This is a genomic window from Micromonospora avicenniae, assembly GCF_900156065.1.
GTDB classification, from domain to species: Bacteria; Actinomycetota; Actinomycetes; order Mycobacteriales; family Micromonosporaceae; genus Micromonospora; species Micromonospora avicenniae.
The window spans coordinates 55,459-113,129 of sequence record NZ_FTNF01000011.1; the positions used below are offsets into that span (position 1 = coordinate 55,459).

Here is a 57,671-nt window from a genome sequence, read left to right on the forward strand (position 1 = left end):
GTCAGGCCCGGGAGAGCGTGTAGTTCCCGGAGCCCGCCTTGTTGATCACGACCACGCCGTACCAGCCGCTGACGGTCGGAGTGAAGGTGATCGTCTCGGTCGCGCCGGCGCCACCGGCCGTGGCGGAGGCCACCGCACCCGAGCGGGGACGGATCCAGGTGGCCGAGTTCGCGTCGCTGCCCATGAGGAACAGCTCGGCGTCCTGACCGGCGTTGGTGGCCGCCACCGAGAGGGTGACCGGCACCCCGGCGGTGAGGTACGTGTCCCGTACGGTGACCACGTTGTTCGTGCCCATGCTGATCGTGCTGCTGCCGACGCTCAGCACGGCACCGCCCTGGGCGAGTTCGACCCGGTAGCCACCGCCGCCGGACCAGTTCGTGACCCGCGGGTAGTAGTCACCCAGCGCCCGGCGGTTGGAGTCCACCGCCACGAAGTCGATGGTGGTGCCGCCAGCCGCGCTGCCGCTCAGGTAGGCGCCCTGCGCCCGGTCGTCGTAGAGCTGCAGGTCCAGATCGCCGGAGTTGGGCTTGAGCGCGACCACCGACCAGTAGTTCCACGAGGTCGAGTAGCCGAAGTTGTGCGGCGGCGTCGGCGTCGGGCGGACGAGCGGGGCGTAGTTGCCCAGCGGGTCCCGGAACTGGTAGTCGATGGTGTTCTGGTAGAGCGAGGCGAGTGCGCCGGAGTCGGCCACGTTGAAGCCGTCCGCGGTCCGGTGGGACCAGAAGTTCGCGAACGTCGTGGAGTTGTGCAGCCGGGAGGTCGTCCAGATGTTCCACGGCCCCTCGCCGTACCGGTCCCAGGTCGCCTCGTTCGCCGAGTCGGTGATGTCGATCAGCGCGGCGGCGACCCGACCCTCGGTGGTGTCGCCCTCGCCCCAACCGTTGCCCCAGCTCGCGTTCTCCAGGTTCAGCGAGGCGCCGTTCGGCCACCGGAAGAACGGGTCGTTGTAGACGGTGGCCGGGAACCACTCCGCCCAACCCTCTGTCCAGGCGCAGCCGGCCGAACTGGCGCCGGTCACGCTGTGCGGGTTGCAGTTCGGCGCGGCGGGGAAGCTGTCGTTGTAGAGGTCGTCCATCACCGCGTGGCCGATCTCGTGCACCACGGTGGTCGGCGCGTTCGGGTCGTCGGCGGCCAGGTGGACCTGGTTGCCGCCCAGGTCGTAGTACGTGCCGTCGGTCGAGTCCGGTGCCCAGTTGATGACCACCTGGCGGCAGCTCGCGTCGTCCTGGTCCCAGCACAGGTTGTTCGGCTTCGGAACCCACAACCACGCGTCGTTCGCGGAGTCGTAGGCGTGCAGACCGCGCTGCAGCGCCCCGTCGCCGGCGGTGAGCGAACCGAGGTTCAGGGTGCTGCCGGTGGGCACGTCGTTCGTCGTCCCGGTCTGGAACGTCAACGGGTTGCCACCGCGCTGCACCTGCCACAGGGAGTTCGAGGTGAGGAAGCGGACGTAGATGTCGGCGTTTCCGCTGTCCGGGAAGCCCTCGACCTTCGAGTCGAAGCAGATGTTGTAGTTCCCGGCGCCGTCCGTCACGCCGGTGGCGAGCAGCGAGTCACCGAAGACGTCATCGTCCCAGACCTGCACCTGCATGTTCATCTGGTTGTGCCAGGTGCCGTTCTGATCCTGGAAGCTCCAGTTCCCGGCCACGCGGGTGTCGCACGGCGCCTGCGGGCCGATCACCTTGAGCCCCTTGGCCCGCGCCTCGGCCTGCGCCGGTCCCGTCACGTTCTGGGCGCCGACGCTCTTCGGCGTCTGCCCGGACGGCCGCGGCGCCCGCTCCGTGGTGGGTACGCGCATGGTGGCGTTGTCGCCCGCCGGGACCGGGTGTCCGAGCCGGGACGCCCCCGACTTCCCCGCGATGGTCAGGAAGACGTCGTCCTGGCCGGCCTGGACGTCCTTGCCGTACGGCGCGGTCGCTCGGGCCTGGATCTGCACCTGCCCCGCCTTGACCGCCCGTACCACGCCGCTGAACGCGACACTGTCGCCGGCCCGCAGGGTGCGGGTCGTCCGCGCCACGGAGATGGCGCCGGCCCGCTCCGGTTGGACGCTGCTGCGCTTCTGCACGCCCAGCTCGGCCGGCGCCTGCACCCACTCCAGTTCGGCCGGCAGGGCGACGCTGATCTCGCTAGGCCCGATCTTCCTGGCGGCGCGTACGGCGACCCGCAGTGTCGCGGTCTCGCCCACCGCGGGCGTCCGGTCGAGCTTCGCCTCGACGCCGAGGCAGCTCAGGTGCTCGTCCTTCGCGCTCTTGCCGGCTGACGGCCGCAACCCGCACTGCTCGCCCTTCGCCAGTTGATAGGCCGGCGTGGTGCGAGCCTTCGCGTCCTCGCCCGGGTCCCCGGCGTACGCGGGACCGATCCCTCCCACGAGCGCCACCACGGCACCCGGCACGATCACGGCGAGCGCCGTTCTCGCGGGCCTGGTGGCCTTCCTACCGAACATTGATGCTCCTCCCCACGGGTGGGCCGAATTCGGCCCTGTGCACCGGGCCGCGATTCGGGCCCGAAGAGAGCATCGGTTTTCCGGGTCGTTCGGCAAAGCCTTTGACCGGTTAGTGACATGCGGTCGAAGCTAAATTGACTGAGCGGAACGAATGGGGGGTCCGGTCGGCTTGAAAGGCGACCCGTGTCGTCCGATCATCCAATTCTGTGCGTGAATCCGGGGTCGACCGGATCGGATGTCATCTCTCCGACAATGCACCGTCGCATCGATGACTGCCGCATGTAATCGCTGCTAGCGGTTCCGCAGGTGGGCGTGGCGTGCCCGGCCCCGGGCCCCGGATCGCCGTCGCTGGGATTCGCGCGGCACGGATTTCGCGACGCAACAGATCCTGCGCCGGAAAGCGAAAGGGCCGCAGTCGCGGAAGTGAGCGGAATTGACGGGAAGCCGACCTGCGGGGAATTTTGTTCGCCGTGTGGCTGCAACTCACAGCAGAGCCGGCGCGCGTGCTGGCACGGCTCCCCGCGACCCTACGGGACGACTCGTCGACCGGTGCACGTGCGGCTCCACCCGTTCGGGTGGTCTGCCGAGTTCCCACCTCGGCACGGAGGTCCGGAGCGGTAGGACGCAGGTGATGGGGGACGAACAGCCAGGCGGGCTACTCAGGGCGCCCCGGGAACGGCAGCCGGTGGGCCTCCTGGAGCTCTTCTTCGACCTGGCGTTCGTCTTCGCCTTCACCCAACTCTCCCGAAAGCTGACCTCGGAGCTGACCTGGACGGGGGCGTACCAGACGCTCGTGCTGCTCCTCTCGGTGTGGTGGGTCTGGAGCCTTGCGGCGTGGCTCACGAACCGGTTGAACCCTCGCCACCCCACCGTCCAGGCGGTCGTCCTGGGCACGATGATCGCCAGTATCGCGATGGCAGCCCTTCTGGCCGACGCCTTCGACGAGCGCAGCATCGTATTCGCGAGCGTTTACGTCGTACTCCAGATCGCGATGGCGCTCTTCTTCGGCGTCGCCCTGCCCCAACCGGAAAGGCGCATCGGCTGGCGACTACTCATCTGGTCCACCGGCACCGGCCTGCTCTGGATCGCGGGCGGTGTCACCGGCGAGGCCGCACGCGCCGTGCTCTGGACCCTCGCCGCGGCGATCAATTACGCCGCGTTCACCCTCCGGTTTCCCGCCCCACGGCTCGGGCGGATAACCGCACCCGAGTGGCCCGTCGCCGCCGAGCACATGGCGGAGCGGCACCGCCAACTCTTCATCCTCGCCCTCGGCGAACTGATCCTCGTCACGGGACTCACCTTCACCCGGACGGACTTCACCGCCGACCGGATCGGCGCCTTCGCGGCCTCGATCCTCACCACCGTGCTCCTTTGGAGGATCTACGTCTTCCGCGCCGGAGAACTACTTTCCGAAGCCATCGACGTCGCCGCCGATCCGATACGGCTGGCCCGCCCCATGGCACTCGCCCACCTGACGATGGTGGCCGGCGTGGTCGTCACCGCGGTCGGCGACGAACTCGTCATCACCCAACCGCTCGGCCACAGCGACCCGGCGTGGGTCGCCGTCCTTGTCGGCGGACCCGCGCTGTTCATCGTGGGACGGGCACTCCTGGAACACACGGTCTTCCGTCGGGTTTCGCCAGACCGACTGATCGCCCTGCTCACCCTGCTCGGGCTGGCGGCACCGCTGATGTTCGCCCCACCACTGCTGGCCGCTGTCGTCCCCGCCGCTGTCCTCGCCGCCGTCGTCCTCTCCGATGCGTGGGACGCGCGAAAGCACCCGCCAGCCCCACCAGGGGACAGGCGGTCGTAGCGGGACGCGTGCCGGGAAACCGCCTGACCGATAGGTGCTCGGAACCGACGGATCACACGATCAACGTTCAAAGCCGGCGCGCTAGGCTGCCTGCGTGGATCAAGAAGACCGGATTGCCCTGTTCCTCGACTACGAGAACCTCGCCCTGGGGTTCCGTGACCACCACGGCGGAACGGCGTTCGACTTCCGACCCGTCGCCGACGCCCTCGCCGAGCGGGGACGCGTGGTGGTTCGCCGGGCGTACGCGGACTGGTCGTACTTCGACGAAGACCGGCGCATGCTCACCCGCAACCACGTCGAACTCATCGAGATACCCCAGCGGATGGGGGCCTCCCGCAAGAACGCCGCAGACATCAAGATGGCGGTCGACGCCGTGGAGCTGGCCTTCGAGCGGGACTACATCTCGACCTTCGTCATCTGCACCGGCGACAGCGACTTCACGCCGCTGGTCCACAAGCTCCGCGAGCTCAACAAGCGCGTCGTCGGCGTCGGCGTGGAGAAGTCCACCTCGGCGCTGCTGCCTCCCGCCTGCGACGAGTTCCTCTTCTACGACCGCCTCGAGGGCGTCGAGATCCCGCCCCCGCGGGCCCGCCGTACCCCGGCCGGTGCCGCCACCCAGGAGCCCCGGCAGGCGGTGCAGGCGGCCGAGCCCCAACCCGCGGTCGAGGAGTCCGTACGTGACGTCGAGGCACTCGCCGCGCTCGTGGCGCAGACGGTCGCCGGCCTGCAAGGCAGCTCCGGCGGCGAGGTGACCGCCTCGCGGCTGAAGCGGACCCTGCTGCGGAAGGACCCCACGTTCAGCGAGTCCGACTACGGCTTCCGGACCTTCGGCGAGCTTCTGCGTCACCTCGCCGCGCACAACGTCATCGAACTGGCCGAGGGGCCCGCGAAGGGTGACCCCGAGGTGTCCCTGCCCGAGCACGGCGACCGGGAGACGGCCTTCGGGCTGCTCAGATCGGTAGTCGCCGACCTGGCGGGCGAGGGCGGAGCGGTGGCCCTCTCCGGCCTGAAGGATCAGCTCCGTCGGGCCCGGCCCGACTTCAGCGAGAAGAAGCTCGGCTACCGCAGCTTCCTGCAGTTCTGCAAGGCGGCCGCCACGGCCGGCGCCGTTGCCCTGTCGTGGCACCCCGACGCCGACGACTACCTGCTCACGCCGCAGAGTCCCTGACCACCGCACCGAGTAACCGGTGCGGGAGTTGACGGCACGGCCGGATTCCCGCCGGAAAGTCCGTCGAGTGGAACCGGTACGCCGCGCGCGGTGTCATGAGTGTGACCGAGCCGGAGGTTCCACTGGACGACGACGAGTCCGTCAAGCGCGCGCAGCACGGTGACCTGGAGGCGTACGAACTCCTGGTCGCCCGGCACACCGCGTCCGCGTACCGGACGGCGGTCCTGCTCGGCGCCGGTTCGGACGCGGAGGACGTCGTCCAGGAGGCGTTCGTGAAGGGATACCGCAAGCTCGCCCGCTACCGGGGAGAGTCGTCCTTCCGGTCATGGCTGCTGGCCATCGTGGCGAATGAGACCCGCAACCTGCACCGGTCCCGCACCCGGCGCGACGGCCTCGTCCTGCGGGCGGCGGCCGCCGACCCGGACCCGGCGATCGAGGGGGACAGCGCCGTCGGCGCCGTACTCGCCGCCGAGCGTCGGACGATGCTGGTGGAGGCGCTCCGCCGGCTGCCCGCGAAGGACCGCGAGGTGATCGTCTGCCGGTACTTCCTCGACCTCAACGAGGACGAGACGGTGACGATGCTCGGCTGGCCACGCGGCACCGTCAAGTCGCGGACGTCCCGGGCGCTCGCCAAGCTACGCGCCATGCTCGACCTCCAGGAGGTCCGTCATGGATGACCTCGAGAGACAGTTGCGCGACCTGTCCCCGTGGCTGCACACGCCGGAAACGCCCGACGTGACCGCCCGCGTACGCGCCCGGCTCGCCGTACCCGCGCCGCAGCCACGCCGATGGCGCTACTACCTCGCCGCGCTGCTGGTCGCGCTGCTCGTCGGGTTGCTGCCGCCGGGACGGGCCGCCCTCGCCGGGGCCGTGACGGGGTTGCTGCGGTTCGCCGGCGTCACCATCGAGACCGCGCCCGCGCCGGAGCCGCCCGCGGGTGCCCCTTCGCCGCTGCCGTCCCAACGGTCCCTGCCCCTCGACGAGGCGCAGGGGAAGGTGCGGTTCCCGCTGCGTGGACCGGCCGCACTGGGAGCGCCCGAGCAGGTGCTGGTGGCCGACCCGGACAGCACTGGCGCGTACCGGGTGGCGTCGCTGCTCTATCGCGGGGGCACCCTGCGTCTCGACGCGTTCGACGGTCGAGTCGACCCCGTCTACCTGAAGCGGATCAGCGGCCCGGGGACCGAGTGGGTACAGGTGAACGGGGCGTTCGCCATCTGGGTCGCCGGCCCGCACGAACTGACCTATGTGGACCGATTCGGGGTGACCCGGGTGGAGACCGCGCGGCTTGCCGCCTCGACCCTGATCTGGGAGGAGGCGGGTGTGACCTACCGGCTCGAGAGTGATCTTCCCAAGGCGGAGGCCGTCGGGATCGCCGCCTCCGTGTGGTAGCGGAGTGGGCCGCCCGACGGCAACGCCGGTCCGGGTACGGAACCTGAGGCGCTCGACCGGTGTCCGGACAGTGGCGGGCAACCGCCTGCCATCGGCGGGCCGGGCGTTCAACGGGAGGGCGAGATGGGTGTGTGGCGAAGGTTCCTGCTTCCGGCGTCGGTGATTCTGCTGGCCGGCTGCACCACGACGACCGGGCCGACCGAGCCCGCGTCCGTGCCGGTTGCGACCCCGGCCGGTGGCGCCGGGACCGGCTGCGACTCGCGGATCGAGACCGGGTCCCTGCCCGAGTGGGCGCGCACCGGGTTCAGCGGAGACGCCCGGATGCCGCACGTCATGGGCGACAACGGTGACATCGTCGCGGCGCTGTTCGGTCATCCCCTGAGGTTGAACAGGACGGACGGATCGAGTAACAAGGTTCTCTGGGTCTCCCGTCCTGCCGTCAACTCGCCCGATCCGACGGTGTCGCCCGACCTGGAGATCACCGCCATCCTGGCCGGCACCGACACCCGGGTGACCCGGGAGGTCACCGGCGGTCCGGGCCCATCGAGCCTCGATCTGCCGCAGGCGGGCTGCTGGCGGCTCGAGCTGCACTGGTCGGGGCACACCGACACGATGGACCTGGTGTACGCGGAGAGCTAGTGGACGCCCCGGCCGACGGCCGTCGGCCGGGGCAGCCACGATGGTGGCGCACGTTCCCTGACAACCCGTCAGTATTGGTGTGCGTCGATCGGGTGTTCGGTCTGTCGATGCGGCCTGCCTGGCGGATATGACGTCATGTGATTGCTTGATTGCCATGCGTGTCTTGGAATGACATCGTGCGGCCATGAGCGTCTCCGGCCGGGAACTCGACGTCCAGTCGCTGCACCCCTTCTACACCGACGCCGACGGTGTCACCCGGCCGCCTGGCCCGGACAAGCACCCCGACTACGTCCGGTTCGCCGCCACCGGCTCGGGCGTCGTGCCGGTGGTCCGCCAGGTCGCCGGTGAGCTGGTCCCGGCCCTGCTGATCTGCCGGTACGCCGACGTGCGGGAGGTGCTGCGCAGGCAGGACGTGTTCTCGCGGGCCGCCGCCGTGCCCACCGACCAGATCGACGTGACGGGGACGGTGCTCGGCATGGACGGCGCGGAGCACGCGCGGGTACGCGGCACCGTCAAGGATGCCTTCACCAGATCCGAGGTGGCCCGACGCGCTGCCCTGGTGCGGGCCTCGGCCGAGGCGCACCTGGCCGCGATGACCGCCCGTGAGCAGCCGGCCGACCTGGTCCGGGACTTCGCCGTCCCACTGGCTCTGGACGTGATCTGCGACCAGCTCGGCCTGCCGCACGAGGAACGGCTCCAGTTCCGGCGGTGGGGCGACATGTTCCTCGGAGCAGGCGACCTCAGCCGCGACGACGCCGCCCGGTCGGCCGCCGAGATGGGCGGCTACCTGTGGGAGCAGCTCGAACGACGCCGAGGCTGCCCCGCCGATGACCTGCTGAGCAGGATCGCCACCAACGCGGCGGACCAGCCGATGGACGTGCAGATCAAGCTGCCGATCTCGCTGGTGGTGGGCGGCTGGGAAACCACCGCCAGTTCGATCGCCACCTTCGTGTACGTGTTGCAGAGCCGTCCCTACCGGGACGGCCGGACCGGCTGGGAACACCTGCTCGACCACCCGGGACAGGTGGACTCCGCCGTGACCGAACTGGAGCGGCTCCACTCCACCGCCAACGGCGACGACATGCCGCGCCGGGTGATGGCCGACGTGCGGCTGCCCAGCGGCGCTCAGTTGGCCGAAGGTGATCTCGTCATTCCCTCACACGACGCCGCTAACCGCGATCCGCGAGTCTTCCCCGACCCGGAACGGATGGACTTCGACCGCGATCCGAACCCGCACCTGTCCTTCGGCTACGGCCCGCACTACTGCATCGGGGCGCACCTGGGCGCGCTGGAGGTGCGCACCGCCCTCGCGCTGCTGCTGACCGAGCTTCCCCGGCTCCGGCTCGCGGTGCCGCCCGGCGAGGTGCCGTGGAAGGCCGGGCACGCGATCCTCGGCCCGGCGGAACTACCGGTGACCTGGTGACCGTGCACCGCACCGTCGCCGCGGCGGCAGCGTGGGCTCCACCGTGCCGCGGAGCCGACCGTCAGAGGGCCAGCAGGATGGTCATCCCAGCGTAGGTGGCCAGCAGCAGGATGCCTTCGAAGCCCAGCCGGCCCCATCCGCAGGTCTGCCGGATGAGCAGGCCGCCGAGCAGCGTCGCGGTCATGAACAGGCTGATGGTGGTGGCGAGCAGCTCCTCGGGGCCCGCGCTGTGATAGATCGATCCCTCCCGGTAGGAGAGGTCACCGGCGACGAGGGTCAGCACGTCGAGGATGTTCCCGCCGAGCACGGCCGCGATCGCCAGGGTCACCGCGCCTCGACGTACCGCGGCGACGGCGGTGACGGTCTCCGGCAACGCGTTCACCACCCCCATCAGCACGCCGCCGACGAACCCGGAGCTGAGTCCCGTCACGTTCACGATGCTCTCGGCGGCGAGAGCGACCAGCCAACCGCCCGCGGCGACCAGCAGTCCGATGACTGCGAAGCGGGTCCACAGCCAGCGGGGTGAGTGGCGGTTCAGGGGATTCTCGTTGTGCGGCACGTCGGGTCGGGTCTCGGCGGTGGCGATCGCCTGCCACATGGGTGCGGCGCCGGCGCGTCGGATGAGGACGAGCCCACCGACGTACGCGGCGACGATGACGGCGGACATCGGGTCGACGCCCGCGACGCTGGCCTCCGGCACGTAGCTGGCCAGCAGGGCGAGGGAGAGCAACGCGATGAGCAGGCAGCCGGAGAGCAGGTTCGAGAGGGACGCGGCCGCGTGTTCGAGGTTGGCGCGGCGGTGGAACGCGTCGGCCACGGCGACGGCGGTGGTCTGGGCGGCGATACCGCCCACGGCGTTGCTGTAGCCGAGACTGGCCTCTCCGCTGGCCGCGGCGACGATCGTCATGATGATGCCGGACAGGCCCGTGACGATGCCGAAGAACACCACGCCGAAGAGCGCCTCGCCCCACCCGGTCCGGTCGGCGAGAGCGTCACCGAGACCGGCCAGGCGGATGCTGCCCGCGACCGTGATCGCCCCGGCGAGGAGGAACACCGCGGCGCTGAACGGCAGCGGCCAAGGTAGGGCGGTCGGGTCCGGCACCGGCAGGTTCTTCCCCGAAACGCGGCGCTGATACCCCGATGTTTCCGATGTCCGGCTGTGCCCGCGATGCGGGGGAGCGCGATGCCGTACGCGGCCGGTCGACTGCCACTGCGGTCATCGTTCTGCGCCCAGCCGACAAATCATCTATTGTCAGACTTGCTCACGTTCATACGTCATGCCGTACCTGGTTCGCGCACCCGGACCGACGGCAGGCCGGCCGACTGCACCGCGCCGCCGCTTACCGGCGACGCGTCGGCCGACCGCCTGCCCCGACGTCACCGCAGTGGTGAACTGCGGCCCGCCCCGCCGGTGCCCGAGGCCGGCGGATCGGACCCAGGTCGGAGCTGGCGCCGGGGCGACCGGACAACGTGCTCGTCAGGGGCCGATCGAGAGGCGCCGCGAGCCGGAGACATGAGCGACGGCACGTCCAGCCGTCAGCCCATGAGCCGACACACGGGGGAGATCGGTCATGGCCCACTCAAGTGCGCAGGGCGTCCGACCGACGGGAGGCCGCTGGGGCCTCGTCGTCGCCGCGGTGCTCGTCCAGCTCGCGCTCGGCGCGGTGTACGCGTGGAGCGTGTTCAACCAGCCACTGCAGGAGCAGTTCGGCTGGAGCAAGACGCAGGTGGTGCTTCCGTTCACCGTCGCGATCGGCACGATCTTCATCGGCAGCCTGATCGGCGGACGCATCCAGGACCGGCGCGGACCGCGACCGGTCGCCTTGGGCGGCGGCATCCTCTACGGGGTCGGGAACATCCTGGCCTCGCTCACGTCCTCCAGCGACCAGCTCTGGCTGCTCATCGTCACCTACGGTGTGGTGGGCGGAATCGGCCTCGGCGCCGTCTACATCACGCCGATCGCGATGCTCTCGAAGTGGTTCCCGGACCGGCGTGGCCTGATCACCGGCATCGCCGTGGCCGGGTTCGGCTTCGGTGCCGTGATCGTCGCGCCGGTGGCGAAGGCATTGCTGAGCGGCACGGCCGACAAGACGAGCGTGTTCCTGCCGCTGGGCATCGCGTACCTGATCGCGGTCCTGCTCGGTGCGTCCACCTTCCGTAACCCGCCCCCGGGCTACCACGTCCCCGGTTTCACGCCGAAGACCGGCGGCCGGGCTGTCGCCGGCACCCGGGTCTACACCCTGGGCGAGGCGCTCCGTACGCGGCAGTGGTACCTGCTGACCGCGATCCTCACCCTCAACGTCACCTGCGGTATCGCACTGATCTCGCAGGCGTCCGACGCGGCGCAGACGATCGCCGGGGTGAGCGCCGCGACCGCCGCGACCCTGGTCGGCATCCTCGGTCTGTTCAACGGCGCGGGCCGGGTGGCCTGGGCGTGGTTGTCGGACCGCGTCGGGCGGATGACGGCGTTCATCGGGATGCTGGTGTTGCAGGCGATCTGCTTCTTCATCCTGCCGCATGCGGCCGCGTTCGCCGTGTTCGCGGTCCTCGCGGCGGTGGTCTACCTCTCGTACGGCGGCGGCTTCGGCACGATGCCCGCGACCGCGGCGGACTACTTCGGCACCCCGAACGCGGGCGCGGTGTACGGAGCGATGATCGTCGCCTGGAGCATCGGCGGGGTGGTCGGTCCGCTGATCACGTCCGCGCTCTTCGAGGCGAGCGGCAACTACACGCTGCCGTTCACGGTCATCGCGATCATCGCGCTCGTCGCCCTGGTGCTGCCGCCCATCACCAAGCTGCCGACCACGCCGAGTGGCCCACGCCCGCACAACGAGGTCACCGGCCCCTGACGGCCGACACCGTGGCGGCCCGTGGCGACGCCACGGGCCGCCACGGCTGTCAGTAGCGGAGGGCGCGCAGGTTGGCGTAACTGTCGCAGGCCGACGAGACGCCCTCCGGCCGTGGGTTGTCGTTCTCGGTCAGGTAGTACTCGACTCCCGCCAATCCGCCGTACGCGAAGATGCGGCTGAAGTCGATGGTCCCCTCGCCGACGTCGGCGAACGACCCGTCGGCGGCCATGTCCTTGACGTGGAACAGCGAGAACCGGCCCGGGTACTGCTGGATCAGCCCCACCGGATCCACCCCGGCGCTGGACGCCCAGTACAGGTCCAACTCCATCGCCACCAGGTTCGGATCGGTCTCCCGTGCCAGCACGTCGTAGCCGCGTACGCCGTCCTGTTCGGTGAACTCGAACCCGTGGTTGTGATACGCCACGGTGATGCCCGCCTGGTTGAGCCGGGCGCCGACGGTGTTGAGCGTCGCCGCGAGGCGCGAGTAGTCGTCGAGGTCCCACGAACCCGAACCGGAGATCCGGACGTACCGCGCGCCGAACGCCTGGGCGTCGGCGATGACGCCGTCGAGATTGTTCTCGAGGTCGCCGAGGCCGACACCGATCGACGGCACGGTGAGGCCGGCCCGGGCCACCAGCGGCGCGAGCTGAGCGGCCGTCCGGCCGTAGAAGTTGTTCACCCCGCCGGACGGCTCGGCGTTGCGGTAGCCGCAGCCGGCGAGCGCAGCCAGGGTGGCCTCCGGCGCGGCCGGCATGGTGGCTCGCACCGTGTAGAGAACGAGGCCGATCCGCCCGTCGGGTACGGCGCGCGTCCGGGTGACCGGCTGTCGCTTGCCGACGTCGGAACGGGCGGCGGCCAGCAGGATGCGCACCCGTTCGGGCGACGTGATGACGCCGTCCCTCTTGATCGACCCGGTGAGGCGGGTGACCGTCAACAGGAAGCTGCCGTGGTTGGCGAAGGGCGCCTCGGCCCAGATGGCGTCCATGATCGTGCAGCCGTCACCGAGGTCGCGGTTCGGTACGCCCGAGTCGGCCTGGTCCTGGCCGAAGAAGACCGTGGCCGAGGAGGTGTAGCCCCATGGGCAGGCGTCGGTCTGCTCCTGGGCGTCAGGCCTGCTCGCGCCGGCGGCGGCCGCCGCCGCGGGCGGCGCGAACGGCAGGGCCGCCGCGGCGATCGCCGCGGCGAGCAGGGTTCGCGCGAGTCGTGTTCGAAACGGGCGGGCAGTGGTTCGATCCATGTTCTTCTCCCCGGGTGTGGACGCGGAAGTCGACAGGGCGGACGGTCGGGCGCCGGCGGACACGGGCCGCGGCGCACGGCGTACCGGTGCGGCCGGCGCGGCGTGACAGTCGAGGTACGCGCCGGCGGTGGCGGGGCGAAGGGTCCGCACCGCCACCACCGGAACATCAGTTCGCCGTCACGACGACGGTCGAGGCCATGGTCGCCCCGAGGCTGTCGGTGACGGTCAGCCGTGCGGTGTAGGTGCCGGGCCTGGCGTACGTGTGACCGGCCGACGCGGCGTGCACGACGGTCGTGTTGTCGCCGAAGTCCCACATGTGGTCGACGATGGTGCGCCCGGTGGCCGGCGACGCGGTGCCGTCGAACGTCACCTGCAGCGGAGCCGTTCCCGTGGTGGGAGTGGCGGTGGCCGAGATCGTGGCGTCGGTCTGCTCGCGTACGCCGGCCCCGTTGAAGCGCAGCCAGTCCAGCGCCATCAGATCGGGGGTGCCACCGGTCTGGTCCGGGTTGCGGAAGACCAGGTGCAGGGTGGTCGTCCGACCCGGATCGGTCAGCTCGACGGTGGGTGACACGACATTGTCCCAGCCGCCGGTGCCGCCGATGGTGGCCTGGCCGAGGAGCTCACCGGTGGGGGAGTCAGCCCGGAACTCGACGTCACCGCCGCTGCTGCCGGAGACGACGCCGAGGGTGACCGAGTCGATGCCGCGCAGGTTGACCGGGCCGAAACTGATCCAGTCCCCGGTGTCGATGTCGCCGATGCGCTTGCCGGCGCTGGCCGTGGCCCGGTCGAGCACCTGGATCCCGTTCTGGCCGTCGAAGTGCTCGGCCTCCTTGCTCCTGGTTTGCAGCTCGGCCTTCGTCGAGCCGACCAGCTCCGGCGCGCCGGCCGCCCCGCCGTCGGTGTACTGCGCGGTAAGCACCGTGTACAGGTTCTGCCCCGGCCCGTGCCCGTCACCGCCATTGGTCTCGGTCAGGGCCACCCCGCTGCACCCGATGTAGTTGTCCATCGGATGGGTGTGCGAGTCGTGGCCTAGCTGGGTCTGCACGACCACCTTCGAGCAGTCGACGGTGCCGTCCTCCGGGTCGTTGACCGTCACCGTGTACGGGATCCGGTCACCGAACTCGAAGAACGCCCCGTCCGGCACGCTGAGCGTCACCGTCGGGCGGGTGTTGCCGACGGTGATCTCCTGCACGGCCACGGCGGTCTGCCCGTTCGTGGCGGTGACGGTCAGCCGGGCGGTGAAGCGTCCCGGCGTGCTGTAGGTGTGGCTGGCGTTCGCTGCGGTGGAGTCGGTGCTGCCGTTCCCGTCGAAGTCCCAGGCGTATTCGATCGCCGTGCCGTCCGGCCCGCCGGAGCCCTCGCTGGAGAAGGCGACGGTCAACGGCGCGGGTCCGCTCTCCTTGTCGACGGCGAGCCGGGCCGTCGGTGGCCGGCTGTTGGCGACGTAGTCGATGCGGTAGATGCCCGCGCCCTCGTTGCTGCCGCCCCGACCGCTGCCGCTGCCCTCACCGAAGTCGATGACGTACAGCGAGCCGTCCGGCCCGAACTCCGCGTCGAAGGGCTGGATCCACGACATGTTCCCGAGAACGCCGTTGATGGACTGCAGATCACCCGGCCGGGTCGGGCCGAAGCGGGCGTCGCGGAACCGCTGCGAGGTCTCGTGGATCGACACCGTCTTGAACCACCTGCGGGTCAGCTCGTAGACGAACCACTTGTCCTCGAAGTACTGCGGGAACTTCGTCGCCCGCGGGTTGGCCGGGTCGTAGTCGTACACCGGGCCGCTCATGGGCCCGCCGCCGCCCGTGCCGAGCTCCGGGAACTCCGCCGAGGCCGAGTACGCGTACCAGATCAGCGCCGGCTTGGCCGCCGGGAGCCGGGTGAGGCCGGTGTTGTTGGGGGAGTCGTTGACCAGCGCCGCGCAGTCGAACACCGGCCCGGAGGTGCTGGTGGCGAAGTCGTAGTCGTTGAAGGGCGTGTTGTCACCGACGCAGTACGGCCAGCCGTAGTTGCCGGCCCGCGTGATCCGGTTGTACTCGACGGTTCCCTCGGGCCCACGGTCCGGGTTGGCCGACCTGGCGTCCGGGCCGTAGTCGGCGACCAGGAGCGCGCCGCTGTTCGGGTCGGCGGTGATGCGGAACGGGTTCCGCATGCCCATGGCGTACACCTCGGGCCGGGTCCGCGGGGTTCCCGGCTTGAACAGGTTGCCCTTCGGGATGACGTACCCGCCGTTGGGCTGGGGCTTGATCCGCAGGATCTTGCCCCGCAGGTCGTTGGTGTTGCCGGCGGTGGCCTGCGCGTCGAACGCGCGCCGGCCGTCCCGCTCGTCGACCGGGGCGAATCCGCTGGACTCGAACGGGTCGGTGTTGTCGCCGATGGCGGCGTACAGATTGCCCTGCTCGTCCATCGTCAGCGACCCGCCCATGTGCGAGTTGGCGCGGGCCTCGCCGCGCCAGGTCGGGATGGTGAGCAGGCGCTTCTCCGAGTCGAGGCTGACACTGTCGCCGTCGACGGTGAACCGGGACAGGTTGAGTTGCTTCTCCACCTTGTCCGACCAGAGCAGGTAGAGCCAGTTCGTCCTGGCGAAGTTCCGGTCCAGCGTGAGACCGAGCAGGCCGTCGGACTGGCTGGTCTGCTCCGGGGTGTAGGCGAAGTCGATGAGCGTGGTGACGGCGAGGCTCTCCTGGTCGACGACCTTCAGCGCGCCGGTGCGCTCGATGTAGAAGACCCGGCGGTCCGGCGCGACGGCGAGTTCGAACGGGTCGGAGAGGTCCTGGGCGACCAGTGGGATCCGCTCGAAGTTGTTGGTTCTGGTTGCGCCGCAGTCACCGGCGACGGCGCCGGCCGCCCACCGGATGCCGCCGAGCAGATGCTTGAGGAAGGCCTGCTCGCCGAAGGACGAGCGGCTGTGCCCGCCGGCGGTGTACCAGGAGCGGCCGCCGTCGTAGTTCTGGCACCACGAGTACGGGTGGTCCACGCCCTCGTCGAGGCCGGGAATCCCGTCGCGCACCTTGACCTGCGCGAGCGTATGGACCTTACCCGTCGGGTTGGTCCGCCAGTTGTACCATTCCTCGCTGCGTTCCCAGAGCTCCGGCAGGTCCCTCGTGGAGGGGTGGGCGTGGTCGAGGACCTTGATCCGGCCCGGGAAGGTCCCGCCGGTGGTGGAGAAGTCCGGGTGGTTGTCGAAGATGGCTCCCACCAAGCCCCCGTACCAGTCCCAGTCGCGTTCGCTCGCCGATGCGGCGTGCAGGCCGACCCAGCCACCGCCACCACGGACGAACCGCTGCAACGCGGCCCGCTGGTCGGCGTCGAGCAGGTCGCCGGACTCCGGGGTGGAGCTGGTGTTGTTGAACACGAGGGCGTCGAACCGGGCGAGGTTGGCGTCGGTGAACGCGCCCGCGTCGTCGGTCGCCTCGACCGCGAAGCGATGGCGCGCGCCGAGCTTCCGGATGGCGTCGATGCCGGCGGGGATCGAGTCGTGGTGAACCTCCGTGGACTTCGAGAAGACCAGTACGCGGAACGAGGCGGTGGCGGTGGTTGCCGCGCTCGCGGTGGTCGTCACGGCGCTCGTCACCAGGAGGGTGATGGCCGTGAGCAGGGCGAGAACTAGCCGGCGTTGGCGTCTCATGCACGCGCTCCTAAGCGGGACGGGAGTCGGAAAGCGCTTTCCAGCCGCTGTCCAACCCTACGAGACTCATTTTGATCGGTCAATGTCTGTGCGTCCGCTGGCGAGCCGGCGGGCTGGCCGGGTGATTGTCGCCTCAGGCATTCACAGGCGTCATAGGGGCATCGGACGCCGGGAACCGTTGACGGGGCTGGCGAGGGTCGTTACGGTCGGATGGATCACCTCGGGAAAGCCCTTTCCGCGACGTCAGGCGGGCCGTGCGCACAGCCGCTGGGCGCCGGCGTCGCGACATCGAGGAGGAGTGCCCGTGCCACAGCGAGCGGCTGACCAGAGCGCCGGCCCGGCCACGGACGACCAGCCCGGGACCATACCCCCGGTGGCGGAGCTCCCGCCCGTCGCCGCGTCCGCCGGCAACCCGGGCGCGCGTGGCGGCACCCCGCCGGCCGCGCGCCTGGTGCGCCTGCTCGAAGCGCTCTGGCGACCGGCGCTGCTGCTCGCCGCGCTCTTCGCCGGCTGGTGGTTCGTCGCTGAACGCGAGTACATGCCCAACTACCTGCTGCCCACTCCCGGCCAGGTCTGGGCGACCATGACCGAGGACTGGTCGTTCCTCATGCGCAACACGTACGTGACGCTCTACGAGACCGTCATCGGTTTCATACTCGCCGCGCTGCTGGGCCTCGGTACCGCCGTCCTGATCGTCTACTCCCGCACCCTGGAGAAGGCGGTCTACCCGATCGTCCTCTTCGCGCAGGTCATCCCGAAGATCGCGATCGCGCCGCTGCTCGTCGCCTGGTTCGGCGTGGGCCTCACCCCGAAGATCGTGCTGGCCGTGCTCATCGCGTTCTTCCCGGTCGTCATCTCCGGTGTGGCCGGGCTGCGATCGACCGACCCGGAACTGCTCGACCTCTCCGCCACCATGGGCGCCGGGCCGTGGCGGACCTTCCGCAGGATCCGGTTTCCCAACTCGCTGCCGCACCTGATGTCCGGGCTCAAGGTCGCCGTCACGCTGGCCGTCGTCGGCGCGGTCGTCGGCGAGTTCGTCGGCGCCAAGGAGGGCCTCGGCTACGTGCTGCTGGTGGCCAACGGCAACCTGGACGCCGCCCTGCTCTTCGCCGACCTGTTCCTGATGTCGCTGATCGGCATCGTGCTCTTCGCCGTCGTCGAGGTCGCCGAGGCGCTGCTCATCCCGTGGCACGCCAGCCGGCGCGGCGGCGTACCGCTGACCACGTCCTGAACCGCGAACACGCCCGCCCGTACCCCGCCGGATGCTCCAGGAGGCATCACCCATGAGACGTCTCGCAATCACGGCCGTCGCGCTCCTGCTGCTGGGATCACTCGCCGCGTGCGGCAACGGCGGCGAGCGGCAGACGACGGCCGACGGCAGGAAGAAGGTGACCCTCACCCTCAACTGGGTGCCGTACGGCGAGCACGCCCCCTTCTACTACGGACTCAAGAAGGGCTTCTACGACGCCGAGGGCATCGACCTCACGATCAGCGCCGGCGGTGGGTCCGGCAAGACCATCCAGGCCGTCGCGCAGCAGCAGACCGACTTCGGCTGGGCGGACACTCCGCCACTGCTCAAGGGCATCGCCAGCGGGATGAAGGTCAAGAGCGTCGGCGTGTTCCTGCAGAAGGGACCCGCATCGATCGAGTTCCTCGCCGACAAGGGCATCAAGTCGCCCGCCGACCTCAAGGGCAAGACCGTCGGCGGCACACCGGGCGACGCCATCTACGCGACCTTCCCCGCCTGGCTGAAGGCCAACGGCCTGGCCGAGTCGGACGTCGAGGTCGTCAACCTCGACGCGGCCGGCAAGATCGCCGCGCTCGCCGAGGGCCGGGTGGACGCGATCCAGGGCTTCTTCCACGACCAGGCACCCACCATCGAGGCGCGTACGGGCAAGAAGGTCGACTACCTGCTGTACGCCGACTGGGGCATGAACATGCTCGGAACCGGGCTCGTCGTCCACGAGGACACCCTGAGCGAGGACCCGGACCTGGTACGGGCGTTCACCCGCGCCACCCAGCGGTCCTGGGCCGAATCCGCCAGGGACATCCCCGGCGCCACCGACGCCATGGCCGAACTGGCCGAGAACGAGCCGGACAAGCCGGTGCTGGTCGAGCAGCTCACGTTGGCCGTGCCGCTGCTCGATATCGACGCCGGTGGCGCGCCAGGTGCCAACGCGGAGGCGAAGTGGACCGAGACCATCGGCCTCATGAGCCGGTACGCCGGGCTCGAAAACGCGGGCGGCCCGTCGACGTACTGGGACGGCTCCTATGGCAACGAGGGATGAGGCCGGCATGTCCACCGCCACGTCGACGCTGACCGACGCCGCCGTCGACATCACCGGCCTGACGGTCCGGTTCGAGTCCAAACGGTCCCAGACCACCGCCGTGACCGACGTCAGCCTGCGGGTCGAACCTGGCGAGTTCGTCACCATCGTCGGCCCGTCCGGTTGCGGGAAGTCCACCCTGCTCAAGGTCGTCGCCGGTCTGGTGCCACCCACCAGCGGCACGGTGAGCCTGCTCGGCCGCCCCGTACGCCGGCCCCAGCAGGACATCGGGTTCGTGTTCCAACGACCGGCCCTGCTCGACTGGCGCAGCGTACGCAAGAACATCCTGCTCCAGGCCGAGATGCGCGGCCTGGACCGGTCGGTGGCCGCCCGGCGGGCGGACGAACTCATCGCGCTCACCGGTCTGACCGGCTTCGAGAAGGCGCTGCCGCACGAGCTCTCCGGTGGCATGCAGCAACGGGTGGCCCTGTGCCGTGCGCTGCTGCACCAACCGCCGGTGCTGCTCATGGACGAGCCGTTCGGCGCGCTCGACGCGCTGACCCGCGAGCAGCTCAACACCGAGCTGAACCGTATCTGGCGCGACACCGGCACCACCGTCCTGCTGGTCACCCACTCCATCGCCGAGGCGGTCTTCCTCGGCACCCGAGTCGAGGTGATGAGCCCGCGGCCGGGCCGGATCGTGCGCACCTTCCCGGTCGACATCCCGCCCGAGCGGGACTACGCGCAGATCATGTCGGACGAGCGGTTCGACCGGCTCGCCACACAGATCCGCGGGCTGCTCGGCGCGGGCGCCAACCACTGAACGTGCCGATCTGAACCGCGCGGCGCCGCGTCCCGCCTCTCAGCTGACCGCGGGTGGAGGTGGGAGACGGCCCACCGGCGTACCTGAAAGGCGAGCCGATGACAGCTCACCGCACCGGGCCGTCCATGCCCCTGCCCGGCGGGGTCGGCGTGTCCCGGCTGTGCGTCTACGACACCGTCGCGCCCGACGGGGAGGTCGGCGGCACACCGCACCTGCACCTGTGCTGCGCCGAGGCGTACGTGGTGGTGGCTGGCGCCGGGCTCGTGCAGACCCTCACCCTCGCCGGGTACCGCGAGACCCCGCTGCGGCCCGGGGCCATCGTCTGGTTCGGCCCCGGCACGATCCATCGGCTCGTCAACCACGGCGACCTGCAGATCGTGGTCCTGATGCAGAACAGCGGCCTGCCGGAAGCGGGTGACGCCGTGCTGACCCTGCCACCGGAGCACCTCACCGACCCGGCGACCTACGCGGCGGCGACCGCGCTGCCCGACGGGGGAGCCCCCGGCACCGACCTGGCTGCCGCACACGCCCGCCGTGACCTCGCCGTACGCGGATTCGAGCGACTACGGGCGGCCGCGAACAACGGCGACCTCGCTCCGCTGCGCGACTTCCACTCCGCTGCCGTCCGCCTCGTCCGGCCGTTCGTCGACACCTGGCGAGCGCGATGGCTGAGCGGCGCGCTGCGGGCGGCCACCGAGACCGGCCGCCAGCTTGACGCGCTCGCCCGCGGGGAGGTGGCACACCTGGCCGACGCGGTGGTCCACCAGTTCGCCGAGCCGCACGAGCGGGGCCGGCACGGTATGTGCGGGCTGCTCGACACCTATCCTGCGACCTGACCGGCCATTGAGGAGTGCCGGTCGTGCGGGGATCACGTCGGGGCGCGGTCCACGTTCTCGGGGCGGAACAGGTGCCCCCCGACTGCCCCGCCGGAGTACTACTGTGCGCGACATGACTACCACTCCTGCTGAGTCCCGGGTCGATTCCGCCCTGGATCCCTCGGGTGCGCGGATCCGCGACATGGGCACGGCGGCCGTGGAGTGGGCTGCCGCCTATGCCGAGTCGATCCGCGACCTGCCCATCACGCCGCGTACCTCCGCCGCCGAACTGAAGCAGCGGCTGACCGAACCGCTGCCCGTCGACGGACGCGACTTCGCCGACCTGCTCGACGTCTTCCGCGAGGTGATAGTGCCGGGGAGCCGGCACAACGGCCATCCGCGCTTCTTCGGGTACGTCTCGGCGCCGGGCACCGCGGTCGCCGCGGTCGCCGATTTCCTCGCGTCGGCTTTGAACGCGAATTTGCCCGCGTGGCGGTCGGCGCCCGCACCCACCGAGCTGGAACACCTCACGATCGGTTGGATCAAGGAGGCGCTCGGCTGCGATCCGAGCGCGGGCGGGTTGTTCACCAGCGGCGGGTCGATGGCCAACTTCACGGCGCTGGCCGCCGCGCGGCACCGTCACTGCGGCGACGCGGTCGCCATGCACGGCGCGAGCGCGCATCCCGCGCCACTGCGCGTGTACGTCTCCACCGAGACCCACCACTCGGTGCACAAGGCGGCGGCGCTGCTCGGTATCGGGCGTGCCAACGTGCGCGAGATCCCGGTCGACGCCCGCTTCCGGATGGACGTCGACGCGCTCGTACAGGCCATCGAGCAGGACCGGGCGGCGGGTGCTGAACCGTTCTGCGTGGTGGCGAACGCGGGCACCGTGGTCACCGGCGCGGTCGATCCGCTTCGCGAGATCGCGGGGGTCGCCCGCCGCTACGGGCTGTGGATGCACGTCGACGGCTGCTACGGCGGCTTCGCCCGGCTGGCTCCGTCGGCCAGGTCACTCTTCGAGGGAGTGGCGGAGGCCGACTCGATCGCGCTCGATCCGCACAAGTGGCTCTACCTGCCCGCCGACTGCGGCTGTCTCATCTACCGCGACCCCGAGGCCGCGCGGGCCGCCTTCCGGCTCGACGCCGACTACACCCGGGTCACCGAGACCGAGTCCGCCGAGGCGTTCGCGTTCTGGGACTACGGCCCCGACCTGTCTCGGCGTTTCCGGGCGCTGAAGGTGTGGATGCTGCTGGCCCACGCCGGCTCCCGGGCGATGGGCGAGGCGATCGAGGCGAACCTCGACTGCGCCCGCCATCTGGGGGAACTCGTCGACGCGAGCGACGACTTCGAGCTCGTCGCCCCGGTCGGGCTCTCCATCGTCTGCTTCCGCTATCTGCCCCCGGCCCTGCGTGACGAACCACGGTCCGAGTCGGACGAGCAGCGACTCGACCGCCTCAACGAGCGCATCATGGTGGCGCTGCAGCGGGCCGGCAGCTCCTATCTGTCCAACGCGTCCGTCAACGGTCGCTTCGCCCTGCGCGGCTGTGTGCTCAACTACCGCACGACCCGGCGGGACATGGAGATCCTGCTCGACGACGTACGCCGGGCCGCGGAGAAGGTGAGCGACTAGCGCCCTTCTGGTCACCCGCTTTGTCCGGGATTGGCCATGCACGCTCAGTGCCCGCGTGGCCATCGAAGGAGGTCTTGCGCAGTCTTCGTATACAACATACGCTCCCCGAATCGCCCACCTGAGGAGCTCTCAAATGACGAACCTCCCCTTCCGTGAACCGAGCCTGCCGAGACTCCGTCCACTCCGGGCCGCGCTGGCCGCGGTCGCCGTGGCCTGCACGGTCGCGGCGTGCTCGCCGGTGTCGGAAGGCGGGGGCGGCACCGGCTCGGGTGGAAACCAGTCGGCGGGCCAGGACTCGTTCGGCACCCCGGCGGACCCCGCCACGGTGCGCGACGGCGGCAACCTGGTCATCGCGCTCTCCGCCGAACCCGACGCGCTCGACCCGACCCTGTCGCGCAGCCTCTACTCGCGCTACGTCTTCCAGGCCATGTGCCAGAAGCTCTACGACGTCGACGAGAAGGCACAGGTCGTACCGCAGCTGGCGACCGCGCTCCCCACCACCAGCAGCGACGGCAAGAGCGTGACCATCCCGCTGCGCGAGAACGTGCGCTTCGCCGACGGAACGCAGTTCGACTCCGCCGCCGTGAAGGCCACCATCGAGCGGCACCTGAGCAACGCCCGTTCGGCGCGCAAGAGCGAGCTCGGCCCGGTCGCGGGCGTCGACACGCCGGACGCCCGCACGGTGGTCATCCGGCTGCAGCAACCGTTCGCACCCCTGGTCGGCGCGCTCGCCGACCGCGCCGGCATGATCATGAGTCCGAAGGCGCTGAAGACTCTCGGCGACGACTTCGCCTCCGCTCCGGTCTGCGTCGGCCCGTTCAAGTTCGCCAAGCGGGTACCGCAGAACTCCATCGAGGTCGTGCGGGACCCGAACTTCTACGACGCCTCGAAGGTGCACCTCGACGGCATCACCTGGCGCATCCTCAGCGACGCGAGCATCCGCGCCGCCAACCTGCGTTCCGGCGACGCGCAGGTCGCCGACAGCGTCTCCACGCAGGACGTCGGCGCGCTGCAGCAGGACTCCGCGCTCACCGTTCTGCAATCCCAGTCCCTCGGCTACCAGGGCCTCACGTTCAACATCGGCAACGTCGACGGTGTCGGCGCCGCGCCGAAGACCATCGACCGGCCCATCGCGCAGAACGCGAAGATCCGGCAGGCCTTCGAGCACGCGATCGACCGGAAGGCGCTGGTCCAGGCGGTCTTCAACGGCATCCACGCCGAGGCCTGCTCGCCCATCTCACCCGCGAGCCCGTTCTCGTCGCCCGAGGCGCAGAACTGTCCGACGCACGACCCCGCCAAGGCGAAGCAGTTGCTCACCGAGGCCGGCGTCAAGACCCCCTACCCGGTGACGATCCTCGCGTCGAACACCCCCGACACGCTGCGCCTCGTGCAGGCCCTGCAGGCCATGGTCAAGGAGGGTGGCTTCGACCTGAAGATCAACCCGGTCGAGTACTCCTCCCTCCTCGACGAGCAGGACCGCGGCAACTTCGAGCTGCTGCAGCTGGGCTGGAGCGGACGCATCGACCCGGACGCCAACATCACCAACTTCGTCGGCACCCGGGCCAGCCAGAACGTCGCCGGTTACAGCAACCCGCAGCTCGACGACCTGCTGACGCAGGCCCGCCAGACCAGCGACATCGAGGAGCGCAAGAAGCTCTACGGGCAGGCGGTGACGCTCCTCCAGCAGGACGACGCGCTGATCTACCTGTACCGGCAGCGGAACCTGACCGCGTTCTCCAACAAGATCCAGGGTCTGCAGGTCTTCCCCGACGGCGTGATCCGCGCGGCCTTCGCCGGATTCACCAAGTAGGTCAACTGTGGCCCGGTATCTGATCACGCGTGCCTGGCAGTCCGCGCTGACCCTGCTCCTGTCGACGATCGTGGTGTTCCTCGGCGTACGCGCCCTCCCCGGCGACCCGGCGCTCGCGCTGGCCGGGGAGGACCGCTCGCCCGAGGCGCTGGAGGCGATCCGGCACCACTACGGGCTGGACCAGCCGCTGCCGCTCCAGTTCGTCCGCTACGTGGGGCGCGCGGCCCAGGGTGACTTCGGGGAGTCGATCCGGACCGGGATACCGGTGTCCTCGATGCTCACCACCGCCCTGCCCGTGACCGTCGAACTCGCCATCCTCGCCATCCTCCTCGCCGCGGCGCTCGGTGTCGGCGCCGGGGTGCTCGCGGCAGTACGCCGCGGGCACCCCGCCGAGTGGCTGGCCAACGGCCTGGCGCTGGTCGGGCTGTCGGTGCCGCACTTCTGGCTCGCGCTGCTCGCGATCCTCTACCTCTCCGTGGCGACGGGGCTCTTCCCCGCCTCCGGATTCGTGCCGCTGCTGGACAACCCCGTGGACAACCTGCACCACCTCATCCTGCCGGCCGTCATCCTCGGCACCGGTCTCGCCGCGATCATCATGCGGCAGACCCGGTCGGCCATGCTGGACTCGCTCTCCTCCGACTACGTGCGGACGGCGAAGGCGAAGGGACTCCGGCCACGAGCGGTCATCACCCACCACGCCCTGCGCAACAGCCTCATCGTGGTGGTGACGATCGTGGGCCTCCAACTCGGCGGGCTCATATCGGGTGCGGTGGTCACCGAGCAGATCTTCGGGCTGCCCGGCTTCGGCAAGATGACCATCGACGCGGTCTTCCAGCGGGACTACCCGGTGATCCAGGCCGTCGTCCTGCTCACCGCGACCGCCTACATCGTGATCAATTTCCTGGTCGACCTGCTCTACTCCGTCATCGACCCGCGCATCCGAGTGACGGGGGACCCGGCATGACAGTCCTCACCGTTCCGACCGTGGACGCCGCCCCGGCCGGCCTCAGCCGACGAACCCGGGTCCTGCGCCGGCTGCGCCGGAACCCGCTCGCCGTCGTGAGCTTCGTCGTGCTGGCGCTCGCGGCGATCATCGCCGTGCTGTCACCGTGGCTCGCGCCGTACGCCGTCGAGCAGACCGACTTCGGTCACACGTTCGCTGCCCCGGGCACCCCCGGGCACGTGCTGGGCACCGACGACCTCGGCCGGGACGTCCTGTCCCGCATCATGCTCGGGGCGCGGGCCTCTCTCCAGGTGGCGATCCTCGCGGTGGCCACGTCCCTGGTGATCGGCGTGCCACTCGGGCTCGCCGCCGGGTACTTCCGGGCCTGGGACGCGGTCATCTCACGGTTCACCGATCTGCTCCTCGCGTTTCCGTTTCTGATCATGGCGGTGGGACTGGCCGCCATCCGCGGCGCCAGCCTCACCAACGCCGCCGTGGCCGTGGGGATCGCGCAGATCCCGGGCGTGATCCGGGTGGTGCGTTCGGACACCCTGCGGCTCAAGTCGCTCGACTTCGTCGCCGCCGCCGTGGTGGACGGTGCGAGCGACCTGTGGGTGCTCGCCCGGCACATCCTGCCCAACGCCACGTCGGTCATCCTCGTGCAGGCCACGGTCGCCATCCCGGTCGCGATCCTGGGCGAGGCGGTGCTCTCGTTCCTGGGCCTCGGCATCCAGCCGCCGGCACCCAGCCTCGGCACCATGCTCGCCACCGCCCAGCAGTTCGCCGCCCGCGCACCGTGGGCAGCAGTCCTTCCCGGCGTTGTGATCATGGGCTTGGCGCTGGCGTTCAACGTCTTCGGCGACGCCCTGCGGGACGCCCTCGACCCGAAGGGAGACCGGCGATGACCACGGCCGAACGCACCGGCACCCCGTCGAGCGCCGTCGAAGCACCCGTCCTGGAGGTGCGTGACCTGTCGGTCGCCTTCCGCACCGAGGGCGGGACCGTCTCGGCGGTCGATCGGGTGAGCCTCGATCTCGCCCCCGGGGAGATCGTCGGAATGGTGGGCGAGTCGGGTTGCGGCAAGAGCGTCACGGCGATGAGCATCGCCGGGCTGCTTCCCGGCAGCGCCCGCGTCACCGGGTCCGTACGACTGCAGGGGACCGAACTGGTCGGCACGCGGGAGTCGGTGCTGCGCCGGGTACGCGGCAAGGAGATCGCGTACATCTTCCAGGAGCCGATGACGTCGCTGAACCCGGTGCTCACCGTGGGACGCCAGATCGGGGAGGTGCTCCAGGTCCACGAACGGATGTCGGGTCGCGCGGCCCGGGCGCGCGCCGTCGAACTACTGTCCCTCGTCGGCATCCCGTCCGCCGCGACGCGGGTCGACAACTACCCGCACCAGCTCTCCGGTGGGATGCGCCAACGGGTGATGATCGCGATGGCGGTGGCGTGCGGCCCGAAGGTGCTGGTGGCCGACGAACCGACCACCGCCCTGGACGTCACGGTGCAGGCCGGAATCCTCCAGGTGCTGCGGGATCTGCGTGACAGGCTCGGCACGAGCATCCTCATCATCACCCACGACCTCGGCGTGATCGCGGACGTCGCCGACCGTGTCGTCGTCATGTACGCCGGGCGGGTGGTGGAACGGGCACCCGTCACCGACCTGTTCGCGTTCCCGTACCACCAGTACACAGCCGGGCTCCTGTCGGCCTCGCCGACACCGGGCGTGCACGCCGGCACCCAGCGTCTGCAGGAGATCCCCGGTCTCGTGCCGGTCCTGTCCACCCAGCCGGACGCCTGCACGTTCGCCGACCGCTGCCCGGCGGCCGACGCGCGCTGCCGGGAGGCGGCGCCGCCGCTGGAGGCGGTGCGACCCGCGATCAACGATCACGTCGCGGCCTGCTGGCACCCCTGCCCGGCCCCACGGACGCACGTCGAGGAGGCGACCGCATGACGCCGCAGGAGAACGCCCTCGAACTCGAGGACCTCGTGATGCACTTCGGGCCGGTCCGGGCCGTCGACGGCGTCTCCCTCACCATTCCCCGCGGCCGGGTCACCGCACTGGTGGGGGAGAGCGGGTCCGGCAAGTCGACAGTGGGCCGCTGCGTGGTGCGGCTCGTGGAACCCACCTCGGGCGTCGTACGGATCGCCGGGGCGGACGTCACGCACCTGTCCCGCCGGCAGCTACGCCGGCATCGCAGCGACGTGTCGATCGTGTTCCAGGACCCCGCCGGCTCGCTGAATCCGCGCATGCTGGTCGGCGACATCGTGGCCGAGCCGTTGCGTCTGTCCCGACGGCGGCTCTCCCGGCGTGACCGGGAGGCGCGCGTCGCCGCGGAACTCGGCCGGGTGGGCCTGCGCGCCGAGGTCGCCCGTCGTTATCCGCACGAGCTCTCCGGCGGACAGCGCCAGCGGGTCAGCATCGCCCGGGCCCTGATCTCCGAACCGATGCTGCTCATCGCGGACGAACCCACCAGCGCGCTCGACGTGTCCGTCCAGGCGTCCGTGCTCAATCTTCTCGCCGACCTCCAGCGCGACATCGGGTTCGCCTGTCTGTTCATCACCCACGACCTCTCCGCCGTCGAGTACCTCGCCGACGACATCGCCGTCATGTACCTCGGCCAGCTCGTCGAGAAGGGCTCGCGGGAGCAGATCTTCGCGCGACCGGCGCACCCTTACACCCAGGCGCTCCTGTCCGCCGCACCGGTGGCGGATCCGGAGCGCCAGCGGCAGCGCCAGCAGGTGCTGCTCGGCGACGACCTGCCCTCCGCGCTGGACCCGCCGTCGGGCTGTCGCTTCCGTACCCGGTGTCCGCTGGCGTTCGACAGGTGCGCCACGGAGGTGCCGGCGCAGATCGAGTTCGGGGACGGCGTGGCGGCCTGCCACCTGGTCCAGCCGGACGGCACGCGGCCCGACGTCCGGGCCGCAGAGACGAATGAGGTGTTGTCATGACGTTCACCACCAGGCCGACGCTGCAGGGCACCTTCGGGATGGTGTCGTCGACACACTGGCTCGCGAGCCAGGCGGCGATGGGGATCCTCGAACGCGGTGGGAACGCCTTCGACGCCGCGGTCACCGCCGGGTTCGTCCTGCACGTCGTGGAACCTCACCTCAACGGGCCGGGCGGCGAGGTGCCCGCCATCGTGGCGACGGCTCAGGATCCGACACCGAAGGTGCTGTGCGGGCAGGGACCGGCCCCGGCCGGCGCGACCATCGCGCACTTCCGGTCGCTCGGGATGGACCTCATCCCCGGCGCCGGCCCCCTCGCCGCGGCCGTGCCCGGCGCCGTGGACGCCTGGCTCCTGCTGCTGCGCGACCACGGCACGCTCCCGCTGGCGGAGGTGCTGGATCCGGCGATCGGCTACGCCGCCTCCGGTCACCCGCTGGTCGCCAGGGTCGGGGACACCGTGGCGGCGGTGCGGAAACTGTTCGAGGAGCACTGGCCCACCTCGGCGCAGCTCTGGCTGCGCGAGGGCAGGCCGCCGGCCGCGGGGGAGCGGTTCACCAACCCGGCGTACGCGCAGACGCTGCGCAAACTGGTCGAGGCCGCGCAGTCGGCCGGCGCGGACCGGGAGGCGCAGATCGAGGCCGCCCGCCGCGCCTGGCGGGAAGGCTTCGTCGCCGAGGCCGTCGACAGGTTCAGCCGGAAACCGTTCCAGGACTCCAGCGGAAGCCCCCACGCCGGCCTCGTGACCGGTGCGGACATGGCCGCCTACTCCGCCACCTGGGAGGAGCCGGTCACCCTCGACTGGCACGGCCACACGGTGGCGAAGACCGGGTTCTGGGGCCAGGGACCGGTGCTGTTGCAGACCCTGTCGATCCTCGACGCGCTCGACGACGACTCGGCGTACGACCCGTCGACCGCAGCCGGCATCCACGCCCAGGCCGAGGCGCTCAAGCTCGCCTTCGCCGATCGCGAAGCGTGGTACGGCGACGGCGCCGACGTGCCCGCGAAGGCGCTCCTGTCGCGGGAGTACGCCCGGGAACGGGCCGCCCTGATCGGGGATCGGGCGTCGACGGAGCTGCGGCCGGGGCGCCCCGACGGGGCCGATCCACGGCTGTCGAGCCACGTCCGGCGGGGCGCGGGGCCCCTCGTCGACACGACCGACGCCACGACGGGCGAGCCGACGGTCAAGTCGGACGGCGTCACCCGCGGCGACACCTGCCACGTCGACGTGGTCGACCGCTGGGGCAACATGATCTCCGCGACCCCGAGCGGTGGCTGGCTGCAGAGCTCGCCCACCATCCCGGACCTCGGCTTCCCCCTCGGCAGCCGGCTGCAGATGTTCTGGCTCGAGGAAGGGCTCTCCTCGTCGCTCGCTCCCGGACGCCGCCCACGCACCACGCTCAGCCCGACCCTCGTGCTCCGTGACGGCGAGCCGGTAATGGCGTGCGGCACCCCCGGCGGCGACCAGCAGGACCAGTGGCAGCTGCTGTTCCTGCTGCGCCACCTGGTCGGCGGTCGGTCGCTGCAGGAGGCCATCGACGCGCCCGCCTGGCACACGATGAGCCTGCCCGCGTCGTTCTACCCGCGCGGCATGGAGCCCGGCGTGCTGGTGGTGGAGGACCGCCTCGACGAGGACACGCTGGCGACGTTGCGGGCGTACGGGCACGAGGTGCGGCTCTCCGACCCGTGGAGCCTGGGACGGCTGTGTGCGGTGACCCGCGATCCCCGCACCGGCCTGCTGGCGGCCGGGGCGAACCCGCGCGGCATGCAGGGCTACGCCTGCGGGCGGTGACGGGTCAGCGCTGGTAGCCGCCCTCGGCGTTCTCGTGCGCCGCCGCGTAGGCGGCACCGAGGTGGGCCAGAGCCGCCAGCTCGGCCCGTTCGCCGTCACCGGACTCGATCGCGTCGACCAGCTGGATGTGTTCGGCCCACGAGTGCGGGGCCCGCTGCGCGGCACCCAGCCGGAAGACCCACTGAACATGGAGGTACAGCGCCTTGGCGATCGACGACAGCCAGGGGTTCCCGCTGATCTGCAGGATCCGCAGGTGCAGGGCGCTGTTCAGCTCGGCGACGCGGCGCAGGTCCTGCCGTTGCGTCGCCTCGCGGCCCTCGTTCAGCAGCTCCCGCAGGGCGGCCACGTCCGCCGGGGTCGCCCGCTCGGCCGCCAGCCGGGCGGCCAACGCCTCCAGGCGCTCGCGGACGGCGAACATGTCCGCGACGGTGCCGCTGCTCGGGGAGGCGACCACCGCCCCGCGTCGCGGCAGGATCACGACGAAACCCTCCGCCTCCGCGACCCGTAACGCCTCCCGGACCGGGTTACGGGAAACGCCGAAGTCCTCGGCCAGCCGGTCCTCGGTGAGTCGCTCGCCGGGGAGGTAGTCGCCGTTGATGATCGCGGTCCGCAGGGCGACGAGGACCTGGTCGCGTAGCGGCAGGTGTTGAGCACCGAGTTTGCCCCGCAGGTCTCCAGCCAACCCGACCGCCTCTCCGTGAACGTCCACGCGAAGCGTATACGAAGAACAATCTGTGGAGGGCAGCCGACAGTGCCGAGAACAGAGCGAGACGTCAAGGACTCCCTCGCCGCCACGAAGGTGCCGGCCGATCTCCTGCGACGACGACACGCCCTCGTCGTCGTGCTCACCTTCCTGACCGGTAGCGCCGACGCCGTCGGTTTCCTCTCCCTCGGCGGCGCCTTCTCCAGCGTCATGACGGGCAACATGGTCCTGCTGGGCCTCTCGGCGGGCCGGGGCGACGCCGAACTCGCCGTGACCTCCGGCTGCGCCATCCTGAGCTTCATCGCCGGTCTCCTCGCGGGCGCCCGACTCGCCGGCTCCGCGCAACCGGACGATCCGGTGTGGCCGCGCCAGGTCAACCGGGCGCTCATCCTGGAACTCCTGCTGTTCGTCGTCTTCCTCGTCGTCTGGGAGGTCAACCTTCCCGACCACTCGGAACGCGTCGATCTCGTCCTGCTGATGCTGTCGGCAACCGCGCTCGGCGTGCAGAGCAGCGCCATCCAGCGCTTCGGTGTCCCGGGTCTCTCCTCCACCTACCTGACCGGCACCCTCACGAGCCTGATCGGCGGAGTCGCCGCCCGCAGCCCTTGGCACACCCTTCGGCCGAAGGCCCAGGTCCTGCTGGCCCTCATGGCCGGTGCGGCCGTCGGCGCCCTGGTCGCGCTCCACCTGACCGTGTGGGCGCCGGCGCTGCTGATCGCGCCGCTCCTGCTCGTCATCGCCTTGGCCTCGCGGATGCCGGAGTAGCCCGCGGCGTCAACGCCAGGCGAAGGCCGACGGCGCGAGGCGGCCGACCGCCACAGCCCGGGCGATCGCACAGAACTGCTGGATCTGGGCTCGGACCGGTTCTGTCTCCCGCCCGAGAACCTTGTAGCTCAGCCCCGCGTCGTTCGGCAGCCGACTGACTCCGGCGACGAGCGGAAGATCATCGTCCCAGATGGGTGGCAGTTGATCCGCGGCCTGGCGGGCCCGCTCCGGCGAGGTCAGCAACAAACCATTGCCGAAGACGTGAAAGGAGTCGAGCACACCCCGTCGTTCAACGCCGAACCGCGCCGGCTCGATGACGTATTTCTCCACGAATAGGTCCGGCCCATCCGGTCGGGCGGCCCGGACAGTGCAGGAGAAGAGGTCGTACTGGAACATCTCGCCGTCGCGGTGGTGCTTCCGGCCGGGCAGCAGGATCTCCGCGTACAGGACGGTCGCGGATTCCGGCAGCGTGACGTGGGTGTGGGAGACGAAGCGGCTGTGCCGGTAGGGGATGGTGGGCTCCGGGAGGTACTCCAGGTAACTGTCGTCGGCGAGGGTGATCCGCTGGACCTGGGTGGCGTAGTTCGCGTCCATCTCCTGGATCTTGTTCGCCGCCTGCGTGGTCAGGTGGGCCTGCGCGCCCTCGCCGAGCGAGACGTCGATCCGGTACCGGTCACCCTGGAGCGTCCCACCGGAAGTGGAGATGATGAACAGGCAGGCCATCTCGGGCATGGCTGGGTCCCAGTAGAGCGCACGCTGAGCCAGTAGGGGCGCCTGACGGAACAGGTCGGCCAAGAGGGTTCGCCCGTCGCGCCGTTCGAACGCGAGCCGCAGCAGGCCGACCTTGCCCGGTGCTCCGCTGGGTAACTGGGCCGGCTCGTCGCGGTACGGCGCCAGTTCCGGTGCGTCGTCCAGCGTGGTCACGCCGTTACCCGCCGCGCCTCCTGCCGGCCGCCGGCGGCCGGCAGGCCGAGGCCGGCAGGCTCCGACAGGTCGAACAGCGCGTGGTACCGGATGAGCGATATCAGTTCGTCGATGCCCTCGCCGGTCTTGCAGTTGGTGAAGACGAATGGCTTGTCGCCGCGCATCCGGGTGGCGTCGGCCGACATCACCTCGAGGTCGGCGTCGACGTACGGGGCCAGGTCGATCTTGTTGATGACCAGGATGTCCGATTGTGAGATGCCCGGGCCGTTCTTCCGCGGGATCTTGTCACCGGCGGCGACGTCGATCACGTAGATGAAGTAGTCGACCAGGGCGGGGCTGAACGTGAGGGTCAGGTTGTCCCCGCCGCTCTCGATGAGCACCAGGTCGCTGTCGGGAAACCGGGCCTCCATGTCCTCCACCGCGGCGAGATTCATGCTCGGGTCCTCCCGGACCGCCGTGTGCGGGCAGGCGCCGGTCTCCACTCCGATGATCCGTTCCGCCACCAGCACCCCGGTGAGCGCCCGCCGTACATGCTTGGCGTCCTCGGTGGTGACCACGTCGTTGGTGACCACGAGGACCCGTAGTCCGCTTTCCACCAGACGGGGAACCACCGCCTCGATGATCGCCGTCTTGCCGCTGCCCACCGGGCCTCCGACGCCGATGCGACTGACCGTCTTCATAGCCACTCCCGAAACGATGTTGTCAATTCATGAACATGCGGACATGCGCCTGGACGTGGGCTGCCGCCAGCACGTCGACCACCGGCGCGAAGGCGGACATGTCGTCGAGACCCACGACCGCCACCCGCTGGTACTCCTCGGCGGCCGTCGTGTTGACCTCGTAGAGGATCGCCTGGGTGTCCAGGTGACCGATCCGCATCAGCCGCAGGGCGGCGCTGAGCACCGTGGCTGCGACGCCGTACTGGTGAACGGCGAAGGCGTCCTGCTCGCTGAGTCCGAGGCCCGCGAAGAGCGCCCCGAGCGCGACCGGGTAGGTCACCGCGACGCCGTCCGCCTCGGCGTCCCGGAACCGTTTGTCGAGCATCGAGTCCCCGACGATCCGCGCCGCCGCCTCGGCCAGCTTGCGCCCCGTCCGCAGGGTCATCGTCCGAGATTCCTCGGACAGCTTGCGGAGGTGGACGGCCTCGTCCGCCCGGCGTACCAGGTCCAGGTCCCCGGCGAGTGCCCCGCGGTGACCGTGCAGCAACGCCACCCCGTCCCCGGTGGCCGCCACGTGGGTGACGGTCCGGACGAATTCCGCCAGCTCGGCTCGGTTGCGAACCACACCCGTCTGCACCGCCATCTCCAGTCCGCCGGAGAATGCGAAGGCGCCGACCGGGAACATCGAGTCCCCGAACTGAAGGATCCGCAGGACGGCCGGGATCGTCGGCCCGGGCGGAGTCATCAGTCGACGGCCTCGGGCAGGTGCGAGTGTGGCGTGGAGTCGGCACCGCCGAACAGCCGGCGGGACTCGTGTGGGGCGAGGTACGCGATGACCTCGGTGCCGGGCACGAAGCTGTGGGAGATGCCGCTCAGGTCGTGCGTTCGCATCACCGAGTCCATCACCTTCCGGTCCACGGTGAGCGGGACGTACATCCGGGTTCCCTTCACCACCGCGGGCCAGTGCTGATTGCCGATGGCGTGTCCCAACTCGACCGCCGAACGCAGGCCCAGCTCGACCGGCTCCTTCGCCAGCCGGCTGAGATCCACGACCATCACCTCACCCAGCTCGACGTGCGCCACGATGGCCGATGCCGCGCATTCGTCCCAGTACAGGACATCGCCGTCCCGCAGCCGGTTTCCCCGGCCCAGCGAGAGCGCCACCTCGACGCCGTCCCGAGTGTGCTTGCGCAACCGGTTCTTCTGCGCCTCCCACTGGTCGAGCATCAGGCGGTCCACCTGAACCGCGCCGAGCCGGTTCTGCCAGGTCGGCTCGTTCGCGTTGCCGAGTACCGATTCGACAAGCATCTCGTCGTCCTTCACTGCGGATTGACTGGTTGGCGGGATGGCGGTGCCCACCCGGCCTCGCCGCCCGCGAGGGCGGCCGACCGGGTGGCGCTCACTAGCTGAAGAAGTACAGCTGGGCCAGCGGAAGGGTGCTGGCCGGCGGCACGGTGGCGTGCACGCCGTCGACCTTCACCGCGAAGGTCTCTGGATCCACCTCGATGTGCGGCAGGACGTCGTTGCGCACCATATGGCGTTTGGTCAGACCCCGGGTCCGGCGTACCGGCAGGACCTGCCGGCGCAGACCCAGTTTCTCCGCGACGCCGGCCTCGTAGCCGGCCTGTGACATGAAGGTCACGCAGGTCTCGCTCAGGGCGGTGCCGTACGCGCCGAACATCGGCCGGTAGAGCACGGGTTGCGGAGTGGGCACGGACGCGTTCGGGTCACCCATGATCGACCAGAGGATCATCCCGTTCTTGATCACCATCTTGGGCTTGGCGCCGAAGAAGGCCGGCTCCCACAACACCAGGTCGGCGATCTTGCCGGGCTCGACCGAGCCGAGCAGGTGCGAGATGCCCTGGGTGATGGCCGGATTGATGGTTATCTTCGCGACGTAGCGCAGCACCCGGAAGTTGTCGTTGTCCGGCGAGTCCTCGGGCAGCCTGCCCCGGGCCACCTTCATCACGCTGGCCAGCTGCATGATCCGCAGCCAGTTCTCGCCGATCCGGCCCATCGCCTGCGAGTCGCTGGACATCATCGAGATGATGCCGAGGTCGTGCAGGACGTCCTCGGCCGCGATGGTCTCCGCGCGGACCCGGCTCTCCACGAACGCCACGTCGGAGGGGACCTTCGGGCTGAAGTTGTGGGCCACCATGATCATGTCGAACAGCTCGGCCTGGCTGTTGACGCCGTACGGGTTGGTGGGTGTGGTGGAGCTCGGCAGGCAGTTGATCTCGCCGGCCACCTTGATGATGTCCGGTGCGTGACCGCCGCCCGAGCCCTCGGTGTGGTACGTGTGGATGGTCCGGCCCTCGAACGCGGCGATACTGTCCTCGATGTAGCCACTCTCGTTGAGCGTGTCGGTGTGCACCGCCACCTGTATGTCGAACCGCTCCGCCGCGGTCAGCACCGACCGGATCGCCTGTGGCGTCGCGCCCCAGTCCTCGTGGAGCTTGAACCCGGCGGCTCCGGCGAGTACCTGCTCCTCCAGCGGCCCGAGGCCGGAGCTGTTGCCCCTGGCGATCAGGCCGATGTTGATCGGAATGCCCTCGAAGGCGCGCATCATGGCGTGCAGGTTCCACGGCCCCGGGGTGCTGTTCACTCCGTTGGAGCTGTCACTCGGGCCGGTCCCACCACCCCAGATGGTGGTGATGCCATTGCTCAACGCCGCGTACGCCTGCTGTGGCGCCACGAGGTGCACATGCGTGTCGATGCCACCGGCGGTCAGGATGAGATGCTCGCCGGAGATCGCGTCGGTGCCCGGACCGACAACGAGTTCCGGGGTGACCCCCGCCATCGTGTCCGGGTTGCCGGCCTTGCCGACGCCGGCGATCCGCCCGTCCTTGATTCCCACGTCGGCCTTCACCACGCCCAGCAGCGCGTCCAGGACGGTCACGTTGGTGATGACCAGGTCGACGACGCCGTTCGCGCTGGTGAACTCGGCGCTGGAGCCCATGCCGTCGCGCAGGGTCTTCCCGCCGCCGTACAAAGCTTCGTCGCCCAGCGTTCGCAGGTCGCGCTCGATCTCGATGTAGAGCTCCGTGTCGCCCAGCCGGATCTTGTCGCCGGTGGTCGGGCCGTACAGTCCGGCGTACTCCTGCCGGGATATCTGACTCATCTACTCTGCTCCCGGCCGCGGTCCGCGGCCCCCTGGTCCGGCTGTGTCTAGGTCGCGGTGTATCCGTCGGAGGTGGATCGGAAGCCTCGGCTCCGGGCCCGCTCGAGTGCCTTTGGCCGGTCCGGCTGGTAGCCCGGTGTGGGGCCGGTGCCGGTCCATCCGTTGACCAGGCCGTTGAATCCGTACACCCGCTGTCGGCCGGCGAAGGGTACGAGCTGGACCGTCTTGCGGTCGCCCGGCTCGAAACGGACGGAGGTGGCCGCCGGGATGTCCAGCCGCCAACCGAAGGTCGCCGCCCGGTCAAACTCCAGGCTTCGATTCGTCTCGAAGAAGTGGAAGTGCGAGCCGACCTGGATCGGACGGTCTCCGGTGTTGCGCACCTCGATCTGGATCGTCGGCCGGCCCGCGTTCAGCTCCAGAGGTTCGTCCGACAGGACGTACCCGCCGATGGGCCACCGGTGTTTCGCGGTGGGTCCGGGGTGCCGGCTGTAATCCTTTGCCATCCGCTGCCTCCCATTCCTCGTTGCCCACCCGGTGCGCGGCTACTGGATCGGCGCGTGCACAGTGACCAGGCGGCTGCCGTCGGTGAACACCGCCTCGACCTGGACCATCGGCACCATGTCGGCCACTCCGTCCATCACGTCGGCCCGGGTGAGGACATGACTGGCGGCATGCATCACCTCCTCGACCGACTTCCCCTCCCGCGCCCCCTCGAGGGCGGCGGCGGTGACCACGGCCACCGCCTCGGGATAGTTGAGCTTGAGTCCGCGGTCCTTGCGCGCCGCAGCGATCTGAGCCAGCGAGAGGATGAGTAGTTTCTCCAGCTCCCTCGGCGTGAGATGCATGTCCTCGTCCCCTGACGTCGACCCGTACCGCGCTGGAACCGGGCGCTTCCGGCGCCCGCAGCCCACGATAAGGCGACGGAAGCGAATTTATCGGGCATACCTGGTTAAATAGGCTGCCTTTCCAGCGGGCGGGCGCGTGTTGGGGGTCAGACGCCGGCCAGACCCTGCGGGCTGTTGTGGGGGATCGGCATGCTCGTCAACTCTTCGAGTGACCCGTCCGGCTGGACGGTGTATCCCATCAGCTTGGAGGCGTTCCCATAGATCTGGTAGAGGTACGCCCCGTCCGGGGTCAGCCAGCTGCAGCTCGGGCCGCTGCTGACCGTGCCGTTGAGTGCCCTGAAGGTGCCGTCACCCGGGACCCTCGGGCACGCGGGATCACGGGCCACCACCGGCTCCGGCCCGTCGATGCGGAAACTGCTGATGCCGCTGTATCCGAAGTTCGTGGCGAACGCCCACCGGTCATCGGGGGAGATGGACAACCAGCACAGCTCGGAGGGCTTGCCGGCGCTCGTGTCGATCTGCACGGGCCGGCCGATGCTCACCCGGCCGTTGTCGTCGATGGTGCCCTTCGCGATGCCGTCGCCCACCGCGTACCCGATGACGAAGGTGTCCGGCTGGTTGTGCAGAAAGGCGATGAAGAACGGGGAGCCGCCGTTCGCGTCGTACAGCGAGGGCTGGCCGAGGGTGGCGTCCGGCAGCACCGGGAAGACGATGAGACCGTCAGGATCGGGCTCGTTCGACGCGATCGACTTCGGCTTGCCGTCGGGCCCGGGAACCCAGAGAATCGCCGACCCGTCCGGGTTCGCGGTGGGCGGCTGGTCGAACGTGGTGCCGACGAAGAGAAACCGCTGATCCGGCGAGAGCGTCGCCATGGTGGCGACCCGATTCGGCTTGTCCGGCGTGTTCACCGTGTACCGGTCCAGCCGCAGGCTGAGCTTCCCGGCACCGTCGACCGACATCAGACGCACGTGGTCCGGCCCGAACGAGTGCAGTACGACGAGCGTGCCGATCGACGGTACGTACGCCAGGGACTTGGCCGTGCCGCTCCGGCCGGTGACCGGGTTTCCGGTCGACGTGCGATCCACCACCGTGAGGCGGCCGTCGCTGCCGACACTGAAGCTGGTCACGGTGTTGTCGCCACCGTTCGTGGTGAAGAGGAATCGTCGATCCGGCGTGAGAAGAACGCTACCGGCACCCTCGAACGCGTTCGGCGCGCTCTCCTGGCCACTGATCGGCTTGAAGGTCCCGGAGCCGGCACCGCCGGTGGGGACGCGTTCCACCTCGGTGATGATGCCGTCCGCGGAGCGCAGGTAGTGGACGATGGCGTTGCGTGTCTCGTTCGTCTGCATGTAGACGTGGCCGCCGTGCCGGAAACCCTGCGTCGCTGCGGTCGCTCCAGCGTGTTTGTGCCCCATGTCGACGCCCCCGTGTCCGCTCCTACGCCAGCCGGATCTCACGATGCCCGGCCGGTGGTCGGGCCGCCGCGAAGGCGACGGCGGCGGAGCCCGCGGCCGGCCCAATCCGAAACTACTGGAGCGAGCCGGGCCGCGCGGTCGCTAACCGGAACTCCGCCGGTCGGTCGTCGAGCGGTGCTGATCAGGGCAGTGGCTGCGGCGCGCGGGGACCCACGTACCGCGAGTCCGGCCGGATGATCTTCGAGTCCTCCGCCTGCTCCAGCACGTTCGCGCACCAGCCGATTACCCGGCTGGTCGCGAAGGTGGGCGTGAACATCTCCCGGGGCAGGCCGCACAGGTGCATGACGACGCCCGCGTAGTACTCCACATTGGTGTGCAGCTCCCGGCCGGGCTTGAGCTCCGCCAGCAGCGACAGCACCCGCTCCTCGACCGCCACCGCGAAGTCCACCAGGTCTCCGCCGAGCTCCCGCGCGATCCCCTTGAGCATCCGGGACCGGGGGTCCTCCGTCCGGTAGATCGGGTGCCCGAATCCCATGATCCGCTCACCGCCGAGGATGCGCGCGCGCAACCAGGCGTCGGCCCGGTCGACGGAACCGATGGCGTCGAGGGTGTCGAGGGCCCGGCTCGGGGCGCCGCCGTGCAGGGGGCCGGAGAGCGCGCCGAGCGCGCCGCCGATACACGCGTACAGGTCGGCGCCGGTGGAGGCGATGACCCGCGCGGTGAACGTCGACGCGTTGAAGCCGTGGTCCACGGTCGCGATGAGGTAACGCTCGATGGCGCGCGCCTGCGGTTCGGACGGCTCCTCGCCGCTGATCATGTACAGGTAGTTGGCGGCGTGCGGCAGGTCGTCGCGCGGCGCGATCGGCTCCAGACCGGCCCGCAGACGGTACAGCGCCGCGAGCAGGCTGGGCGTGAGCGCGCAGAGCGTCATGGCCTGCGCCCGGCGCTCGGCCGGCGACGTGTCGTAGAGCGGGCGGGCGCCGGCGGCGAGCCCGGCGACCGCGAGCGCGGCACGCAGCCCACCCATGGGATCCGGTGAGGAGCAGGCGGCGGCGATGCCGGGCAGCGCGGCGGCGACCGCCGGCGGTACGTGCCGCAGCGGCGCGATCTCCCGATGCAGAGCCTTCGGCTCCGCCGGTAGGGACCCGTCGATCAGCAGCGCCCAGACGTCCTCCAGCGTGCGGCGCTCGGCGAGGTCGATCGCCGAGTACTGCCGGTAGTGGTAGAAGCCCTCACGGCCACGGACGCGGCCGATCGTGGTGTCGGTGACGACGACGCCGGCGAGGCCCCGGGGAACGGTGATGGTGGTGTCAGCCATGCGGGCAGCCTCACGTTCATCGACGACCCGGTCAACATTGATCCAGTCAATATGAGAGCATGGCCACATGCCGGACGACCAGCTGCTGACGACCGCCGAGGTGGCCCATCGCCTGCGTATCAAGCCAGAGACGATCTACGCGTACGTCAGCCGAGGGTTGCTTGCCCGCGTCAAGGTTCCCGGCGAGCGGATCAGCCGTTTCCGGCTGGCCGACGTCGAGCGGCTGGCCGCCCGCACCCAGGCGACGCGGCCGGATCGGGACACCGCCGCGACGATGCGCACCGCCACGACACTGATCGCCTACGGGCGGCTCCACTACCGGGGCGTCGACGCCGCGAAGCTCGCCCCGGTGACCCCGTTCGAAGAGATCGCCCGGTGGCTCTGGACCGGGGAGCGGCGCGGGGAGAGCTTCGTGGCCGCTCCGGAGTCGATCGACGGTGCCAGACGAGCCAGCGCCCACCTGCCGGAGCACGCCCGGACCTTCGACCGGCTTCTGGTGGTCGTCGCGCTCGCGGCCGCGATGGATCCGCTGCGCTTCGACCTGGCGCCGGCCACCGTGGCGGCGCTCGCGCCCGGCCTGCTGGCCACCATGGTCGACGCGCTGCCCCTCGCGGGGCATGCGGCCGCGGACGACAGCCTGGCGGCCCGCCTGTGGCCCCGGCTGACCCGGGAGCCGGCGACCGCGGAGGGCCTTCGGGCGCTCAACGCCGCACTCGTCCTGCTCGCCGATCACGACCTGGCCGCCTCGACCATCGCGGTACGGGTGGCGGCTTCGACCCGCGCGAATCCGTACGCCGCAGTGCTGGCCGGCCTGGGCGCGCTGGACGGGCCGCTGCACGGCGCCGTGGGCGGGACGGTCCACCGGATGATCGAGTCGGCGCTGCGGGACGGGGTCGCGGCCGCGATCGCCGACTCGCTGCGCACCGGCGGCCTGCCCGGATTCGGGCATCCGCTCTACCCGGACGGCGACCCGCGCGCGGCCGCTCTCCTCGACCTGGTGACTCCGCTGCCCGCCCCCGGCGAGTTGCGCCGCGCCGTGGACGCCCTGATCAGCACCGCGGTCCGGCGGGGCAGCCGGCCGAACGTCGACTTCGCCCTCGCCGTGCTGGCGCACACGAGCGGCATGGGCCCCGGCGCCGCCGAGGTGATCTTCGCGATCGCCCGCACGGCCGGCTGGATCGCGCACATCATCGAGGAGTACGCCCAGCCGAGCAACCGGTTCCGGTGGAGCAGCGGCTACGTCGGACCACCGCCGATGTCGGTGTGAACCCGGCCCCGGACGTCGGCACCCGCCCCCGCGCTCGCCCGGCTCAGGTGGCGGACCGGCGCGATCACCAGGGCCGGATGAGACACATTCCGCCGAAGCCGGGCCGGTCCATGGTGCTCAGCGCCTCGGGCGCCTCGTCGAGGCCGATCGTGCGGGTGACCAGGTCGGCGGGGCGCAGCACGCCGGCGCTGACCAGCCGCAGCAGCTCCGGGTAGGCGTGCGCCGCCATGCCGTGGCTGCCGCGCAGCTCCAGCTCGTACGCGATCACCAGATCCATCGGCAGCGCCGGACGCCCCTGAGCGGTGGGCAGGAGCCCGACCTGCACGTGCCGCCCGCGCCGCCGAAGGCTCTCGATCGACGCGACGCAGGTGGCGTGACTGCCCAGTGCGTCCAGCGAGAGGTGGGCGCCGCCGCCGGTGGCCTCCCGAACGGCGGCGGCCACCGCGCCGGGGGCGGTGAGGGCGCTGCCGTCCACGCAGACCGCGGCTCCGAAGCGTCGGGCCAGCTCCAGGGCGGCGGGGGAGACGTCCACCGCCACGACCTGCGCGCCGCACGCCGCGGCGATCATCACGGCGGAGAGGCCGACGCCGCCACAGCCCTGCACGGCCACCCACTCGCCGGCGGCGACGCGCCCCTGCGCCACCACCGCCCGGAACGCCGTGGCGAAGCGGCAGCCGAGGGCCGCCGCGGCCGGGTGACCCAAATCGTCGGGGAGCCGGACCAGGTTGACGTCCGCGTCGTGCACCGCGACGTACTCGGCGAACGATCCCCAGTGAGTGAAGCCCGGCTGGGTCTGCCGCTCGCACACCTGCTGGTCACCGCCGAGGCATGCCGGGCAGTGCCCGCACGCGCACACGAACGGCGCGGTCACCCGGTCGCCGCGCCGCCACGCACGTACGCCGGCACCGACCGCCTCGACGACGCCGGCGAACTCGTGGCCGGGCACGTGCGGCGGGCGGATGTCGGGATCGTGCCCCTGCCAGCCGTGCCAGTCGCTGCGACACAGCCCGGTCGCCTCCACCCGGACCACCACGCCCCCCGGCGGCGGTACCGGATCGGGAACATCGCGGACCTCGGGCCGGGCACCGAAGTCGTCGAAGATCACCGCACGCATGCGCGGATCCTGACATGCCCGGGTCGCAGCCGGCACACCCGGCCCCGCCGGCCACCCCGGCGGGCCGTTTCGGCGCGGCCCTTACCGCCGGTCGGACTTCGATCGGCCGGCCCTGCGCCGCCACGGGATCACCACCAGGGCGACGGTCAGGACGAACACGCCGCCGAGACCGAGGCCGACGGGCAGCAGCAACGAGGTGGGCCCGGCCGTCTCCTCCTCGCGCTCTCCCTTGACCGGCACGACGGGTTGGTCGTACTTCTTCTCCTCCGGTGCCACCAGGTGGCCGACGGACGCGCCACGCGGAAGCGCGAAACCCCAGTTGAGCAGCGCCGCCGCCTCACCCAGACTGCCCAGCGGAGCGGTCTCCGCGCCCAGGAGGGTGACCGCGAGCCGCCGGCCGTCGCGTTCGGCCACCCCGACGTACGTCTGCCGCGCCAGGTCGGTGAAGCCCGTCTTGCCCCCGAGCGTGCCCGGGTAGTGGCCGAGCAACGTGTTGTCGTGCGTGATCTCGAGGGCCGGGCTTCCCGAGCGTGCCGGTATCCGCGCCACCTCGGTCGCCATGTACCGCCGGAAGTCCTCGCGGGCGAACGCCGCCCGCGCGATCAACGCCAGGTCGTACGCGCTCGTGTACTGATCGGGGCCGTCGAGACCGGAGGGGGTCGCCGCGTGCGTCTGGTACGCCCGCAGCCGGCGGGCCTCCTCGTTCATCGCGTCGACGCCGCCCTGCCTCCCGGCGCTGCCGCCGCCGAGGCGGGCGAGCACGTTGGCCGCGTCGTTGCCCGAGCAGAGCAACAACCCCAGCCACAGGTCCTCGACGGCGTACCGGCCGCCCGCCCGTACTCCCATCAGCGAGCTCTCCGGGTCGAGGTCGAGCAGGTCCGACCGCGCCACCTCCACCTCCTGCGTCGGGTCGAGCCGGGGCATCAGCGTGGCGGCGAGCAGCAGCTTCTGCACGCTGGCCGGCGTCCGGCGCTCGTGCGGCCCGCACCCGCCCAGGACCTCGCCGGTCTTGAGGTCCGCCACGAGCCACGCGGTGGCGGTCACCGCCGGCGCCTTCGGCACGCCGGACGGGATCGCGAGCCCGGCGGTCGCGAGGGCCTCGCCGCCGACCGCGCGCTGCGCGGGGTCGACCGGCGGCGGAGACGGGACGGCCGGTGCCGGCGTCGGCGGCTTCACCGCCGGACAGGGCAGGTACGGCGCCGCGGCCGTCCGCGCCGGTGGCGTGATCGCGACGGCGGGCAGGGCCAGAATGGCGCCGAGCGCCACGGAGGTAACCCGAACGATGGTCACGCTTACGTACGGTAATCCGCCATTCGCCGGGTACCTGGCGAATGGCGGAAGTAGTGCTCTCGGCCCCTGCCGCCTACCGCGCTCGGCCGCCTGTACGAGTACCCGGAGATGGCCCATGCCTTCATGCTGCGGCGACCCGGCGCGCGGACCGGCGCGGTGCTGACCGATGTCATCCGACGTGTCGACAGCGGGCGCCGCATCCCACCCACCCGAGTGCCGTGCGGCCCGCCCGCGCGGAGGTCACCCGGGTAGTGCGGCGAGCCGGTCGCGGAGCTGGTCGGCGTCCGGGTGGGTGAGTTCGTCGAGGATGGCCAGGGCCTGCCGCCAGGTCCGGCCGGCGAGCGGCGGATCGCCGGCTGCCAGGTGCAGCTCGCCGAGTCGGGTGAGCGTCCTGCTCTCGTAGTAGCGGCTGCTCACCTCGCGGTAGCGTTCGAGCGCCTGCTCGTACAACGCGACGGCCCGGTCGTGCTGGCCGAGGTGATGGTGGATGAATCCGAGACTGTCCAGCGTCACTGCCTCGCCGTGCCGGTCGTCCCCGATCTCGCGGTGCAGGGTCAGCGCCTCCCCGCAGTAGGCCAGCGCCTGCTCGTAGTGGCCGAGATGGGCGTGCCACCAGCCGATGTTGTTGAGGGCGTTCGCCTGGCCGGAGAGCTGACCGGTCTTCCGCCAGAGCGCCAGCGCCTGCTCGGCGTGGTACAGGCCCAGCTCGGGCTGCCCCAGCCGCCCGTGTACCCAGACCAGCCCCATGTGCGTGTCGGCCTCGGAGTTCGCATCGCCCAGCTCGCGGAACTGGTCGAGTGCGAACTCCAGATGTGCCTGCGCGTCGTCGTCGCGGCCCAGGGCGGCGATCGCGACAGCGAGGCTGCGGTGCAGGTGAGCCCGGCCCGCCGAGTCGGTGATCCGGCTCGCCGCCGTGACCACCGTCTGCTGGGTGGCCGCCATGGTGTGCCAGAGCCCGCACCGGTGGAAGAACGTGGTGAGGATGCCGGCCAGCTGCCAGGTGTGCCGGTCGAAGCCGTTCTCGGCCGCCTGGTTGATCACGCCGAGCAGCACCCGTTGCTCGCTGGCGAACCAGGCGACCGCCTGCCGTGGCGCGGCGAGCTCGGCCACCGCTACTCCGGGACCGGGCGCGGCCAGCGACATCAACTGCTGGCCCGGGTAGAGCAGCCGGTTGGCGAGGTCAGCGGTGTGCAGGTAGTGGTCGAACAGGCGGCGTTGTGCCTGTCCGCGTTCGGACGCCGCCTCGTGCACGTGAGCCAGTTCGCTGGCGTACGCCCGCAGGAGATCATGGGACCCGTACCGGCCGGGACTCTGCTCGAAGAGCAGGTGCGCCCCGGTCAGCGTGGCCAGCAGCGGTCGAACCTCGCGGACCGGAACGCCCGCGAGGCTCGCGGCGGCCGGGGCGGCGATGTCCGGTCCCGGATGGAGGCTGAGCAGCCGGAACAGTCGGGCGGCCCGCGGATCGAGCGCCCGGTACGACCAGGAGAAGACCGCCCGGACGCCGGTGAACGTCTCGTCACCGTCGAACGCGTCCAGCCCGCCACGGGCGGCTCGCAGCTCGTTCGCGATGACGGTGAGCGGGAAATGGGGATTCGCGGCGGCACGTGCGGCCACGATGGCCAGGGCGAGCGGCAGCCGGCTGCAGTGGGAGATGATCTCGTCGACCGCGTCGGGCTCGGCGGCGGCCCGCTCCGCACCGAGCCGGTTCGCCAGCAGCCTGCGCGCCTCCCCGGTGGTGAGCAGGTCCACGTGCATCGGATGGGCGCCCTCGATCACCGTGAGGCCACTGAGCCGGTTCCGACTGGTGATCACCACCATGGACCCCGCGGAGCCGGGCAGGAGCGGCCGGACCTGATCGGCGTTCTGTGCGTTGTCCAGCACTATCAGCATCCGCCGGTCGGCGAGCAGGCTGCGGAAGAGGCTGCTCTGCGCGGCCGGCATCGCCGGGATTCGCTGCGCCGGCACCTGCAACGCGTGCAGGAAGGCGTGCAACACCTCCGACGGGCTCGCCGACGTCGCTTCCGGGTCGAACCCGCGCAGGTCCGTGTACAGCTGCCCGTCGGGGAACCAACGGCGGGCGTGGTGGGCCCAGCGCAGCGCCAACGAGGTCTTTCCGACTCCCGCCGTGCCGGTGATCGTGACGATCGTCGGATCGTGACGCTCGTCCGTACCGTCGGGCACGAGCGCGTCCAACCGGGACAGGTACGCCGTACGACCGACGAACGCCGCCACCCCGGCGGGTAGCTGCGCCGGGACGACGGCCAGCGGCGGCTGCACTTCCCGAGGGCTGCCGGCCCGGCCGGGCGTCCCGGACGCCGTGCTCGGCTCCGCTCCGGCGGCCGCCGTGACCACCGCCGCACCGGACCCGGACCCGACGGCGGGGTCGAGCCCCGGGCTGTCCGTGATCACTGCCGCATGGAGGTCGCGCAGCGACGGTCCGGGCTCCAGGCCGAGTTCGGTGACGAGCAAGCGGCGGGCATCCCGGTACGCGGCGAGCGCGTCCGCGCGGCGACCGCTGCGGTAGAACGCCAGCATCAACTGACCGTGCAGCCGTTCCTGCAGGGGATGGTCGACGACGAGTTCGGCGAGCTCCGACACGAGTTCACGGTGCCGACCGGCGGCGAGGTCGGCGTCGATCCGGTCCAGCAGCGCCGTCAGGCGCGACTCCTCGAGACCGCCGCAGAGCCGTTCCCGCACGGTACCGGTGGCGGCGTCGGCGAGCGCTGGCCCACGCCAGAGGTCGAGCGCGGCGCTGAGACGCGCGGAGCGCCGCCGCGGGTCGGTGAGGATCCGCGCCCCCTCGACCATCCGCTGGAAGCGGTGCAGGTCCACCGATTCCGACGGCACCGACAGCCGGTAACCCTCACCGAGCGCCAGCAGGCGGACCTGGCCGTCGGCATTCGGGCCGGCTGCGACCCGCACCGCCTTGCGGACACGCGAGATCAGTGCCTGCAGCGTCGCCCTGGCGGTTGCCGGCGGTCGCTGTCCCCAGAGGACACCGATGAGCCGCTCGGCGCTGACCACCCGGTCGGGGTCGAGCAGGAGCATCGCGAGCATCAGCCGTTCCTGGCGACGCTGGAGCGAGATCAACTGCCCGTCGTCGGTGTACAGCTCCACCGGACCCAGCAGCCGGAACTTCATTCGCAAGATCCTAGAGGTACGCGACAGCGGCATCGGACCGCGTTGGCGGGCCGTTGGCAAGGCGGTGGCAAGCGTCGGGTGCCAGGGTCGCCGGGTTCCACAGATGAATCCGGTAGTGCCCAGCCCCCGCGGCGGGGCGGGAAGGCCTTCTTCGTGTCACAGCCACCCACGCCGTACCACCCGCACGGTGGAACCGCGTACGGGCCGCCAGGGCCCGCGCCCGCCGCGCAACCTGCCGGAGCGCCGGCGCCCTACGCGGCGTATCCGGTTCCGCCAGGGCAGCCGGCCGGACCAGCGGCGCCCTACGCCGCGCAGCCTGTTCCGCCCGGACAGCCGGCGGCGCCGTTCGCGCAGCCGGTTCCACCCGGCCAACCGGGCGGACCGCCGACGCACTACGCGGCGCAGCCGGTTGCACCGCCGCCCTTCGCCGGTGCGCACACCCAGCCACCGTCCGCACCGCCGCCGTTCGCGGGTGCGTACACCCCGCAGCAGGCGCCGCCGGGCGCGGGCCGACCACGCGGTCGCAAGCGCGTGGTCTTCGGAATGCTGGCCGCCGCCTTCGGTGTGGTGCCGCTGCTGCTCGCCGGGGTGGCGACGTTCGTGGTGGTCAAGAACCACCGGATCCAGACCGGCAACGACGCGTTCGCCGCGGTCGCCTGGCACAACCTGCGCACCGACGAGGTCTTCCCGGACTTCCTCAACGATCCCTACCAGGTCGGGGAGCAGCCGCCGGGGTGGTCCCGGCAGGGCATGGCCGAGCAGAAGGACTGCCAGGGGGTGCTGGCCGACAACCTCACCGAGGCGGTGATCGCGCAGGGGTGCGTGAGTGTGCTGCGGGCGACGTACGTGCACATCGACGGCGACATGGCCGCCACCGTCGCGCTCTGTGTGGTCGGTTCGTACCAGCAGGCGACCGAGATCGAGGAAGAGTTCAGCTCGGAGACCGCACCGATGGTGGTCCCGCTGGCGGTGCCCGGCACCACGGCCGCGGGCTGGAATCGCAAACTCGCGTACGTCGGCCGGGCGAGATCTGTCGGGCTCGACACCAACTCACCGCCGTACGTGGCGGCCGTCACCGTGGGCCCCCTGCACGCCCGCCAGTACGGAAAGCTACCCGGAGACTGGGCCATCAGCGGGCGTGCCGAGCAGAAGCTGTTCCAGGGCGTCGCCGACGAAGTCGTCGGTGCGTTCGCCCGCAGCTTCGACAACCTGGCGAACGGCCGATGAGGGCGGGGGCGTTCCGGGCGGTGTCACGCGCCGCCGTCGCGCTCTGTGTCGCCGGGGCACTCGTCGCGTCGGCCGCGCGGGCCCAGGCCGCCGGCAAGGGCTGGGAACTCGATGCTCTCTCGGTGCCGGCGGCGCACAACATCAGCAAGGGCGACGGGGTCACCGTCGCGGTGATCGACAGCGGCATCCGGAGGGACCACCCGGTCCTGGACGGCCGCGCCTCCGAGGGGCCCGACTTCCTGGGGGAGAACGATCAGAAGGAGTCCTGGTACGGATCGCACGGCACGTCGATGGCCTCCCACGTCCTCGATGTCGCGCCGAAGGCGAAGGTGCTCGGACTCCGGGCGATTCGGGACCGTGAGGACCCCGACTACCAGACCTGGGAGGAGAGCATGGCGAGGCCGAACCCGCAGACCGCGCACGCGGTGCGGAACGCCATCCGTTACGCGGCCGACCACGGCGCACGGGTCATCTCAATCTCGCTGGGCACGGAGGACCCGTTCACCCCGTACGACGAGGGAGAGGCGCAGGCCATCCAGTACGCCCTCTCGAAGGGGGTCGTGGTCGTCGCATCGGCCGGCAACGACGGCGACGCGCAGAACCTGGTCGCCTACCCGGTCGGCTATCCCGGCGTGATCGGCGTGGCCGCCAGCACCCCGTCGGGCGGGCGGGCCTACTTCTCGACGGTGCACTCGTACGTGGACGTGGCCGCTCCGGGTGTCGACATCTGGGGCGCCGACGTCAAATCGAAAGGGCGGGTGTCCGAGCAGGGCTCCTCGCCGGCGGGCGCGCTCACCGCGGGCGTCGCCGCGCTGATCGTCGCCAAGTACCCGAAGCTCGCCCCGCGACAGGTCGCCGACATTCTCCAGAGCACCGCCTCGCACCCGGACCGGCACGACCCGAAGACCGGCTACGGCGTCGTCAACGCGGCCAAGGCGCTGCGCGCGGCCGGAAAGGTCAAGGCGCAGCCGTACGTCCTGCCGGTGAACGCCGAGGGCGCGGGTGGGCACTTCGGTCCCGGTGATGACGGGACGCCCCGGCGCGTCGGTCAGCCGATCGACGTGGCCGTGCTGGTGGTGGCCGTCGTCCTGGGTCTCGTCGCGTTGGGAATGATCCTCGGGGGAGTGCTGCTCGTACGCGGCGGCCGGCGCGCCCGCCGGCGTTCCCCGGGCCCGCTAGCGGCCGGGACACCTCCGCCACAGTGGTGAACCCGCACACAGCGCCGCCCCTCGACCGGTTGGTCGAGGGGCGGACCTGCGCATGTCCGCGGAGGTCACCTCTGCTCCGTCCGGCCGGGAGGCTCCGCCCGCCGCGTACCGCGCGCTCGTGGGTCGAGTCAGGTGACCAGTCATGTTGATGCACAGTGGACCCGTTCGTCGGTCCCGGACACCGACCGCCGTCCGCACAGCGCGCGGACGCTCCGTCCGTCGGGTCGGGTGATCGCCATGTCCACCCTGCCCGCGCCCCGGCGCCGCTCCACCACATCGGTGCCCGGCCCGTACGTGCAGTACCTGCAGGCCCGGCTGCTGGAGGCCGAAGCCGGCCTGACCGCGATGAGCGAGAAGTACGAGCGGACGAAGGCCCGCTTCGACCGCTGCTACGCACGCCGCGGCATCACCCCGGACACGGACATCGTCAACTACATCAGCGCGAAGTCGATGAACCCGGAACTCAAGTTCTGGTACGCCAAGGTCGAGCATTTCCAGCGGGAGGTGGCCGCGTACGGGGCGGTGCTGACCGGGCTCGACGCCGCGCGCCGGATGCTCGCCGACGCCGGCTACCGCGTCTGCGACGACCCGCGGCAGCGCAACGGCAGGCGAACGCTGAACCGCGCCGCCTGACGAGGTGCCCTGTCCGCCCGGCCTCGTCGTGTGGTCCGCGGCGGCGCTCGGGCGAGCCGGCGGCAACGCCCCCGCCGGGCCGGAGAAGCAGGTCGGATACGGTGGCAGGCGTGACCGAGACGGGTACGGGTGGTGCCGCGGTGCGCGTGACCTGGCACGGGCACAGCACCGTGTGGATCGAGGATTCCGGCACCCGGCTGCTTACCGATCCGCTGCTACGGGACCGGCTTGCGCATCTACGACGTCGCCGCGGGCCCACGCCGCAGCTGTCGGGGGCGCCGGACGCCGTGCTGGTGTCACACCTGCACGCCGATCACCTGGACTTCGCGTCGCTGCGCCGGCTGCCCGGCGACCCCGCCCTGGTGGTGCCGGCCGGGGCGGCGCGGCTGGTCCGGCGGGCGCTCGGCGCCGCCGCCGACCGGTGTGTGGAGCTGGCAGTCGGTGAGACGACCACGATCGGCCAGGTCAGGGTCACCGCTGTGCCGGCCGCCCACGACGCGAGCCGTGGCCCCTGGTCCCGGCACCGCGCACCCGCCGTGGGCTACCTGCTGGAGGGTGCGACCCGCACCTGGTACGCCGGCGACACCGGTCTCTTCGACGAGATGGGCAAACTGGGACCGCTCGACCTGGCGCTCGTTCCCGTCGCCGGGTGGGGGCCGACGCTGGGCCCAGGCCACCTCGACCCGGCCCGCGCCGCCGAGGCGGTACGGCGGGCGGCGGCGGCCTGGGCGGTGCCCATCCACTACGGCACGTTCTGGCCGTTGGGCTGTGACCGGATCCGGCCCGATCGGTTCCTGCCGCCGGGCGAGGACTTCGCCCACCACGCCGGTGTCGTCGCGCCCGGCACCCGGGTCCGCGTGCTGAACCCGGGCGAATCCTGCACGATCACCCGCTCATGACGGCGACGCTCGGCGCACTGGGCTGGCTGATCCTGGTGGTGCTGTTCGGCTCGGTCGTCCCGGTGGTGCCGACCGGCGCGGCGGTCAGCGGCGCGGCCGCGCTCGCCGCCCACCAGCACCCGCTGACCGTGGTCCTCGTGGTGGCCGCCGGCGCGCTCGGCGCGTACATCGGTGATCTGGCCACCTACCTGGTGCTGCTCTGGGGCGGTGAACGCATCGCCCGGCGCCTGCGGTGGCTGCGGGAGCCGCAGCGGTTCGACCGGATGGCCGCCCGGGTGCGCGAGGGCCGCGTGTCGCTGCTGCTGGTGTCCCGGCTGATTCCCGGCGGGCGGGTGCCGGTGCTGCTCGCGGGAGCGGTGGCCGGGCTGACCTGGCGGCGCTTCGCGGTCGCCAACGCCCCGGCGAGCCTGAGCTGGTCGGTGCTCTACGCGGCGATCGGTGTCGTCGGCCGGGCCATCTTCCCCGAGCCGTGGCAGAGCGTGGTCGCGGCGATCCTGCTCGTCGTCCTGGTCACCCAGGGCCTCAGCTGGCTGAGCCGGCGCCGGACGGCGCCGGAGCCTCCGCCGGCGCGGCCATGACCGGCAGCGGTACGCCCGACCGCCCGGGCGCGGCCGCCAGGTCGGTCTCCGCCGCGAGCCCCATCTGCTCGGGCGGCGCGCCGTCGGCGGAGCGGCGCAGGCCCAGCTGCCCCAACCAGGCGAGCAACTGCCGGTGTACGGCGTCCGGGCCGACCAATTCGCCGTTTTGAGCCCAGCCGGCGGGGTGGACGAGCAGGGCCTCGGTCTGCCAGCCGCCAAGCCCGCCGTGGCAGCCCACCAGTTCCTCGAAGGCCGCCACCTCCTCCAGGCTCGGGTCGACCGCGCTGATCACCACCAGGTCACCGACGTGCTCCATCGTCTGGTGCCGCAGCAGGTCCCGCCGGGCCCGCGGGCCGTACGGCAGCAGCGGGTCGTCGCCCTCGACGTGCCCGTCGCGCAGCCGGTGCCAGCCGCGCGGCCCGACCGCCAGCGGCCCGGCGGCGGAGTCGACGACGACCACCCCGATGCCGGGGTGCGTGGCCAGACCGTCGATCAGCCCCGGGGCGACGACGTCGATGCGTTCCCGCGTCAGCTTGCCCGGGTGGTGGGCGAGGTAGATCATGGCGAGGTTGCCGGAGGCCACCACGACGGTCTGCGGGTCCGTACGCGTCGCCGCCTCCTCCCGGTCGGCCGGTCCGAGGCTCACCTCCCCAGCCGGTCCGGACCGCATGGCGGCTCGGGTGGCCGCGGCGGTGACACCGCCCCGCCCCGCCACCTCGGTGAGCAGCGTGTTGACCCGCCCCCACTCCTCGACCCGTCCGGCCGCCTCGACGCTCGTGCCGCCGGGTGCCGGTCGACCGTCGGTGGTGGGCGCGGCTGCCGGCGGAGTTGCGAGCCGGGCCACCACCTGGGCGAGGGACTCGCCGTACCGCTGGCGGAAGGTGGCGCCCTGACTCTGGCCGTGATCGCTGAGCACCACGATGTGGTAGCGCCGGGCGGCCTCGCCGGCCAGCCGCTCCAGGATGCCGAGCGTGTGGTCGAGGGATTCGAGCGCCGCCATCGCCTCCGGCCGGGCCGGGCCGGCGTGGTGGGCCACCTCGTCGTAGTCGACGAAGTCGCAGAAGATCACCGGGGCGCCACGGGCCATCTGCTCGGCGATGAGTGAGACGTTCAGGTCGTTGAGCAGGCTGGCCAGCGGGCGAAGCGCCAGGTATGAGCCGCGTCGCTCACCTCGGGGCTGCACGCCGCGTACCCGCTGGCGTCGCGCCTCGTGCAGCTCGCGCAGCACCTGCCCGGCGCTGAGTACGACGGCCCGGGCGAAACCGTACGGGCTGGTCATGAACGCCGCGTAGCCCGGGGTGGAGCGGCCGGGCAGGCCGGCACGGCTGACGGTGAGCAGGCTGGTCGAGGCGTCGCCGGAGAAGGCGGTGCTGATGCTCACGCCGCCGTCGCGCAGCAGTCCGCTGCCGGTGCTGAGGCGCCGCTCGATGTCGGCGGCGTCCCGGGGTCGGCTGGTCACCACGAGGCGGCCGGGGGAGCCGCCAGCCGTCGCCTTCTCGTACCAGCGGTAGGCCGGCACGTGACGCACGTCCCCGTGCAACAGGCCCGCCTGGGCCGCTGGGGTGGTGGCCGGCAGCCCGGTGTGCCAGCGCGTCATCCGGTGGCTGCGCGAGCGCAACCAGCGGCCGAGCGTCGGTAGGTTGCCCGCCCGTACGGCCCACTGCACCAGCGGCGCGGCCACGCCGTCGAGCTGGATGATGAGCAGCCCGTCCGCGAGCTTCCCGTCCGCAGGCGGGGCGGCGGAACGGGACCGCCGCCAGGGTCGGGCGGGTCGCCGGCGGCCCGCCGTCCGCCGCACCCGGGTCATCAGCCGGAGCGTCTCGCTGACGAACGTGTCGTCGGTGCCGGCGTCGGCGAGCCAGTTGACTATCGCGGCGAGCGCCACCGCGACCCACGCGGCGACGAACGCCACGGCGAAACCGGCGACGTGTGCCTCGGGGTCGAGGCGCAGCGCCACGTACATGACGACCGCCTGCACGCCCACGCCGATGGCGAGCGCGCCGAGCCCACCGAGCGCGGTGGCCAGGGCGAGCAGCAACGGACGCAGCACCGCCCCGACGACCGTGACCAGCGCCACCAGCCACAGCATCGCGACCAGGCCGCTCGCGGTGACCCCGGGCAGCAGCCAGAGCGTGGTGCTGAGCACCACGAACGAGGTCGCCATGCTGCGTACCAGCGCGCGTGTCCGTGCGCCGGTCGGCCGGTAACCGCGCAGCACCCGCAGCGCCACGCGGACGGGTTCGGGCAGCCGGCGGCGCTTACCGGCATCCACCTGCGGATCCATCCTCGCCACGATGCCACATCCGAGCTATCAAGATCCTCCCCGTGCGGAGTGGGTCACACCGGCACGAGGCTCGGCCCGGTCCGGCGCGATCCGCCACACCGGCCGTCCTTCGGCGGGACCGACATGTTCAACGCTCGAGGTGGCCGTCCACCATCCCGAGCAGAGCGTTGGCTGCGGCGCTCACCCGCCGCCCGGTGGCCGTCGCCGCGTGCAGCGCCCACTCCAGCGACTGGTCGGTGACCGGCAACGCCGTCACCTCGGGCCCCGGCGGCACGTTGCGCACCGGCAGGATCGCCACCCCGAGCCCGTGCCGGACGAAGTCGGCGGCGACGGTGACGTCGGCCACCTCCATGGCGATGTGCCGGTCCAACCCGGCGGCGCTGAACGCCTGGTCGTTGGTGGTCCGGTTGGCGTAGCCGAGCGGATAGTCGATGAACGTCTCCTCGGCCACGTCCGCGAGCACGACGCTGTCCCGCTCGGCGAGACGGTGTCCGGCCGGCACCACGAGCACCTGGGGCACCGGCACCAGCATCCGCGTCTCGAGGTTCGGGAAGGGCCGGCGGCCCACCCCGAGGAACGCCACGTCGATCTCACCGTCGACCAGCGAGCGGGCCAGGCCGGCCGAGCCGTTCCAGGTCGCGGCCCGCAGGTGCAGCGCGACCCGGGGATTCCGGGTGTGGAACTCGCCGAGCAGGCCCGCGAAGTCGATCCCGCCGACGCCGGTCAGGCAGCCGACCACCACCGTCCCGCGCAGTTCCCGGCCGACCTCGTGCACCGCTTCCCGGGCGGCCTGCGCCGCGTCGAGGGTGGCCCGCGCCTGCGGTAGCAGTGCCTCGCCCGCTTCGGTCAGGTCCACCCGCTGCGCGCTGCGTTCGAACAGGGTCGAGCCGAGTTCCCGCTCCAGCGCGGAGATCGCGGCGGAGACCGCCGACTGCACGACGTGCAGGCGGTTGGCGGCCCGGGTGAAGCTGCGCTCCGTGGCGACCGCGACGAAGTACTCCAGGTGCCTGAGTTCCACGCCGCCCAGGATCACACACGTCGGCGGCCGGTCCTGCCGCCGGAGCCGGCCTTCCTCGCCGTCCCCGTCCAGCGGCGAGGAACCACGCCGCGCCCGGCTCCGGTGCGGGCGCCTACCGGGCCGTCCGCGAAGCCCGCAATGAACTTGACCTTGACGTACGCGTCAATGTCTACGGTCGCTGCCATGACGAGTGCGCAGTTCGACGGCAAGGCAGTGATCGTGACCGGTGGCGGTACCGGCATCGGGCGGGCGACGGCCCGGGCGTTCGCCGCCCAGGGTGCCGGGGTGCTCGTCGTCGGTCGCACGGCGTCGCGGCTGGCCGAGACGGCCCAGGGGCTGCCGGGTGTCCGCCCACTCGTCGCCGATGTCGCCGCCCCGGGCGCCGCCGAGATGATCGTCGGTGCGGCCCTGGACCACTTCGGCCGTGTCGACGTACTGGTGAACAACGCCGCTGTCGTCCGACGGACGCCGCGGGACGACACGAGTGGCCGGCAGGCCGCCGGGCAGATGGTCGCCACGAACCTGCTCGCCCCGATGTACCTCGCCCAGGCGGCCCTGCCGCAGCTGGCCACGCACGCAGGTGTGGTGGTCAACGTGAGCACCGCCATCGGCCAGCGCGGATGGCCGATGCCGGACGGCGGGCTGTACGTGGCGTTGAAGGCCGCGTTGGAGACGCTGACCCGGACGTGGGCCGTCCAGTTCGCGCCGCACGGAGTCCGCGTCGCGGCGGTCGCTCCCGGGCCCATCGCCACGCCGATCGCCCAACACCAGGGTCTGGACCCCGGGCAGGCGGCGGCGCTGCGGACCGCCCTCATCGCGCACGTACCGCTCGGGCGGATCGGCCAGCCGGACGAGGTCGCCTTCTGGATCACCCAGCTGGCCCGGCCCGAGGCCGCCTACACCACCGGCGTGGTCATCCCCGTCGACGGTGGCGCGGTCGTCGCCTGACCGCCCGGGTAGCCTCACGCCGTGCGGATCGGCGAGCTGGCCCGGGTCACCGGTGTGTCGACCAGGACCCTGCGGTTCTACGAGGGCCTGGAGCTGCTGGAGTCCCGGCGCGCGTCCAATGGCTACCGCGAATACGATCCGGCGGCGGTGGTGCGGGTGCGGAACATCCGTCACCTGCTCTCCACCGGGCTGACCCTGGACGATGTCGCCCACTTCCGCCGTTGCCTCGACGGCGACCTGCGTGCCGCCGCGCCGGCCCCGGCCATGGTCGCGCTCGCCCGGCGGAGGCTCGCCCTGCTCGACGAGCGGATCAGGGCGCTCAGCGCGGCCCGGGACAACCTCGCGCGCGGTCTGCGGGATGCCGTCGGCGACGGTGCTCCGTCGTGTCGATGACGAACGGTCCTCGCCGGGCTTGACCCTCGAGCCGGTCGAGTCCGCATGATCTCCGTCGCTGACCGAGATGAGGGAGTGGGCGATGGATCTCGACAGTCCGGTGCTCCGGATGTGCCAGGACGGCATGCGCGCCGAGGCCGAGGGCCGACCGGCGGCGGCCCGTACGCTCTTCCGGCTGGCGTGGGACGCGAGCCGCGACGACTACGAGGCCTGCGTGGCGGCGCACTACCTGGCGCGCCAGCAGAGCGACCCCGAGGAGATTCTGTACTGGAACCGCGAGGCGCTCGCGCGCGCCGACAAGGTCGGGGACGACCGGGTGGCTGCCTTCTATCCGTCGCTGCACGTCGGGGTGGGGCTCGCGTACGAGCGGCTCGGCGATCCCGACCGGGCGCGGGTCGCGTTCGACCGGGCCCGGGAGCACGTGCCCGCGCTGCCACCCGGCGAGTACGGCGACCTCCTGCGCGCCGCCATCACCGAGGGCCTGGCCCGCCTGCACGGGCCGCAGGATTGAGACCCGGTCGCGCCCCGCTGACCTGCGGCCGGGCCGCTACCGTCAGGCCGCCGCGCCGCACCGGGCGGGTCACCGGCTGATCGTCGGCCAGATGCCGGTGAACCGGGCAGGGGAAACGTAGGTGCGGGCGGCGCATGGCGGGCCGTCGCCGGGCGTCCGGCGACGGCCCGCCACGTACGGGTCAGTTGGGGTTGTCGCCGTGGGTCAGCGTCTCCCAGGCGACGAAGAGGTTGTTGGTACCGGCGGGACGTTGCTGCAACGTGAGGGTCCGCGTGTTGGTCATCGCGTTACCCAGGCGGTTGGCCATGGCGTTGTAGCCGACCTCGGTGATCGGACCGAGACCGCGGACCAGGCTTCCGTCGCAGAGCCAGGACGGCGGCGCTTCGCCGAGCTGGTACCGGGAGTGGAAGCCGAGAGCGTGCCGTAGCCGCTCCCCGACCTGCGGGTAGAGGTCCTGGCCCTGGATCCGCGAGGTCTCCGCGACGTGTGAGATCGCCGAGATGCCGTACCCGGTGTGGGTGAAGTCGCGGCAGGTCTCCTGGGCGAGCCCGGCCACGAAGGTGGACTGGTCGTGCCAGTAGCCGATGATCTCGCCGGGGGTGTCCAGGCCGCTGCCGGGGACCGTGTACGGCAGAGGGCCGTCGCTGGGCAGGTAGACGAAGGCGCGGGTGCGGTTGAGGAACCGGGCCACCGCCGCGTTGTAGGCCGCCCGGTCCTCCATGAAGACGGAGATGCCGACGGCGGCCTCCATCATGGTCAGCTCCCAGTTCCCGTTGCTGTTGGAGCCGACGCGTACCACCGGCAGGTAGACGTTGCGCAGCATGGTCGAGAACCGGTTGACGTTGGGCCAGCTGCTGTACGTGTACCTGATGATCTCCGCGGCGCGGGGCCAGACCGAGCCCGCCCATCCGGTTTGCAGGGGGGCGTTGCTGCCGGTGTGCGAGGTGATCGTCGCCGACCAGGCGTCCATGATCTGGATGGCCTTCTGTGCGTACCGGCTGTCGCCGGTGATGTACCACGCGAGCGCGTCGGTGTACGCGGCGATCGCGTCCTCCCGCTCGTCGGTGCAGCCGTTGTTCGGGTTGGAGTAGGAGCCGCACTCGACCACCGGGCGCGGCAGCGGGTTGCGTGACAGTGAGGCGTACCGGCTGCTCATCATCTGGTCGAACGCCGACGTCCAGGGCTGCGCGCCGGCCTGCACGCGGCCGCGGATGAAATCGAGTTGCCCGCGGCTGACCAGCACACCGGGGTGGGTGAAATCACCGGACGGCGGTGGTGTCGTGCCGCCGCCGGGCAGCGTCCAACTCTGGTTCGCGGCACCGGTGCAGGTCCAGATCTGCAACGGTGTGCCGTCGGCGGAACTGGGGCCGGTCGCATCCAGGCACTTGCCCGAGTTCGGGTTGACCAGCTGCGTACCGTTGGCCGCCCACTGCTGTGCAGCGGTGCCGTTGCAGTCGTAGATCTGCACCTTGGCACCGTTGGTGTTGCTGGCGCCGGCGACGTCGAGGCACTTGCCGAGCGCTCGGGTGGTGCCGTCGTCCGCGACTGTCCATTGCTGGGCGGCGCTGCCGTTGCAGGTCCAGAGCTGCACCTGGGTGCCGTTGGCGGAGCTGGCGCCGGACACGTCGACGCACTTGCCGCCGTACCCCGTGATGGGGCCGACGGTGGCCGCGTACGCGGTGGGGGCGCCGACCATCGCGCTCGCGGGTACGGCGAGGGTGACCGCGGCGAGCGCGGCGGCCAACCGGGTGCGGCGCCGGCGGGGTGGAGGTTCGGGTGATCGTCGCGCCATGTCAGGAT

Annotated in this window: 48 protein-coding genes; 28 read left to right on the top strand and 20 right to left on the bottom strand. The window is 71.2% G+C overall.

The window, feature by feature from the left end; all coding sequences use genetic code 11:
- Position 1: 1 nt before the first annotated feature.
- Positions 2-2,440 (bottom strand): hypothetical protein, encoded by a 2,439-nt coding sequence (locus BXA10_RS17970; RefSeq protein ID WP_084752952.1) that lies wholly within the window; start codon positions 2,438-2,440, stop codon positions 2-4.
- A 631-nt stretch (positions 2,441-3,071) separates the two neighbouring features.
- On the opposite strand from BXA10_RS17970, the gene BXA10_RS17975 reads away from it, so the two are divergent.
- The 6 genes from BXA10_RS17975 (at position 3,072) to BXA10_RS18000 (ending at position 8,872) form a co-directional block, all read left to right on the top strand.
- The gene (locus BXA10_RS17975) at positions 3,072-4,253 is read left to right on the top strand and encodes a low temperature requirement protein A (RefSeq protein WP_076471545.1); all 1,182 of its coding nucleotides are present in this window, start codon (positions 3,072-3,074) and stop codon (positions 4,251-4,253) included.
- Between the two features lie 94 nt (positions 4,254-4,347).
- Positions 4,348-5,421 (top strand): NYN domain-containing protein, encoded by a 1,074-nt coding sequence (locus BXA10_RS17980; RefSeq protein ID WP_076471546.1) that lies wholly within the window; start codon positions 4,348-4,350, stop codon positions 5,419-5,421.
- Positions 5,422-5,516: 95 nt separating this feature from the next.
- Positions 5,517-6,098: an RNA polymerase sigma factor gene (locus BXA10_RS17985; protein WP_139338032.1), complete on the top strand. Its 582-nt coding sequence runs from the start codon at positions 5,517-5,519 to the stop codon at positions 6,096-6,098.
- Positions 6,091-6,810, top strand: coding sequence for a hypothetical protein (locus BXA10_RS17990; RefSeq protein ID WP_076471547.1), 720 nt, complete (start codon positions 6,091-6,093; stop codon positions 6,808-6,810). The genes BXA10_RS17985 and BXA10_RS17990 overlap by 8 nt, the downstream gene beginning before the upstream one ends.
- Before the next feature lie 123 nt (positions 6,811-6,933).
- Positions 6,934-7,449 carry a hypothetical protein gene (locus tag BXA10_RS17995; RefSeq protein ID WP_076471548.1) on the top strand — a complete coding sequence of 172 codons (516 nt, stop codon included), beginning with the start codon at positions 6,934-6,936 and terminating at the stop codon, positions 7,447-7,449.
- 184 nt (positions 7,450-7,633) lie between these two features.
- The gene (locus BXA10_RS18000) at positions 7,634-8,872 is read left to right on the top strand and encodes a cytochrome P450 (RefSeq protein ID WP_076471549.1); all 1,239 of its coding nucleotides are present in this window, start codon (positions 7,634-7,636) and stop codon (positions 8,870-8,872) included.
- Positions 8,873-8,933: 61 nt separating this feature from the next.
- Here the strand turns inward: BXA10_RS18000 and BXA10_RS18005 are convergent, their stop codons facing one another.
- On the bottom strand, positions 8,934-9,974 hold the full coding sequence (locus BXA10_RS18005) for a sodium:calcium antiporter (protein ID WP_076471550.1): 1,041 nt from the start codon (positions 9,972-9,974) through the stop codon (positions 8,934-8,936).
- A 469-nt stretch (positions 9,975-10,443) separates the two neighbouring features.
- Between BXA10_RS18005 and BXA10_RS18010 the strand changes: the two genes are divergently transcribed.
- A complete protein-coding gene (locus tag BXA10_RS18010) occupies positions 10,444-11,721 on the top strand; it encodes an L-lactate MFS transporter (protein ID WP_076471551.1) in 1,278 nt (425 codons plus the stop codon).
- A 49-nt stretch (positions 11,722-11,770) separates the two neighbouring features.
- On the opposite strand, the gene BXA10_RS18015 is transcribed toward BXA10_RS18010, so the two are convergent.
- Both BXA10_RS18015 and BXA10_RS18020 read right to left on the bottom strand, forming a co-directional pair.
- On the bottom strand, positions 11,771-12,958 hold the full coding sequence (locus BXA10_RS18015) for a sugar phosphate isomerase/epimerase family protein (RefSeq protein ID WP_076471671.1): 1,188 nt from the start codon (positions 12,956-12,958) through the stop codon (positions 11,771-11,773).
- Between the two features lie 166 nt (positions 12,959-13,124).
- A complete protein-coding gene (locus tag BXA10_RS18020) occupies positions 13,125-16,583 on the bottom strand; it encodes a ThuA domain-containing protein (RefSeq protein ID WP_076471552.1) in 3,459 nt (1,152 codons plus the stop codon).
- Positions 16,584-16,956: 373 nt separating this feature from the next.
- Between BXA10_RS18020 and BXA10_RS18025 the strand changes: the two genes are divergently transcribed.
- The 11 genes from BXA10_RS18025 (at position 16,957) to BXA10_RS18075 (ending at position 29,610) form a co-directional block, all read left to right on the top strand.
- Entirely contained in the window at positions 16,957-17,814 is an 858-nt protein-coding gene (locus tag BXA10_RS18025; protein WP_084752954.1) for an ABC transporter permease, read from the top strand.
- Between the two features lie 52 nt (positions 17,815-17,866).
- Complete coding sequence (locus BXA10_RS18030; protein ID WP_076471553.1) at positions 17,867-18,871, top strand: ABC transporter substrate-binding protein; 1,005 nt, start codon at positions 17,867-17,869, stop codon at positions 18,869-18,871.
- 7 nt (positions 18,872-18,878) lie between these two features.
- Entirely contained in the window at positions 18,879-19,673 is a 795-nt protein-coding gene (locus tag BXA10_RS18035) for an ABC transporter ATP-binding protein (RefSeq protein ID WP_139338033.1), read from the top strand.
- A 98-nt stretch (positions 19,674-19,771) separates the two neighbouring features.
- Positions 19,772-20,509 carry a cupin domain-containing protein gene (locus BXA10_RS18040; protein WP_245828302.1) on the top strand — a complete coding sequence of 246 codons (738 nt, stop codon included), beginning with the start codon at positions 19,772-19,774 and terminating at the stop codon, positions 20,507-20,509.
- Between the two features lie 112 nt (positions 20,510-20,621).
- The gene (locus BXA10_RS18045; RefSeq protein ID WP_084752955.1) at positions 20,622-22,118 is read left to right on the top strand and encodes a pyridoxal phosphate-dependent decarboxylase family protein; all 1,497 of its coding nucleotides are present in this window, start codon (positions 20,622-20,624) and stop codon (positions 22,116-22,118) included.
- 133 nt (positions 22,119-22,251) lie between these two features.
- The gene (locus BXA10_RS18050; RefSeq protein WP_076471557.1) at positions 22,252-23,928 is read left to right on the top strand and encodes an ABC transporter substrate-binding protein; all 1,677 of its coding nucleotides are present in this window, start codon (positions 22,252-22,254) and stop codon (positions 23,926-23,928) included.
- Positions 23,929-23,935: 7 nt separating this feature from the next.
- A complete protein-coding gene (locus BXA10_RS18055) occupies positions 23,936-24,892 on the top strand; it encodes an ABC transporter permease (RefSeq protein WP_076471558.1) in 957 nt (318 codons plus the stop codon).
- Positions 24,889-25,776, top strand: a complete 888-nt coding sequence (locus BXA10_RS18060) for an ABC transporter permease (protein WP_076471559.1) — start codon at positions 24,889-24,891, stop codon at positions 25,774-25,776. The genes BXA10_RS18055 and BXA10_RS18060 overlap by 4 nt, the downstream gene beginning before the upstream one ends.
- Positions 25,773-26,825, top strand: coding sequence for an ABC transporter ATP-binding protein (locus BXA10_RS18065; protein WP_076471560.1), 1,053 nt, complete (start codon positions 25,773-25,775; stop codon positions 26,823-26,825). Before BXA10_RS18060 ends, BXA10_RS18065 begins: the two co-directional genes overlap by 4 nt.
- Entirely contained in the window at positions 26,822-27,823 is a 1,002-nt protein-coding gene (locus BXA10_RS18070; RefSeq protein ID WP_076471561.1) for an ABC transporter ATP-binding protein, read from the top strand. Before BXA10_RS18065 ends, BXA10_RS18070 begins: the two co-directional genes overlap by 4 nt.
- Positions 27,820-29,610 (top strand): gamma-glutamyltransferase family protein, encoded by a 1,791-nt coding sequence (locus tag BXA10_RS18075; RefSeq protein ID WP_076471562.1) that lies wholly within the window; start codon positions 27,820-27,822, stop codon positions 29,608-29,610. Before BXA10_RS18070 ends, BXA10_RS18075 begins: the two co-directional genes overlap by 4 nt.
- A gap of 4 nt (positions 29,611-29,614) precedes the next feature.
- Here BXA10_RS18075 and BXA10_RS30945 read toward each other — a convergent pair whose 3' ends face one another.
- A complete protein-coding gene (locus tag BXA10_RS30945; protein ID WP_076471563.1) occupies positions 29,615-30,319 on the bottom strand; it encodes a GntR family transcriptional regulator in 705 nt (234 codons plus the stop codon).
- Between the two features lie 42 nt (positions 30,320-30,361).
- Here BXA10_RS30945 and BXA10_RS18085 point away from each other — a divergent pair, with 42 nt between their 5' ends.
- Positions 30,362-31,078 carry a YoaK family protein gene (locus BXA10_RS18085; protein ID WP_175649237.1) on the top strand — a complete coding sequence of 239 codons (717 nt, stop codon included), beginning with the start codon at positions 30,362-30,364 and terminating at the stop codon, positions 31,076-31,078.
- 9 nt (positions 31,079-31,087) lie between these two features.
- Here BXA10_RS18085 and BXA10_RS18090 read toward each other — a convergent pair whose 3' ends face one another.
- The 9 genes from BXA10_RS18090 to BXA10_RS18130 all read right to left on the bottom strand — a co-directional run bounded on the left by BXA10_RS18090 (position 31,088) and on the right by BXA10_RS18130 (position 39,360).
- Positions 31,088-32,002, bottom strand: coding sequence for an urease accessory protein UreD (locus BXA10_RS18090; RefSeq protein ID WP_076471565.1), 915 nt, complete (start codon positions 32,000-32,002; stop codon positions 31,088-31,090).
- On the bottom strand, positions 31,999-32,682 hold the full coding sequence (gene ureG / locus BXA10_RS18095; RefSeq protein WP_076471566.1) for an urease accessory protein UreG: 684 nt from the start codon (positions 32,680-32,682) through the stop codon (positions 31,999-32,001). The genes BXA10_RS18090 and ureG overlap by 4 nt, the downstream gene beginning before the upstream one ends.
- Positions 32,683-32,704: 22 nt before the next feature.
- Positions 32,705-33,406 carry an urease accessory protein UreF gene (locus BXA10_RS18100; protein WP_076471567.1) on the bottom strand — a complete coding sequence of 234 codons (702 nt, stop codon included), beginning with the start codon at positions 33,404-33,406 and terminating at the stop codon, positions 32,705-32,707.
- Complete coding sequence (locus BXA10_RS18105; protein ID WP_076471568.1) at positions 33,406-33,969, bottom strand: urease accessory protein UreE; 564 nt, start codon at positions 33,967-33,969, stop codon at positions 33,406-33,408. Before BXA10_RS18105 ends, BXA10_RS18100 begins: the two co-directional genes overlap by 1 nt.
- 94 nt (positions 33,970-34,063) lie before the next feature.
- Complete coding sequence (locus BXA10_RS18110) at positions 34,064-35,782, bottom strand: urease subunit alpha (RefSeq protein WP_076471569.1); 1,719 nt, start codon at positions 35,780-35,782, stop codon at positions 34,064-34,066.
- A gap of 47 nt (positions 35,783-35,829) precedes the next feature.
- Entirely contained in the window at positions 35,830-36,285 is a 456-nt protein-coding gene (locus BXA10_RS18115) for an urease subunit beta (protein WP_076471570.1), read from the bottom strand.
- Between the two features lie 39 nt (positions 36,286-36,324).
- Positions 36,325-36,627, bottom strand: a complete 303-nt coding sequence (locus BXA10_RS18120) for an urease subunit gamma (RefSeq protein WP_076471571.1) — start codon at positions 36,625-36,627, stop codon at positions 36,325-36,327.
- Positions 36,628-36,773: 146 nt separating this feature from the next.
- Positions 36,774-38,042, bottom strand: a complete 1,269-nt coding sequence (locus BXA10_RS18125) for a beta-propeller fold lactonase family protein (RefSeq protein WP_076471572.1) — start codon at positions 38,040-38,042, stop codon at positions 36,774-36,776.
- Positions 38,043-38,223: 181 nt separating this feature from the next.
- On the bottom strand, positions 38,224-39,360 hold the full coding sequence (locus BXA10_RS18130; protein WP_076471573.1) for a citrate/2-methylcitrate synthase: 1,137 nt from the start codon (positions 39,358-39,360) through the stop codon (positions 38,224-38,226).
- A 67-nt stretch (positions 39,361-39,427) separates the two neighbouring features.
- Between BXA10_RS18130 and BXA10_RS18135 the strand changes: the two genes are divergently transcribed.
- Positions 39,428-40,627, top strand: a complete 1,200-nt coding sequence (locus BXA10_RS18135; protein WP_076471574.1) for a citrate synthase — start codon at positions 39,428-39,430, stop codon at positions 40,625-40,627.
- A gap of 64 nt (positions 40,628-40,691) precedes the next feature.
- Here the strand turns inward: BXA10_RS18135 and BXA10_RS18140 are convergent, their stop codons facing one another.
- The 3 genes from BXA10_RS18140 to BXA10_RS18150 all read right to left on the bottom strand — a co-directional run bounded on the left by BXA10_RS18140 (position 40,692) and on the right by BXA10_RS18150 (position 46,172).
- Positions 40,692-41,741 carry a zinc-dependent alcohol dehydrogenase family protein gene (locus BXA10_RS18140; RefSeq protein ID WP_076471575.1) on the bottom strand — a complete coding sequence of 350 codons (1,050 nt, stop codon included), beginning with the start codon at positions 41,739-41,741 and terminating at the stop codon, positions 40,692-40,694.
- 81 nt (positions 41,742-41,822) lie between these two features.
- Positions 41,823-43,031: a D-alanyl-D-alanine carboxypeptidase family protein gene (locus BXA10_RS18145; protein ID WP_076471576.1), complete on the bottom strand. Its 1,209-nt coding sequence runs from the start codon at positions 43,029-43,031 to the stop codon at positions 41,823-41,825.
- Positions 43,032-43,271: 240 nt separating this feature from the next.
- Positions 43,272-46,172 (bottom strand): AfsR/SARP family transcriptional regulator, encoded by a 2,901-nt coding sequence (locus BXA10_RS18150; RefSeq protein ID WP_076471577.1) that lies wholly within the window; start codon positions 46,170-46,172, stop codon positions 43,272-43,274.
- A 531-nt stretch (positions 46,173-46,703) separates the two neighbouring features.
- On the opposite strand from BXA10_RS18150, the gene BXA10_RS18155 reads away from it, so the two are divergent.
- The 5 genes from BXA10_RS18155 to BXA10_RS18175 all read left to right on the top strand — a co-directional run bounded on the left by BXA10_RS18155 (position 46,704) and on the right by BXA10_RS18175 (position 50,717).
- A complete protein-coding gene (locus tag BXA10_RS18155; RefSeq protein WP_076471578.1) occupies positions 46,704-47,399 on the top strand; it encodes a hypothetical protein in 696 nt (231 codons plus the stop codon).
- Complete coding sequence (locus BXA10_RS18160; RefSeq protein ID WP_076471579.1) at positions 47,396-48,607, top strand: S8 family peptidase; 1,212 nt, start codon at positions 47,396-47,398, stop codon at positions 48,605-48,607. The genes BXA10_RS18155 and BXA10_RS18160 overlap by 4 nt, the downstream gene beginning before the upstream one ends.
- A 237-nt stretch (positions 48,608-48,844) precedes the next feature.
- Positions 48,845-49,240, top strand: coding sequence for a hypothetical protein (locus BXA10_RS18165; protein WP_139338035.1), 396 nt, complete (start codon positions 48,845-48,847; stop codon positions 49,238-49,240).
- Between the two features lie 110 nt (positions 49,241-49,350).
- On the top strand, positions 49,351-50,139 hold the full coding sequence (locus BXA10_RS18170) for an MBL fold metallo-hydrolase (protein ID WP_217696794.1): 789 nt from the start codon (positions 49,351-49,353) through the stop codon (positions 50,137-50,139).
- Positions 50,136-50,717 (top strand): DedA family protein, encoded by a 582-nt coding sequence (locus BXA10_RS18175; protein ID WP_076471581.1) that lies wholly within the window; start codon positions 50,136-50,138, stop codon positions 50,715-50,717. Before BXA10_RS18170 ends, BXA10_RS18175 begins: the two co-directional genes overlap by 4 nt.
- On the opposite strand, the gene BXA10_RS18180 is transcribed toward BXA10_RS18175, so the two are convergent.
- Both BXA10_RS18180 and BXA10_RS18185 read right to left on the bottom strand, forming a co-directional pair.
- Positions 50,662-53,001, bottom strand: coding sequence for an alkaline phosphatase family protein (locus tag BXA10_RS18180; protein WP_139338036.1), 2,340 nt, complete (start codon positions 52,999-53,001; stop codon positions 50,662-50,664). The two genes, BXA10_RS18175 and BXA10_RS18180, sit on opposite strands and share 56 nt — an antisense overlap.
- 127 nt (positions 53,002-53,128) lie before the next feature.
- Positions 53,129-54,019, bottom strand: coding sequence for a LysR family transcriptional regulator (locus BXA10_RS18185; RefSeq protein ID WP_076471674.1), 891 nt, complete (start codon positions 54,017-54,019; stop codon positions 53,129-53,131).
- A 183-nt stretch (positions 54,020-54,202) separates the two neighbouring features.
- On the opposite strand from BXA10_RS18185, the gene BXA10_RS18190 reads away from it, so the two are divergent.
- From BXA10_RS18190 to BXA10_RS18200, 3 genes are all read left to right on the top strand, one after another.
- Complete coding sequence (locus tag BXA10_RS18190) at positions 54,203-54,967, top strand: SDR family NAD(P)-dependent oxidoreductase (RefSeq protein ID WP_076471582.1); 765 nt, start codon at positions 54,203-54,205, stop codon at positions 54,965-54,967.
- Between the two features lie 21 nt (positions 54,968-54,988).
- A complete protein-coding gene (locus BXA10_RS18195; RefSeq protein ID WP_076471583.1) occupies positions 54,989-55,360 on the top strand; it encodes a MerR family transcriptional regulator in 372 nt (123 codons plus the stop codon).
- 82 nt (positions 55,361-55,442) lie between these two features.
- Complete coding sequence (locus BXA10_RS18200; protein WP_076471584.1) at positions 55,443-55,871, top strand: tetratricopeptide repeat protein; 429 nt, start codon at positions 55,443-55,445, stop codon at positions 55,869-55,871.
- Between the two features lie 181 nt (positions 55,872-56,052).
- Here BXA10_RS18200 and BXA10_RS18205 read toward each other — a convergent pair whose 3' ends face one another.
- Positions 56,053-57,663, bottom strand: coding sequence for an RICIN domain-containing protein (locus tag BXA10_RS18205; protein ID WP_084752961.1), 1,611 nt, complete (start codon positions 57,661-57,663; stop codon positions 56,053-56,055).
- Positions 57,664-57,671 lie beyond the last annotated feature (8 nt).

Bases quoted from the DNA above. Each gene is read 5' to 3' on its own strand.
- BXA10_RS17970 (WP_084752952.1), bottom strand. From the start codon at position 2,440: ATGTTCGGTAGGAAGGCCACCAGGCCCGCGAGAACGGCGCTCGCCGTG.
- BXA10_RS17975 (WP_076471545.1), top strand. From the start codon at position 3,072: ATGGGGGACGAACAGCCAGGCGGGCTACTCAGGGCGCCCCGGGAACGG.
- BXA10_RS17985 (WP_139338032.1), top strand. From the start codon at position 5,517: ATGAGTGTGACCGAGCCGGAGGTTCCACTGGACGACGACGAGTCCGTC.
- BXA10_RS17990 (WP_076471547.1), top strand. From the start codon at position 6,091: ATGGATGACCTCGAGAGACAGTTGCGCGACCTGTCCCCGTGGCTGCAC.
- BXA10_RS17995 (WP_076471548.1), top strand. From the start codon at position 6,934: ATGGGTGTGTGGCGAAGGTTCCTGCTTCCGGCGTCGGTGATTCTGCTG.
- BXA10_RS18000 (WP_076471549.1), top strand. From the start codon at position 7,634: ATGAGCGTCTCCGGCCGGGAACTCGACGTCCAGTCGCTGCACCCCTTC.
- BXA10_RS18010 (WP_076471551.1), top strand. From the start codon at position 10,444: ATGGCCCACTCAAGTGCGCAGGGCGTCCGACCGACGGGAGGCCGCTGG.
- BXA10_RS18015 (WP_076471671.1), bottom strand. From the start codon at position 12,958: ATGGATCGAACCACTGCCCGCCCGTTTCGAACACGACTCGCGCGAACC.
- BXA10_RS18020 (WP_076471552.1), bottom strand. From the start codon at position 16,583: ATGAGACGCCAACGCCGGCTAGTTCTCGCCCTGCTCACGGCCATCACC.
- BXA10_RS18030 (WP_076471553.1), top strand. From the start codon at position 17,867: ATGAGACGTCTCGCAATCACGGCCGTCGCGCTCCTGCTGCTGGGATCA.
- BXA10_RS18035 (WP_139338033.1), top strand. From the start codon at position 18,879: ATGTCCACCGCCACGTCGACGCTGACCGACGCCGCCGTCGACATCACC.
- BXA10_RS18040 (WP_245828302.1), top strand. From the start codon at position 19,772: ATGACAGCTCACCGCACCGGGCCGTCCATGCCCCTGCCCGGCGGGGTC.
- BXA10_RS18045 (WP_084752955.1), top strand. From the start codon at position 20,622: ATGACTACCACTCCTGCTGAGTCCCGGGTCGATTCCGCCCTGGATCCC.
- BXA10_RS18050 (WP_076471557.1), top strand. From the start codon at position 22,252: ATGACGAACCTCCCCTTCCGTGAACCGAGCCTGCCGAGACTCCGTCCA.
- BXA10_RS18060 (WP_076471559.1), top strand. From the start codon at position 24,889: ATGACAGTCCTCACCGTTCCGACCGTGGACGCCGCCCCGGCCGGCCTC.
- BXA10_RS18065 (WP_076471560.1), top strand. From the start codon at position 25,773: ATGACCACGGCCGAACGCACCGGCACCCCGTCGAGCGCCGTCGAAGCA.
- BXA10_RS18070 (WP_076471561.1), top strand. From the start codon at position 26,822: ATGACGCCGCAGGAGAACGCCCTCGAACTCGAGGACCTCGTGATGCAC.
- BXA10_RS18075 (WP_076471562.1), top strand. From the start codon at position 27,820: ATGACGTTCACCACCAGGCCGACGCTGCAGGGCACCTTCGGGATGGTG.
- ureG (WP_076471566.1), bottom strand. From the start codon at position 32,682: ATGAAGACGGTCAGTCGCATCGGCGTCGGAGGCCCGGTGGGCAGCGGC.
- BXA10_RS18100 (WP_076471567.1), bottom strand. From the start codon at position 33,406: ATGACTCCGCCCGGGCCGACGATCCCGGCCGTCCTGCGGATCCTTCAG.
- BXA10_RS18105 (WP_076471568.1), bottom strand. From the start codon at position 33,969: ATGCTTGTCGAATCGGTACTCGGCAACGCGAACGAGCCGACCTGGCAG.
- BXA10_RS18110 (WP_076471569.1), bottom strand. From the start codon at position 35,782: ATGAGTCAGATATCCCGGCAGGAGTACGCCGGACTGTACGGCCCGACC.
- BXA10_RS18115 (WP_076471570.1), bottom strand. From the start codon at position 36,285: ATGGCAAAGGATTACAGCCGGCACCCCGGACCCACCGCGAAACACCGG.
- BXA10_RS18120 (WP_076471571.1), bottom strand. From the start codon at position 36,627: ATGCATCTCACGCCGAGGGAGCTGGAGAAACTACTCATCCTCTCGCTG.
- BXA10_RS18125 (WP_076471572.1), bottom strand. From the start codon at position 38,042: ATGGGGCACAAACACGCTGGAGCGACCGCAGCGACGCAGGGTTTCCGG.
- BXA10_RS18130 (WP_076471573.1), bottom strand. From the start codon at position 39,360: ATGGCTGACACCACCATCACCGTTCCCCGGGGCCTCGCCGGCGTCGTC.
- BXA10_RS18135 (WP_076471574.1), top strand. From the start codon at position 39,428: ATGCCGGACGACCAGCTGCTGACGACCGCCGAGGTGGCCCATCGCCTG.
- BXA10_RS18140 (WP_076471575.1), bottom strand. From the start codon at position 41,741: ATGCGTGCGGTGATCTTCGACGACTTCGGTGCCCGGCCCGAGGTCCGC.
- BXA10_RS18150 (WP_076471577.1), bottom strand. From the start codon at position 46,172: ATGAAGTTCCGGCTGCTGGGTCCGGTGGAGCTGTACACCGACGACGGG.
- BXA10_RS18160 (WP_076471579.1), top strand. From the start codon at position 47,396: ATGAGGGCGGGGGCGTTCCGGGCGGTGTCACGCGCCGCCGTCGCGCTC.
- BXA10_RS18165 (WP_139338035.1), top strand. From the start codon at position 48,845: ATGTCCACCCTGCCCGCGCCCCGGCGCCGCTCCACCACATCGGTGCCC.
- BXA10_RS18175 (WP_076471581.1), top strand. From the start codon at position 50,136: ATGACGGCGACGCTCGGCGCACTGGGCTGGCTGATCCTGGTGGTGCTG.
- BXA10_RS18180 (WP_139338036.1), bottom strand. From the start codon at position 53,001: ATGGATCCGCAGGTGGATGCCGGTAAGCGCCGCCGGCTGCCCGAACCC.
- BXA10_RS18190 (WP_076471582.1), top strand. From the start codon at position 54,203: ATGACGAGTGCGCAGTTCGACGGCAAGGCAGTGATCGTGACCGGTGGC.
- BXA10_RS18200 (WP_076471584.1), top strand. From the start codon at position 55,443: ATGGATCTCGACAGTCCGGTGCTCCGGATGTGCCAGGACGGCATGCGC.
- BXA10_RS18205 (WP_084752961.1), bottom strand. From the start codon at position 57,663: ATGGCGCGACGATCACCCGAACCTCCACCCCGCCGGCGCCGCACCCGG.